The following is a 56,217-nucleotide window of genomic DNA, read 5'->3' as shown; positions in this document are numbered from 1 at the left end:
GCAGCGGCAGCGGCAGCGGCAGCGGCAGCGGCAGCGGCAGCGGCAGCGGCAGCGGCAGCGGCAGCGGCAGCGGCAGCGGCAGCGGCAGCGGCAGCCTGTGGCTCAGGATTTCCTGCGGAGATCAGTCCCAGCGCAGCAGGTGCGAGACCGGCCGCGCGGCGAGGACGCGGGCGGCGAGGCCGCCGGCCGCAGCGCAGGCCAGCGGGGTCACCGCGAGGCCCAGCAGCACGCCGAGGCCCGGTCCGTTCCCGTACCCCGGGCCCATCCCGATGCTGGCGGAGACGAGATCGCTCAGCACACGGAAGCAGACCAGGCCGAGCGGGATCCCCACCGCCAGACCGAGCACGCCGAGCGCGGCGCCGGCCACCGCTCCCTGCCCGACGAGCTGGCGCGGGGTGAGTCCGAGCGCCCCGAGAACACCCAGCGCCCGCCCGTTCTCCCGATTGCCGGCGAGCAGGGTGGCGAGCAGGTTCACCAGCGCGACCGCGGCGACCAGGCCGGCGATCGAGAGCATGGCCGTTCGGACCATGGCGAGACCCTCGGTCGAGCTGTCCTGCAGCTCGAGCGGGACGTCGTCACCCAGGGCCTCGCTGAGCTGGTCGGCGAGCGCCGCCGGGCTGACCGACGGCCCCGCCGTCAGCCGGAAGACCGTCGCCACGGCGCCTGGTTCGGTGCGGCGCAGCTCCGCCATCGGCAGCAGCAGGATGTCGCCGGTGTCCTCGGTGGTCCGGTACCAGCCGACCACCCGGGCGGTGTGGGTGGCTCCGGCGACCTCGAACGCCACGGTGCCGCCGACTTTCAGGCCGCGATCGGCGATCAGCCCGTAGCCGACGGCGACCTCGCCCGCGTCGAGCGGAAGCCGCCCGGCGCCGATCTGGTAGGCCGGCGGGCCACCGTCGAAGGCCCGGGCCAGCACGGTCTCACCGCCGAGGTTCGCCGGGCGGTTGGCCTCGGCGTACCAGCTCGCGACTCCCGGCGCGGTCCGCACGACCGAGCCGATCCGCGCGGCCTCGGCGCCCTGCGCCGCCGCGACGTCCGGTGCGGCTGCACCGCCCTGTGCGCCGGTGCCGTGCTGCGGGCCGCTGCCGTCCTGTGCGGGCGCGCTGTCCGAGGCCTGCGCGCTCACCGTGACGTCCCAGGGGCTGCCGGTCTGGAACGGGTCGGTCGCCGCGCTTTCGACGATGCGCAGGAATCCACCGGTCACGATGAGGCCGACGACGGCGACGACGACGGCCAGCGTGCTCAGCCCGGTGCGGGCCGGCCTGGTGGCCAGCGGACCGAGCCCGAGCAGGCTCAGCCGTGCCGGCACCCGGGTCGCCGGCCCCCGTGACCACAGCCTTCCGGCCGACGGGCTGTCGCGCAGTGCCTCGGTGACCGGTGCCCGCGCGGCCCGGACGGCAGGGCTGATCGTCGCGATGACCAGCACCAGGCTCAGCACGCCGGCGGTGAGGAGCAGGTCGGCCACCGACCACACCGGTGCGGGCCGGCCGGCGAGCGGCGCCGCGCCGAGATCGAGCAGCGGCGAGACGAGGGAGCCCAGCACCCACCCCCCCGCCGCCGCGGCGAGGCCGAGAACGAGGTGCTCGCCGACGAGGGCTGCGACGATCTCCCGGGGCCGGCAGCCGACCGCGCCCAGCATGGCGATCTCCCGCCGCTGCCGGATGACCCGGATCGTCATCGTCCCGGCGATCACGATCGCGCAGGCGACCAGCAGGAAGACACCGAAGGCGGAGACGAACCGGCCGAAGATCCGGGACGCCACGAGGATGTCCCCGCGGGTGTCCGGCCAGGTGTTGGTCCAGCCGGCCAGGTCGGGATGGTCACGCTGGAGGCGTCCGGCCAGCTCCTCGGGGTCGGTGCCGGGTGCGGCGTCGAGCAGATACCTGGTGGACGACGCCGTCCCCGTCGGGTCGAGCCGGCGCGCCCCGGACGAGCTGGCGAACATGCGGATCGGGTCGCAGTCCGGAAAGGCGCAGTCGGTCAGATCGGTCGCGGTGCCGACCACGGTGAACGGGACGTCCGCGCCACCGGAAGACCGCAGGGTGACCGCCGACCCCGGCACCAGCCCGAGATGGGTGGCGGCGCTGCGCTCGACGACCAGCTCGCCCGGGCCGTCGAGCCACCGGCCCGCGGTCACCTGGGAGGCGCCGACGACCTGGTCAGGATCATCGACCGCCGCCACCTCGGCGGACTCCAGGTCGGCCGGCCCCGATCCGGTGACCAGCTCGCCGTCGACGACCCGCTGCGGCCCGGCCACCGCCCGGACCCCGGGCACACCGGCCAGCGTCGCGGCACCGTCCCGCGCGGTGGCCGCGGTGGCCGCGGTGGCCGCGGTGGCCGCGGTGCTCGGGGTGGCTGCGGTGGCCGCAGTGGGCTCCGCGGGAAGGCCTCGGGCCTGGACGACGACGTCGGGCACGTTCGTCCGTTCGGCCAGGTCGTCGAGCCGGCCCTCGCCGCCGCGGGCCACGCTCACCCCCGCGGTCAGCCCTGTCGCGGCGATGACGAGAACCAGGAGGAGCACAGCCGTCCCGGCACGGCCTCGGCTGCGCAGCCCCGCCACGGTCAGGGCGATGATCGCACTCATCACCAGCTCCCAAGGCCCAGCAGGTCGACGTCGCCGGTGCCGGTCGCGGTGCCGGTGTCACTGTCAGCGCCGGCCCGTTCTGGGCCTTCGGCATCGTCGCCGGAGCTGGAGCCGGCCGCCGTCGCGGCGGTGGCGCCAGAGCCGGGCAGGGCCCCGACCACGCCCGGGCTGTCGGTCAGGCCTCGGGGGCGCCGTTCGTCGGTGACCTTCCCGTCGCGGAGGAAGACGATGCGGTCCGCGGTGGCCGCGACCGCGTAGTCGTGGGTCACCATCACGACCGTCCGCCCGCCCGCGTTCTCCGTGCGCAGCAGATCGACGACCGTGCCCGTGGCCTCGCTGTCGAGCGCGCCGGTCGGCTCGTCGGCGAGCAGCACGTCGGGGCGGGTCGCCGCGGCCCGGGCGATCGCCACCCGCTGCTGCTGGCCACCCGAGAGCGTGGCCGGCAGCGCCCGGGCGACGTCCGACAGGCCGAGCAGGTCGAGCAGCTCCTGGGCCCGGGCCCGGGTCGCCCGCCGCCCGGTGCCGGCCACCCGCATGCCCAGCTCCACGTTGGCCTGGACGGTCAGGTGGGGGACGAGGTTGTACGCCTGGAAGACCAGCCCGACCCGCTGCCGGCGGGCAAGGGCGCGCCGGCCCGCCGAGAGCGTGCTGATCTCCTCCCCGGCGAGGCGGACCGACCCGGAGTCGGCCGTGTCCAGCCCGGCGAGCAGGTGCAGCAGGGTCGACTTGCCGCAGCCGCTCGGCCCGACGATCGCCACCCACTCCCCGGGCGCGACGCTCAGGTCCACCCCGCGCAGGGCGACCCGCTTCGCCGGCGCCCGCCCGAACGCCTTCGTCAGCCCGGTCACCTCGATGATCGGCGTTCCCGCCGAGCTGGACGGCTTCGGCTCCATGATCACAATCTCCCCGAAAGTCGTTCCTCGACCAGGTCGAGCCAGCGCAGCTCGGCCTGCAGGTGCAGGACGGAGGCCTCGCGCAGCAGATCGCCGAGGCCGACAGGCAGGTCTGTCCGACCGCCGGTGCCGTTGGCGCCCGTGCTGGTGTCGTTGGTGTTGGCGGCCTCGTTCAGGCCGCCGGGGCCGCGGGGCTTGCCCGCGGGGTGCTTCGCCGCCCGCAGATCGGCCAGCGTGCGCAGGGCCTGGATGCAGCGCATCCGGTGCTCGGCGACGGCCGGGGCGATCGTCCCGTCGGTGATCAGGCCCGCGACCAGCTTCAGCACGATGTCGCTCTTGCCCACGGGCAGCTCGGACGGATCAGCCAGCCAGCCGCGCAGCGCCTTGCGGCCGACCTCGGTGAGCTCGTAGATCTTGCGATCGGGCCCGTCCGCGTTGGCCTCGACGTGATGGACGACCGAGCCGTCACGTTCGAGCCGGGTCAGGGTCACGTAGATCTGGCCGACGTTGACCGGTGGCGCCACGTCACCGAACAGCTCGTCGTGGGCTCGTTTGAGCTCGTAGCCGTGGGCGGGCCCGCGGTCGAGCAGGGCAAGCATCAGGAACCTCACGAGGCGCCGTGGGACGTCCAGCCGATCTGCATAACGGTTATGTATAACGGCTAGGTAGCGACTGTCAACGATCGGCTCGCCTGGGTGACCGTCGGCCCGCGTCGGCCCGCGTCGGCCCGCGTCGGCCCGCGGCCGGGCCACTCGAAGGTGATCGAAAGCTGGCCGGGTGGCGCTAGGGCGGCGCCTCGGCGGTTCCTTGCCGCCGGCCACCGCCACACGGCACCAGCAATTCGCCCGGCCACCGCCACACAGCACCAGCAATTCGCCATAAGAGAGGCAAAACGGGCGTAGCTTCGCCTGACGACCCGCAAGAAGGAAGGATTTTGGTTGTCGGGACGACCAAAATCGTTCACCCTTGCGACTCGTCAAACCGGGCTGCCGGGCTGCCGGGCGCTCGGAGGTCCGGCCGCGTTCGAGGGGCTGCGAGCCTCCCCCGCCCGCCAACTAGCGATCTTGGCCGGCGTCGGTCTGTGACAGCCGGAACGTGGCGACCCATCTGCGCTGCCAGGGGGTCTCGACCGCCCGGGGGTGGAGGTGTTCCCGGGTCCAGGCGATGGCGGTGGCGGGGTCCAGGCCGGTCAGCACGGCGAGGCAGGCGATGACCGTGCCGGTGCGCCCGACACCGCCGCCGCACGCGACCTCGACCGCCGAGCCGGCGGGCTGCGCACGTTCGTGCAGCGCGCGGATGTGCCGGATGGCCTCGTCGCGATCACGGGGCAGCCCGAAGTCGGGCCAGTCGATCCACTGTCGCGCCCAGGTCAGCGCGTCGTCGTGCCGACGGCGCAGCCGCGGTGAGCCCAGGTAGAGACCGAAGTCGGGTGATCGTCCGTCCGGGCGGGGGTGGCGCAGGCCGCGCCCGCGGACCCAGGTGCCGTCGGGCAGTTCGATGGCTCCGGTGAGGGTGGGAAGGCTCGGCATGTCAGGCCTGCGACCCGCCGTCGGCCCCCCTGCCGGCCCCACTGCCGGGCCCGCCATCGGGGCCGCCGTCGGGCCCGGTGAGCCAGGCGGGATGTTCGCGCAGTGCCCAGGGGAGCGGGACCATCCCGGTGCGCATGCCGACCAGGGCGACCGGGTCGCGCGAGGCCATCCACAGATGGCCGCAGACCCCGACGAACAGGCCGAGCGCGAGTGAGTCGTGAACGAAGGTGGCGCCGGTGCGGTAGGAGACGGGGATGGCGCCCGGGCCGCCGTACTCCATGATCAGACCGGTGCCCAGCATGACGAGCACGGCACCCGCGACGAACGCCGCGTACAGCTTCTGGCCGGCGTTGAACTTGCCGACCGTCGAGCGGTCCCGGCGGCGTGGGCGGGTCCGCAGCCAGGCCCAGTCGCCGGCGGTGAACCGGTCGAGCGCGGCGACGTCCCGGCGGTACGCGGCGGAGACGGCGGCGGCGAGGATCGGCAGCGGCAACGCGAGACCGGCGTACAGGTGGACGGCCGACACGATCTGCCGGCGGCCCACCAGCGTCGCCAGCGGGCCGAGGTACAGCACCGCCGCCGTCGCCAGGCAGATTCCGGTCAGTACCGCGGTGGACCAGTGCGCGGCCCGGCTCGCCCGGCCGAACCGCCGCACCAGCCGCGGCACCTCGCCGTGCCCCGCCGCTTCGCTGTAGTCGGCGGCTTCGCTGTAGTCGGCGGCGTCGCCGTACTCCGTCGATTCGTCGGACGGGCTGCCCGACGGGCCGTCCCATGCGCTGTCAGACGGGCTCATCGTCGCGCCCGTTCGACTGGCCGATCCAGGCGTCGACGTCGTAGCCGCGCTGCTCCCAGTAGCCCGGGGCGACCGCGTCGACCAGCTCGATCTCGCCCAGCCACTTGATCGACTTGTAGCCGTACATCGGTGCCACGTAGAGGCGCACCGGCCCGCCGTGGTCGTGGGTGACCGGGCCGCCCAGCATCGTGAGGGCCACCAGGACCTCGGGATGGCGGGCCTGCTCCAGGGTGAGGCTCTCGTCGTAGGCGCCGTCGAACGAGCGGAAGGTCAGCGCGGTGGCCGCCGGCCTGGGCCCGGCGGCGTCGAGCAGCGCCGCGAGGCGCACACCCGTCCAGCGGACGTCGGGGACGCGCCAGCCCGTCACACACTGGAAGTCGCGTACGAGCTCGGTCTGCGGCAGCCGGGAGAGATCGTCCAGGGTGAGCCGCAGCGGGCGGTCGACCAGCCCGTGCACGGTCAGCACATAGTCCGCGGCCGTCCGGGCCGGAACATGGCTGACCACCGAGTAGTAACGGAAGCCGCTGGACGGGAGCAGGCCGGTCAGCCCGGTCGGGTCGTTCTCGCGTAGCGGGGCGACGAAGCGGTCGGTTCCGCGCTGCACGTCGGCGCCCACGAAGACGCCGAGCGCGCCGAGACCGAGCATGGCGAAGACCACCCGCCGCCCCACCGGAGTTCCCTCGGTCATGAATTCAGTGAACCTTCTCCGTCTGACGGGCGACGCTCCGGGTCCCGTGAGTCCGAGCTGACGACGACCGCCGATCTTCGTGCCGCGGGCCCGGTGCCCCGAGACGAATCTCGGGGCACCGGGCCCGCGGTGTGCCTGCCGGGCTCGTCCGGCTCAGGCCGTGACGTCGCGGCGTTGCAGGCTGACCGACGCGAACACCAGGGCGGCCACCGCGTAGCCGAGCCCGGCGAGCAGCGCCGGGGTGTAGGACGCGTCCGGCACACCGCCGCGCCCCACCGCGTCGAAGACGAGACCGGGCAGGACGGACGTCGCGGTGCCCCACGAGTCCTGCACGATGTGCTCGAGCGGGAACATCCAGGCGATGCCGACGACCAGGGCCGCGGTCGTCGAGCGCAGCGCGATGCCCAGCGCCGTCCCCGCGATCGCGAAGAAGGCCGCGGCGAGCAGCGCGTTCAGGTAGGCGGTGGCAACCTCGCCGAGCGCGGTGGCCGTCCACCACTCGCCGGTGTCGATATCGCGGGTGCCGGCCAGCAGCGCCGCGGTGACCAGGCTCAGCGCGAGCGCGAAGAACAGCGTGATCGCCACCGTCCAGAGCATGATGCCGAGGCGCCCGACCAGCCAGCTCAGGCGCCGGGGCTCCTTCAGGAACAGGCTCCGCAGCGTGCCCTGGCCGAACTCGGCGGTCATGCTGACGGTGAAGAGCACGAAGACGAGCAGCCCGATGAACGTCGTGCCGCCCCGGAAGCCCAGGACCAGGCCCTGCGCCGTCTCGAGCTGCGGAACAGAGATCGAAAGGCCCGGCGCGCCCGGGCTCGGCGGGGTGAACGTGTCGTCGGCCAGCACGATCGCCAGCACTGTGGACAGCACGGTGAGCAACGTGACGGCGGCCATCGCCAGGGCCACGCCAGGACGCTGCAGCTTGACGAGCTCGGCGCGGTAGGCGCGGATGGTGGCCTGCAGTGCCGCGCTCACTGGGCACCCCCGGCGGCGACCTCGACCAGATCCCGGTAGCGATCCTCCAGGCTGGCCTGCCGCCAGGTCATCTCCACCAGAGTGATCCCGTTCGCGTGCGCGGCCCGGTTGACCGCGGCGAGGGCCGGCTCGGGCGCCGGCCGCGTGTCGCCCGCCGGGTCTGCTGCCGCGGCCGGCCTGATCTCGACGAGGACCCGGTCACCGGCCCGTTCGCAGGGCAGGCCCAGGCCTGCGACCAGGTCCGCCAGCATGCCCAGTGCGTCGGGGCTCTCGGGCCGCAGCTCGACCCGGCTTCCGGTGGAGGCCATGAAGCTGGCGGTCGGGCCCTGGTAGGCGAGCCGGCCCTTCTCCAGCACGATGAGCCAGTCACAGATCTGCTCGATCTCGGCGAGCAGGTGGGACGAGACCAGTACCGTGCGCGCCCGCTGCCGTTCGCCGGGCGGTGCCTCGGCCAGCGATCGCACGAGGTCGCGCATCTGCCGGATGCCGGCGGGGTCCAGGCCGTTCGTCGGCTCGTCGAGCACCAGCAGGTCGGGGTCGGACAGCAGGGCGGCTCCGATGCCGAGCCGCTGCTTCATCCCGAGCGAGTAGGTGCGGTAGGCGTCGTCGGCCCGCCCCGCCAGCCCCACCTGGTCGAGGACGTCGTCGGCGATGGCCGGGTCCTGCCCGGCGAGGACGGCCAGCGAGTGCAGGTTGCGCCGTCCGGACAGCCCCGGGTACAGCGCGGGGCCCTCGATCAGCGCCCCGCACCGCGGGAGGAAGTCCTCGSGCGCCCGCAGCGGCTCGCCCAGCACGGTGCCGCCACCCGCGGTCGGCCGGACGAGGCCGAGCAGCATGCGCAGCGTGGTTGTCTTGCCCGCCCCGTTGGGGCCGACGAACCCGGCGACGACCCCGGCCGGAACGGTGATGTCGAGATTCTGGACGACGGTGCGGCGGCCGTACCGTTTCGTCAGTCCGCGGACGTCGATCGCCGGTGGGCCGGTCACCGGCCCGGTCCGGATGGTGGTGGCTGCTGTCATGCCGCTCAGCCTGATCGTCACCGGCTGTCACGTCGTCCGTCGACGATCGTCATCGATCTGCGCAAAGTGGCGGGCCGGTACCTACGCCTGCGGGAGTAGTCGCCGGGGCGCCTGCGCTCGGCGACCCTGGGCGGCCTCAGCTGGGCGGCCTCAGCTGGGCGGCCTCAGCTGGGCTGTCTCAGCCCGCGAGCCCGGCCTGGTTGGCGAGGACGGCGAGCTGGGCGCGGTCACGGGCGGCGAGCTTGATCATCACCCGGCTGACGTGGGTTCGCGCGGTCGCCGGGCTGATGACGAGGTGGGCCGCGATCTCGTCGTTGGACAGGCCCAACCCCACCAGGCCCATGACCTCGCGTTCCCGGCTGGTGAGGCCGCTGAGATCCACCGCCGCCGGGGCACTGGGCCGCCGGGCGAACGTCTCGATCACCCGGCGGGTGACGGTGGGGGACAGCAGCGACTCGCCGGCGGCCACCACCCGGATGGCCCGCAGCAGGTCCGCGGGCTCGGCGTCCTTCAGGACGAAGCCGGAGGCCCCGTTGCGCAGCGCCTCGAAGACGTACTCGTCCAGCTCGAAGGTGGTGACCATGACGACCCGGGTGGCCGCCAGGGCCGGGTCGGCGGTGATCTCCCGCAGTGCCGCCAGCCCGTCCAGGCCCGGCATCCGGATGTCGAGCAGGGCGACATCCGGGCTGACCCGGCGCACGAGGTCGAGCGCGGCCAGGCCGTTCTCCGCCTCGCCGACGAGCTCGAGGTCCGCCTCCGTCTCGATCAGGACCTTCAGCCCGAGGCGGATGAGCGGCTGGTCGTCGGCGATCACCACCCGGATCATCCGGCGGTCCCGGCTCGGTCGGCCTGTGCCTGTGCCTGTGGCGGTGGCGGTGGCTGTGGTTGCGGCCGTGCCTGCGATTGCGGTGGTGGTTGCGCGGCTCCCGGCGCGGTCCGTGCGGCGATCGGCAGCTCGGTGCGTACGCACCAGCCTCCCGCCGGGCGCGGCCCGGCGGTGAAGGCTCCGCCCAGTTCCGCGACGCGCTCGCGCAACCCCCGAAGGCCGTGTCCGTCTGTGACCGGAGTCCTCGCCGGGTCCGGCGCATCCGCGGCCCGCGTGGGCGTGTCGACGACCTCGATGCACAGCCGGATGTCGGTCGCGTGCAGGGCGACCCTGACCTCGGCGGCACCGGCATGGCGCAGCACGTTGGTCAGCGACTCCTGCACGATCCGATAGGCGGCGAGATCGACCTCGGCGGGCAGGCCGTCGAGGTCCCCCGCGGTGATCAGGTCGACGGCGGTTCCGCAGAGCCGGACCTCGGAGATCAGGCCCGGCAGCCGGCTCAGGCCGGTCTGGGGTGTCCGGGGCGCGCCGCGACAGCCGTCCGCCGCGCGGTCGTCTGCCGCCCAGTCGTCCGCCGCCGGGCCGCCTGTCGCCGGGCCGTCCGCCGCCTGGCTGCCCGTCGGGCAGTCCGCCTGGCTGCCCGTCGGGCAGTCCGCCTGGCCGTGTGCCGCGCAGCCGTTCGGCGCCGGGCCGCCGGCCGCCGGGTAGCTGCTCGGACCCGCATGCCCATCCGGCTCGGCGGAGGTGGGCGCGGTGCCGGGGTTCGCCTCGCGGTGAGCGGCGGGTGTTCCGTCGGGCGGGTCGAGGCGCAGGTCGGGGGCGCGGCCGTCGCCCGCTCGGGTGATCGCGAGCGTGGCGCGCAGCTCGTTCAGCGCGTCGACGCTGGTGCGGCGGATGGCTTCCAGGGCCACCTGGGCCTGTTCCGGCCGCCGGTCGAGCACGTGCAGCGCGACCGCCGCGTGCAGCGAGATGATCGACAGGCCGTGGCCGACGACGTCATGGACCTCGCGGGCCATCCGCAGGCGCTCCTGTTCGACCCGCCGGCGGGTCTGTTCCTCCTTGGCCCGCGCCGACGCGATCCTGCTCAACCGGAGCAGGGCGCCCAGCATCGCCGGGATGACAGCGACCGCGAGCACCCCGGCACATGCGAAGGCGAGCTCCCATCCACCGCCGACGTAGCCGCGGAGGTGGGCCACCACGGTGGCCGTGAGCAGAACGGCCCCGGCCGACTTCGCCGCCCGGCCGGCGGTACGGGTCGGTGCCTGCACGCTGAGCGTGAACGCCGCGATGATGACCACGATGACCGCGGGCCCGTGTGGATAGCCGATCGCGATGTAGACGCCGATGACGAGAAGCTCGGCGACGAACAGTGCCAGGGGCTTGTACCTGCGCAGGGGGAACAGGCAGGTCGCCAGGATGATCAGGGCGTAGGCGGTGCTGTCCAGCTCGCGGCCGGGCGGGATCTCATCCTGGGCCGCGTTGCGTGACCCGGCCAGCAGTACCACGCCGAGGATCACCGTGGGCAGGACGTCGGCCATCACCACCGTCGCGACGCGGCGGACGGCCGCAGAGGGGATGCGCGCGAGCAGGCCGGCAGGCGGACAGCTGCGAACGTCGCAGACGCCCGTGCCCTCCTCGATCCCGGCCCACTTCCCGAGGCTCGCGACGAGCTGGCTGACCCTCGGCTGGACCCGACGACTGGTCCGCTGCATCGTTCCGACGGTAACCGGCGGCGGTCCGGGAGGTCATCCGTCCCGAGGCGTAGACCGGGATACCGCAGCGGACGTACCGCGTCCGGCGCAGGGCGGGAGCGCGAACGGCCAGCGGTGGTCAGGGGCGGTCAGCGGTGGTCTGGGGCGGTCAGCGGCGGTCAGCGGCGGTCAGGGGCGGTCAGTGGCGGGCGGGCTCGCGCTGCTCGAAGCGCAGGCGCAGGCCTTCGGGGGTTGCGACAGCATCGGCGAGGCGGGTCCCGCGGGGAAAGGACGGCAGGATCACCACCGGCTCGGCGAAGACCGCCGTGTTCGCGGAGGTCATCAGCTCACCCGGCAGCCGCTGGTTCCCCAGCACGATCTCGTCCGGCAGCAGGGCGAGGCGGCCGTCCCGGACCAGGGGAATGCCGATGATCCGGATGGCCAGCGTGCGGTTGCCCAGGTCGATCTCGGTGCCGATGGACAGCCGCTCGTCGCCGCCGTAGGTGATGTCCGTCCACCGCGCCTCGGGTGGGGACATCCTGGCCGGGTCGCCGTCGAAGACGGGCCCGCAGGAGTCGCCGAAGACCCCCAGATAGCCGCCGAACAGGGACATCAGCGCGTAGGCCGGGTCGTCCCAGGTGTTGCCGGCGGCATCGCAACCGCGTCGCAACCGTCGCAGCTCGCCGTAGGACGCCGTCGCGCTGACCTCGAGGACGGCGTGGCGCCCGGTGGCCGCGTGCAGCAGATAGGGGAACCGCGGCGGCCGGACCCGCACCGTCGCGTCCAGCGCGCCGAGACGTCCGCTCAGCCGGCGGTTGGCACGGCGGACCGCGAGCCGCGCGGCCAGCCGGTCGACCGCCGCACCGGCGAGCGTGCCACCGATCACGGCGAGGGAGATGGACGGGGCGGCTGGACGCGGCCTGGCGGCGGACGGCGGCATGGCGGCTCCTCGGGGATCCGTACTGGAGGCCCAGGTGCTCGTGTTCGTCTTGATCAGGTTCACAGCGGGCGCTGTCGACGTCCCTCCAACGAGACAGCACCCAGCTGTGAACCGGATACGAGATGAAACTGAATTACCTGTGCACTCACTGGTACGTCGCGGTGCCGTGTGAAACCTCACGCGAAAGCTTCGGCCCGTCCTGCCTCCACCCGGCCAACCCGGGTGGACACACCGGACCGAGGGGCCGGCGCCGTTCGGAAGCCGCTCGGATCAGCCGCAGCCGATGAGGCAGCTTGGGAGCGTCACGGGCGGCAGCCGCAGGTCGAGGCCCGGTGTCTGGGTGTTCCCGGCACGTGGCCGGGCCGTCGTGGCCCTTGGCCGCGTACTGCTCGGTCGGGTGGTCGTCGCGGACTGTGAGCGCACCGTGGTGGTGTCGGCGCCGTCGGCCGCATCGCTGTCGCCGCCCTCGGACGATGTCTGCCCGGCGGTGCCCTTTCCCGCCGGCCGGGTGCTGGAACTGGGCGTTGTCGTCGGGGTGGCCGGGGTGCGGCTGTCGCCGGCCCCGGTGGGAGCGGCCGGTGCGGCCGAGCGGCAGGCCGTCTCGGAGCTGGCCGCCTGAGAGCTGGCCGCGCCGCTGGCCGCGCCGCTGGCCGCGCCGGATCGGCATTCCTCGGCCACGGCCGAGGAGCCGCCGCCGCCCGAGCCCTTCTGCCCGACCATGAAGGCGGCCACGAGCGCGATCACCGCCAGCGCCCCGGTAATCAGCTGGGACCTGGGGATCGGTCGCGCGGACCCGCGATGTGTGCTCACTTCGGTCCGTCCGTTTCGTGCGTGGTGGCGATGAGCACCGGGTGGTCCCGCCACTCACGCCACGGACACTACGGACATCGGGGAGCAGTTACGACAGGGGGCCGGAGTTTCCCTCGTTCCGCCCTCCGACCGGTGGGCGTGTGCCGGCTCAGCCGGCGGCGACCGGCGTGGGCTGCCGTGCCTCACGGGCGGCCCGGCGGGCCGCTGCGGCGGCCTTCTTCTCCGCCTGACGGGTGGCGAGCGCGTCGAGGCCGTTCATGAAGACGCCGATGTCCGCCTGTGCCTTCGCGGCCTCGCCCGAAAGACCCTCGAGGCTGAACAGCTTCCAGTGCCGCAGGATGGGCGCGACCACGTCGTCGTGGTGGATCCGCAGGTCGTAGATGCCGGACTGGGCGATGTAGCGGGCCTTGCGGCCGAAGTCCCGGATGCCGGTGCCGGGCATCTCGAACTTCATCAGCTCGTCCCGGATGATCGGCAGCAGGCGCTCCGGGGCCAGTTCCAGCGCCGCGGCGACCAGGTTCCGGTAGAAGATCATGTGCAGGTTCTCGTCCGCGGCGACGCGGCTGAGCAGCTTCTCGGCGAAGGGCTCGCCGGTCACCCGCCCGGTGTTGCGGTGGCTGACCCGGGTCGCCAGCTCCTGGAACGACACGTAGGTCATCGCCTCCAGCGCGGTCTTCGCCCCGGAGTCGTAGCCGCGCTGCATCTGCAGCATCCGGTCGCGCTCCAGCGTCACCGGGTCGACCGCGCGGGTCACCAGCAGATAGTCCCGCATGGCCATCGCGTGACGGCCCTCTTCGGCGGTCCAGCGGCCGACCCACGTCCCCCACGCGCCGTCCCGCCCGAACGCGACCGCGATCTCGCGGTGGTAGCTGGGCAGGTTGTCCTCGGTGAGGAGGTTGACCTCGAAGGCCATCTGGGCCGCCTCGGAGAGCACGGACTGCTCCGGGGCCCACGGCGTCGTGTCGAAGTCACGGCCCTGGCTCCACGGGACGTACTCGTGTGGCATCCACTCCGCCGCGATGCTCAGGTGCCGGTTGACGTTCGCCTCCGCGACCGGCTCAAGTTCGCGCAACAGGTCGATGTCCGTAGGGGATCCCATAGATGAACTCTGACATCGCTCCATGATTCGTGGCCATGGCCGCGCGGAGTGGAATCCGGTCCTAAAACTGTCTCCGGGGAACAGTTTTCGTCGGCAACCTTCCGATCGGTCAGGGGACTTCTGCCTGCACGGGACAACCCGCGGCCCGCGTCAGGGCAACCCGGGCCGGGCCGCGGTGCCCGGGATGCCTTCGCGGTGCCCCGGGACGGCTTCGCGGTGCGCGGGATGCCTTCGCGGTGCCCGGGGTGCCTTCGCGGTGCCCGGGGACGGCTTCGCGGTGCGCGGGACGGCTAGAACGACTGCGACGACTGGAGCGCCCGGGCCGACCCGGCCAGCAGCGCGTCCAGGACGGCCTCGGCCCCGGTCGCCCGGTCCGCGACAAGCCAGGGGGCGACCCAGCCGCCGGCCGCCAGGCTGCGGTAGATGGCGGCGCAGCGCTCCTGGAGACCCTCGTCGCGCTCGAACGTGTCCAGCGCGCGGGTGGCGTCGCCGGCGGCGCGCTGGCGGGCCGACGCGCGGGCCGTCTCCACCGGGACGTCCAGCAGCACCTGGAGATCCGGCCGCGGCAGGCGCAGGGCGGTCAGCTCCAGCTCGGCGATCCACGCCAGGAAGTCGGGCCGCTCGTCGGCCGGCAGACGGGCGGCGCCGTACGCGGCGTTGGAAGCCAGGTAGCGGTCGACCAGGAGGACGTCGTGCCCGGCCGCGCGGGCGGCGAGCTCGGGCAGCGCGTTCGCCCGGTCGAGGGCGAACAGGACGGCGGTGGCCCGGGCCGATCCCGCAACCCCGGCGAGGCGCTCGTCGCCGTCGAGCATCGCCCGGACGGCGGTGCCGAGCGGCCCGGCCGTGTAGCGGGGGAAGGAGAAGGTCGCGGCGGTGCGCCCGGCCGCGGTCAGGGCCTCGACGAGACGGGAGGTGAGGGTGTGCTTTCCCGCGCCGTCGACGCCCTCGATCGCGACGATCATCATGCTGCCGCCCCCGTGCCGGCGAAGGCCCGCCGCTGCTCGATCCTGCTCATAGGGCCGCCAGCCTAGCCCCAGTGGTGTCATCTGGACGCCCGCCTGGTGCGGCACCTCGGGAACGTCCGGGCGGGCCAGACCGGGTGCTTCCGGTTCGCGCCCCTCAGCGCCCGCCGATCTCGGCCGCCGCGCCGATCTCGGCCGCCGCGCCGGGCTGCCACTGGCTCCAGGTTTGCGGGCGGAGTTCCCCTCAAGAGGAACAAAAGGGGCGCAGATTCGCCTGGCAACCCGCAAGAAAGAAGGATTCCGGTCGTCGGCACGACCAAAATCGTTCACTCTTGCGACCCGCCAAACCGGCCGGCCCACTCGGTCACCGGGCCGCTGGGCGGAGGTCCGGCCGCGTCCGTGGAGCGCGAACGTCCCCGCTCACTGACCAGATCATCTCTTCGAAGACCGGCTTCGGGCTGCCGCCGGGGCGAGCTGTGCCGGGGCCGGCTGCGTTTCCTCAGGCTGTGCTTCATCCGGCTGCGTCGCCGTCGGCTGTGCTCTCTCCGGCCGCGTCGCCGCCGGCTGTGTCGTGTTCGCGGCCGCGCCCGCGGTCGCGGTCGCGGTCGGGAGGCGTGAGGCGGTGACCGCCGCGGTCTCCCGGCCCGGCTCGTCCAGCCGGTAGACGCGGCGGGCGTTGCCGACGCCGATCATCTCCGCCAGCCGGGTGGCGTCCGGCTCGGTCCAGTCGCCGTCGGCGATCCCGTCCGCCAGCACGGTCGACAGCGCTCGGCGGAACAGCAGCGAGCCGAGCAGGTAGAGCTCGCCGAGCCCGAACGCGTCGGTGGAGAAGAGGAACCTGCTGAACGGGACCAGCTCGAGCGCCTCGCCGAGCAGCACCGGCGCCCGGCGCCCGAGGTTCTGGAGCGCGAGCCCGACATCCATGTGCACGGTGGGCAGGATCTGGGCCAGGTAGCCGGCCTCGCGGTGGTAGGGGTAGCAGTGCAGGAGCATCACCGGCACCCCGGTCGGTGCGAGCGCCCGCAGCAGGCCGGTGAGCAGCAGCGGGTTGCAGCGGTCGAGGTCGAGATCGGCGTCGCCGTAGCCGACGTGGATCTGGATGGGCAGGCCGGCGTCCACCCCGGTCCAGATCAGGAAGGCGTGCAGCAGCGGGTTCGCCAGCCGGATGGGTACTCCCCGCCGGATCAGCGCCATCCAGTCCCGGACCGCGGCGGTGACCTCGCGGTCGGTCGGCCGGGCCGCCGGCAGCGCGAGGCCCACCCGGTAGGCGGCGACGGACTTCAGCCCCACCGTCGTCGGGCTCGCCCCGGCGATCCGCTCTCGGATGGTGTCGGCGAAGTGGTTGACGCCGAGCTGGCCGGTGACGATGTCGACCGCCAGGGTCTCGGCGAGCCGTTCGAGCCGCAGGATGTCGTGGCCGGTCGCGTCGCAGGCGACGGCGAGCTCACCCGCTGACATCAGCGGCTCCGGCAGGTAGCCGGCGTCGACGCAGAAGGCGCCGATCCCGGCCGCGCGCAGGAACCGCCGGTTGACCTCCTCCACACCGAGCTCCCCGCGGCGCGCCAGATAGTCGTCGGGGCTGCTGTGCGGGGCGAGGTCGAGGACGGGTGCGCACCAGCGCCGCACGGCGAAGCCGACATGACTGTCGAAGAGCGTGGTGCCGGCCGGGGCGGGCTCGTCGGACTCGGTGAGCATGCGCTCGAAGTCCGGACGGCTGAGGTCGCGGGTGAGCAGCCCGTGACAGTGATGGTCCACCAGGGAGAGGTTCTCCACGAAGGGCAGCACCTCATGATCGTGCCCGGGTTCTGGGGAGGACACACTCCCAGGCTGTGGATAACTTGTGGATGACTGCGGTCTGCCTGGGGATATCCACGCCCGGAGGAGTGGTCTGTCCCTGCTGGCCGGGGGTTTCCGACATCGGCACCTGTGGACGGCTGCCCGCCGGGGCGACCGCGCGGCGGCTGCGCGGCGGCTGCGGGGCGGGTGCGGGGCGGGTGCGGGGCGGGAGTAGCGCGGCTGCGGGGGTGGGTACGGGGCGGCTGCGGCGCCGGTACCGGGGCGGGAACGGTGTGGCTGCGGGGCGGGCGTCGGTGAGCGTGGGGCGCGCCGAGCCGGAGCGTCACCGATGTTTGACATGTTTCCTGTCGCCTTGTCGGCGGACGCATGCTCGTCGAGCCTGGGGTGACGGGGCCGGTCGGCGGGCCCGGGCGGTCGGCGGGCCGTTTCGGGGTCGGCCGGTGGGCGGCGCGGGAACCCCTGTTGTTCCGTAGTTGTGGCATCTTCGCGGGTGAGGGGGTATCCATACCGGGCCGGCGGGGTGGTGCCTCGTTCCAGGCGACGAAATGTATGTCACTAATCTTGGCGCTCGCCGGCCAAACAGTCGAAAATCGACGGACTCCCTCGGTCCGTGCGGGACGTTCCGGGGCACATTCCATGAGGAGCCGCGCGTGCGCAAGGTGCTTGTGGCAAACCGCAGTGAGATCGCGGTCCGGGTGTTCCGAGCCGCGTATGAGCTGGGGCTGCGCACCGTCGCGGTCTACACCCCGGAGGATGTGGCGGCGCTGCACCGGACGAAGGCGTCCGAGGCGTACGAGCTGTGCGAGCCGGGTCATCCCGTGCGGGGATATCTGGACATCGACGCGCTGCTGCGGGTCGCGAAGATCGCCGATGCGGACACGCTGCATCCGGGCTATGGGTTCCTGTCGGAGTCGGCGGTGCTCGCGGAGGCCTGCGCGGCGGCCGGTGTCACGTTCGTAGGCCCGCCGCCGGCGGTCCTGCGGTTGACCGGTGACAAGGTGGCGGCACGCAACGCGGCGATCGCGGCGGGGCTGCCGGTGCTGCGGGCCTCGGAGCCGCTGCCGGACGGCACCGGCTTCGCGGCGGCGGCCGAGGCGGTCGGCTTCCCGCTGTTCGTGAAGGCGTCCGGTGGTGGCGGTGGGCGTGGTCTGCGCCGGGTCGAGCGGCCCGAGGACCTGGCCGACGCGGTGACCAGCGCGTCGCGCGAGGCGGCGGCGGCCTTCGGTGACGGGACGGTGTTCCTGGAGCAGGCCGTGGACCGGCCCCGCCACGTCGAGGTGCAGATCCTCGCCGATGCCTACGGGAATGTGATCCACCTGTTCGAGCGGGACTGCTCGGTGCAGCGCCGGCACCAGAAGGTCGTGGAGATCGCACCCGCGCCCGCTCTGGACGCCGCCGTGCGCGACGCGCTGTGCGACGCGGCGGTGCGGTTCGCCCGGCACGTGGGCTACGTGAACGCCGGCACCGTGGAGTTCCTGGTCGGCGCGGACGGCACGTTCACGTTCATGGAGATGAACCCGCGCATCCAGGTGGAGCACACGGTGACCGAGGAGGTCACCGGGGTCGACATCGTCGGCGCGCAGCTGCGGATCGCGGCCGGGGAGAGCCTGGCCGATCTGAACCTCTCCCAGGATGCGGTCAGCCTGCGGGGGACGGCGATCCAGTGCCGGGTCACCACGGAGGACCCCTCCGACGGCTTCCGGCCCGACACCGGGACGATCACCTTCTACCAGTCGCCGGGCGGGCCCGGAGTACGCCTGGACGGTGCCACCTATCCGGGTGCGGAGGTCAGCCCGTACTTCGATTCGCTGCTGGTCAAGCTGACCGCGCGTGGCGCGACGCTGGAGAAGGCGTCGCGGCGGGCGCGCCGTGCCCTGAAGGAGTTCAGGGTGCGCGGAGTACGGACCAACATCGAGTTCCTCACCAGCCTGCTGGCCGATCCCGACTTCCTGGCCGGCGGGGTGACGACGTCCTTCATCGACGAGCGGCCGGGGCTGCTGAGCGCCGCCGATGACAGCGACCCGACCAGCCGCATGCTGGCCCGGCTCGCCGAGAGCACGGTGAACGGCCACGCCCGGCCCGCGGGCGGAGCGCTGACGGACCCGCGCACCATGCTGCCGCCGCTGTCCGCCGACACCCCGGCCTCGGGGTCGCGGCAGCGCCTCGTCGCCCTCGGCCCGGCCGGCTGGGCCGCCGACCTGCGGGCCCGCACCGAGCTCGCGGTCACCGACACCACGCTGCGCGACGCGCACCAGTCGCTGCTGGCGACCCGGCTGCGCAGCTTCGACATCCTGGCCGCCGCCCCGGTGTTCGCCGAGGCGACACCGGGCCTGCTGAGCCTGGAGTGCTGGGGCGGGGCCACCTACGACGTGGCGCTGCGCTTCCTGTCCGAGGACCCGTGGGAGCGGCTCGCCGCCCTGCGCGCGGCGGTGCCGAACATCTGCCTGCAGATGCTGCTGCGTGGCCGCAACGCCGTCGGCTACACCCCGTACCCCGACGACGTCGTCCGCGCGTTCGTCGCCGAGGCCGCCGCGACCGGCCTCGACATCTTCCGGATCTTCGACGCGCTCAACGACATCGAGCAGATGCGCCCCGCGATCGAGGCCGTCCTGGAGACCGGCACGGCCCTCGCCGAAGGCACCCTGTGCTACACCGGTGACCTCACCAACCCCGGCGAGAAGATCTACACCCTCGACTACTACCTGCGCCTCGCCGAGCAGCTCGTCGAGGCCGGCGTGCACCTGCTCGCCATCAAGGACATGGCCGGGCTGCTGCGCCCCGCCGCCGCGAGTCGGCTCGTCACCGCGCTGCGGGAACGGTTCGACCTGCCCGTCCACCTGCACACCCACGACACCGCCGGTGGGCAGCTCGCGACCCTGCTGGCCGCGTCCGCGGCCGGAGTCGACGCGGTCGACGCCGCCGCCGCGCCGATGTCCGGCGGTACCAGCCAGCCGAACCTGTCCGCGCTCGTCGCCGCCACCGACCACACCGACCGGGCCACCGGCATCCCCCTGCCCGCCCTGTCCGCGATGGAGGCGTACTGGGAGGCGGTCCGTGACCTGTATGTGCCGTTCGAGGCCGGGCTGCGTGCCCCGACCGGTGCGGTCTACCGGCACGAGATCCCCGGCGGGCAGCTGACGAACCTGCGCCAGCAGGCCATCTCGCTGGGCCTCGGCGACCGCTGGACCGAGGTCACCGAGTGCTACGCCGTCGCCAACGAGCTGCTCGGCAAGCCCATCAAGGTCACCCCCACCTCCAAGGTCGTCGGCGACCTCGCCCTTTACATCGCCGGCGGCTCCGTCGACGTCGACCGGCTGCGTGACCACCCGGAGGAGTACGACCTGCCCGCGAGCGTCCTGGGCTACCTCGCCGGGGAGCTGGGCACCCCGCCCGCCGGGTTCGCCGAGCCGTTCCGCGAGCGGGCACTGGCCGGGCGCCACCCCGAACCACCGGCCGCCACCCTCGCCCCCGACGACGCCGCCGCCATCGCCGACCCCGGCGCTACCCGGCGCGCGGCTCTGTCCCGGCTGCTGTTCCCCGGCCCGTGGAAGGACTACACCCAGGCCGTCGCCGCCTACGGTGACTCCTCMGTCATCCCCACCGAGGCGTTCCTGTTCGGCCTGCAGCCCGGCCGCCCCGCCCACGTCTTCCTCGAACCCGGCGTCGAGATCATCGTCGAGCTCGAGACCATCGGGGAGCCCGACGACGCCGGCATGCGCACCCTCTACCTGCGCGTCAACGGTCAGCCTCGGCCCGTCCGGGTCCGGGACAAGTCCATCACCACCACCGCCGCGGCCGCCCGGCGCACCGACCCAGGCAACCCCGGCCACGTCGGCGCCGGCCTGCCCGGCATCGTCACCTTCGCCGTCTCCGTCGGCGACACCGTCGAGAAGGGCCAGAAGCTCGCCGTCATCGAGGCCATGAAGATGGAGGCCGCCGTGACCAGCCCCGCCGCCGGCACCGTCACCGAGCTTGTCCGCACCAGCGGCGAGTCCGTCGAGGTCGGTGACCTGCTGCTGGTACTCGGCTCCTGAGCTCCTGAGCTCCTGAGCTCCTGACACACGCGGACGCCTGCTCGCGCGGACGCCCGCTCGCGTGGCCGTATCGACAATTCACCTCAAGAGCGGCAAAAAGGGCCTGGCGAGCCGCAAGAAGTGGGGATTTCGGTCGTTGAAGCGACCGAAATCCTTCACTCTTGCGACTCGCCAAGCCGGGCTGCCGGGCTGCCGGGCGCTCGGAGGTCCAGTCCCGGTCGCGTTCGTGGAGCGGTCAGGCGGTGCCGCCGTGGCGGGCGCGGCGGCGCAGCCGGGACGGATGGAACACCCAGGCGCGCAGGAGCAGGAACCGGATCACGGTCGACGCCAGGTTCGCGAGCACCAGCACGCTCAGCTCGGGGAGCCGGCCGGGGTCGTCGCTGACGGCGTGCAGGGCGGCCAGCGAGCCACTGGTCAGCGCGAGGCCGATCGCGAAGACGAACAGGCCCTGCAGATGGTGGCGGCCCGCGTCGTCACGGCCGCTGACGCCGAAGGTGAGCCGGCGGTTCGCCGCCGTGTTCGCGATCGCCGTCACCAGCAGCGCGATGAGGTTCGCCGCCTGGGCGCCGGTGGCGCCGTGCAGCAGCAGGAACAGCAGCAGGTAGGCCAGCGTGCTGGCGACCCCGACGCCGGTGAAGCGCACCAGCTGCCGGGTCAACCCCGCCGGGACCCCGGGCACCGGCCCGCCCGCGCCGCGTGTTCCGGCGCCGCGCGTTCCCACGGCGCCGGCCGCGGCCGTGGCCGCCCCCGCCCCGGCGCCCGCTCCCGGGCCCAGGCTGGCCCCGTTTCCTGCAACCATCGAGGCTCCGTTCAGTGGTGCTCGCCCGAACTCGCGGCGCAGTTCGGCGATCGGCAGCGCCCCGGTGCCAAGCGCACGGCCGAGCCGGGCGACGCCCTTCAGGTCGGCTATCGCGGTCGCGACGACGTCCACCCGGCTGTCCGGGTCGTCGACCCAGTCGACCGGAACCTCGTGGATGCGCAGCCCGCTGCGCTGCGCGATGACCAGCATCTCGGTGTCGAAGAACCATCCGCTGTCCTCGACGAGCGGCAGCAGGCTCCCGGCGACATCCGCGCGGATGGCCTTGAAACCGCACTGGGCGTCGGTGAACCGGACGGCGAGCATGCCGCGCAGCAGCAGGTTGTAGCAGCGGGAGATCACCTCGCGCTTCGGCCCGCGCACCACCCGGGAGGAGCGGGCGAGCCGGGTCCCGATCGCGAGATCCGAATGCCCGGAGATCAGCGGGGCGACCAGGGGGAGCAGTGCGGCCAGGTCGGTCGAGAGATCGACGTCCATGTAGGCCAGGACGGGTGCGGTCGAGACACCCCAGGCCGCGCGCAGGGCCCGGCCGCGCCCTTTGACGTCGAGGTGGATCACCGAGACCTCGGGGAGCTCGGCCTCCATCGCATACGCGATCGCCAGCGTCCGGTCCGTGCTGGCGTTGTCGGCGACCGTGATCTGGAAAGGGTACGGAAATGTCGTCCGCAGATGTGTGTGCAGCCGGGCTATGCAGGGCGCCAGGTCGTTTTCTTCGTTGTAGACGGGAATGACTACGTCCAGAACCGGGCGATCCGTGAAAAGTCGTTCGCTGCGGGGCCTGGGTACCAGGTCGGTGCCGCCCGCCGGCGCGGTGCGCCGTGCCGGTTCGGTGAAGAAGCCTCGCTGTGTGCCGACCGGGTGGTCGGCGCGGTGGGCTGTTTCCGATCGGCTCCCCGGTTCCCCGTGTCGCGCCGGCATTGCGGCGTCCGTCCTGGTCGCTGTCGTGCCGCCGGTCCAGGCATCCGTGGTCATGGCCTCACTGTCGACGGGTGGGCTGTGCCGGCCGTGTGGCAGTGCTGTGCGCTCGCTGTGAGCCCGCTCCGCAACCTTTCGAAAAGGGGGAACGAAAAGGAAACATGGCGATCCTGCTGAAGATTCCGAATACGAGAAGGCTGGGACGCGTGGTGGCCGGATGGTCCGCAGAGGAACCATCCGGCCACCACTTTCGTGCCCTGCTGGTTAGTGCTGGATTAGTCCGGATCAGGTGTTTGAGCTGCCCGAGGAACTCCCCGACGCGGAGGACGTCGCCGAGGTCGAGGCCGAGGCGGTCAGGTCGTAGAGCGTGACATTGTCGACGGTGGTGGCGGTGAAGTTCTCCTGCACCCAGGCGGCGATCTCGCTGGATGCCTGGCTGCCACCGCTCTGCCCGCCGAACCCGCCGCCACCGATGAAGTAGTGGATGCGGCCGTCCGCGACGTACTGCTTGAACTGCTCAAGCGTCGGGGACGGGTCGCTGCCGTTGAAGCCGCCGATCGCCATCACCGGGTCGCCGGTGGCGAGCTGGTAGCCGGCCGCGTTGTTCGACCCGACGGACGCGGCCACCCAGGTGTACGACGATGCGTCCTGCTCCAGCAGCGCGAGGATCTCGTCGCTGGGATCGGTGGCTCCCAACAGGCCGCCCATACCGCCGCCGCCACCCATGCCGCCGACACCGCCACCGAGGCCGCCCGTGGTGCCGCCGCCGGGGAAGGTGCCCTGGCCCTGGCCGGTGCCGTTCTGGCCACCGCCGTTCTGCCCGGTGCCGCCGGGGAACCCACCCGTGCCGCCGCCGGGGAGCGTGCCGGTGCCGCCACCTGGGAAGGTGCCCTGGCCGGTGCCGTTCTGGCCGCCACCGAAGGCGGCGCCGCGGCCGCCGCCGCCCATGCCACCGAATCCGCCGCTCCCGCTCGGCCCGGCCGACGGGATCGAACCTGTGTGCGGCACCGCCGCGGTCGCCATCGAATACCCCAGCGGGCCGAGCAGCGCGGCGACCAGGGCCGCGGTCACGACCGCCAGCCGGGCGGCTCGGGGCAGCCAGCGGAAGACCACGAAGAGCAGCGCCGCGGCGAAGCCGATGATCAGCACCGCCCAGCGGATCCACGGATGCCAGTCGGGAGTGCGGTTCAGCAGGACGTAGGACCAGATCGCCGTCAGCGTCAGCGTGCCGGCGAGGGTGGCCGTGGCGAGCGGGTGCTCCCGCCGGCGCCACAGAACCGCCGCACCCATACCGACGAGCGCGCCGACGGCCGGCGCGAGCGCCACCGTGTAGTAGGCGTGGAAGATGCCCTTCATCTGGCTGAACACGATCATGGTGATCAGCAGCCAGCCGCCCCAGACCACGAACGCCGCGCGGGCCGGATCCGTCCGGGCGGCCCGCCTGGTCACCCACAGGCCCGCGACCAGCAGGACGAGCGCGGTCGGGATCAGCCAGGAGACCTGGGTGCCGATCTCCGAACCGAACATCCGGCCCCAACCGGTGGAGCCCCACATGCCGCCACCGCCACCGCCACCGCCGCCGACGCTTCCGGTCTCGTCCCCGGTGAGCCGGCCGAGGCCGTTGTAGCCGAGGGTGAGCTCAAGAATGCTGTTGTGCTGCGATCCGCCGATGTACGGGCGCGACGACTCCGGGACGAGCTCGACGATCGCGATGAACAGGCCGGCGGGGACGAGGAGGCCCAGGGTCCCGGCACCGACCTGCCAGAGCCGCCGGGTGAAGTGGGTCGGTGCGAGGGCGAGGTAGGCGATCGCCAGCACCGGGACGATCAGCAGTGCCTGCAGCATCTTCGTCAGGAAGCCGAAGCTGATGAACACCCCGGCCCACACCAGCCACCGGGTGCTGGCGGTCTCGATGGCGCGCAGAGTCGCGTACACCGAGGCGATCAGCAGGAGCACCAGCAGTGCGTCCGGGTTGTTGAAGCGGAACATCAGCGTCGCGACCGGGGTGAGCGCGAGGACCGCCCCGGCGAGCAGCGCGGCGCCCGCGGGGAACGCCCGGCGCACGGTGAGGTAGAGCAGCCCGACCGAGCCGACGCCCATCAGCGCCTCGGGGACGAGGATGCTCCAGGAGTTCACCCCGAAGATGCGGGCCGACAGCGCCATCACCCACATCGCGGCCGGCGGCTTGTCGACGGTGATGGCGTTCCCCGCGTCGGACGACGCGTAGAACATCGCCTTCCAGCTGACCGAGCCGGCCTGGGCCGAAGCCGAGTAGAAGGCGTTCGCCCAGCCCGAGGCGCCCAGATCCCACAGGTAGAGCACGGCCGTCGCCACCAGCAGCCCGAACAGCGCGGGACGCACCCAGCGCGGATCATCCGGACGCCCCCGCACCAGCCGGGCGAGCCGTCCGCCGTCCGCCGCGTCCTTACCGGAAGCCGGGCCGGGACCTGAAGCCGGGCCGGGCTGGTCGCCGGGCGTTCCGCCGCCGGCTCCGGTACTGCCCCAGCCCCAGTCCGTGTCCGGCGGCGGGGCCTGCCGCACCGGCCGGTGCAGGTCCGGCAGGGTCGCCTCGCTGGACCAGAGGAAGGTGGGCTGCTCCGGCTCCGGGCCCGGGTACAGGCCGTCGCGTCGGGCGGGCGAGGGGCTGGCACCACCCGGGGTGGAGCTGGCGGCGGGCCATGGCCCGGCCCCCACTCCCCCCGGAGGACCGGCCTGGTCGGTCGGTAGTGGCGACGTCGGTGAGCTCGGCATACGTATCAGGCTCGGCCGGGGACCTTTCCGGTCCTTGTGATCGGCCTGTGCGTCACCTGTGAGGGTGGGCGTCCCGGTGGGGAGCGTGGACGATCTCCTTCGCCCGGGCTCGGCGGCCACGCCCCGGCCCGCCGCCCGGATGGGCCGCGCTCGGACGGCCCGGCGCCGCAGTCTCCGTCCCGGCCGACATATGCCCGCCAACGGGCTCGGCAACGGGCATGGCAACTGGCCCGGCGACAGGCGCGGCAACGGGCCAGCTCGTGCGGGCGGGTTGCGGTGGGGCAGCCGGCTCGGCCGCAGGGTGGGACTCCGGTCCGGCCCCTCCGGCCCCTCCGGCCCCTCCGGCCCCTCCGGCACCGGGCTCCGCGAGGTCGGGCGTCCAGTCGGCCGCGTCTGCTTCCTGCCCGGTGGTGAGCATGAGGTCGGGCCTCGGCCGGTAGCGGGGGCCGGTGGCCGTGCCCACCGGCAGGAGAACCGTGAACACGGTCTGGCCGGGCCGGCTGGCCACCTCGACCCGGCCGTGGTGGGCCTCGACCACGGCGGACACGATCGACAGCCCGAGACCGGTGCTGCCGGCGGCGCGCGAGCGCGAACTGTCACCCCGGGCGAACCGTTCGAAGACCTTGGGAAGCAGCTCGGGCGGAATCCCCGGCCCGTCGTCGATCACCTGCAGCACGGCACACCAGACGAGCGGCCCGGGCACACCCGGGGGTGTGAGGCTCCCGGGCGGCGCCGGTCGGGCCTGGGTGGTCAGCCGGGCAGTCACCCGGGTTCCCGGCGGGGTGTGGGTGCGGGCGTTCGCGAGCAGGTTGGTCAGCACCTGGTGCAGACGTGCGGGGTCACCGGTCGTCGTGACCGGCTCGCTGGGCAGGTCGAGCTCGAAGCGGTGCGTGGGCGCGGCGACATGGGCGTCGCTGACGGCGTCCACCACCAGCCTGGACAGGTCCACGGTCTCCCGGACCAGCGGCCGGCCGGAGTCGAGGCGGGCCAGCAGCAGCAGATCGGAGACGAGCGCGGTCATCCGCGCGCTCTCCGACTCGACCCGGCCCATGGCGTAGATGACGTCCGGCGGAACCGTGTCCCTGGTGCGCCGGGTCAGCTCGGCGTACCCGCTGATCGCGGCGAGCGGTGTGCGCAGCTCGTGGCTGGCGTCGGCGAGGAACTGGCGCATCCGCGTCTCGCTGGCGTGCCGGGCGTCGAACGCGTCCCCGATGTGGCCCAGCATCCGGCCGAGCGCGGCGCCGACCTGCCCGACCTCGGTACGCGGGTCGGTGTCGACGTCCGGCCCGAGCGTCGGAAGGTCGACGGCGCCGCGGTGCAGCGGCAGCTCGGCGACCCGCGCCGCCGTCGCCGCCACCCGGCTCAGCGGGCGCAGCGTCCTGCGGACGATCGCCCCACCCGCGATCGCGGCGGCGAGCACACCGAGCGCCGCGACGGCCGCTCCGATCGCTGCGGTCCTGGTCAGGATCGCGCTGACCTCGTGCATCGGCAGGCCCGTCACCAGGATGGAGCTTCCGTCCATGGAGATGCGAGCGCTCAGCCGGTACTGGCCGTGGTCGCCGATCGTCCGGGTGTGTGCGACGCCGTCCAGCGGGATCTGGGCCACCTTCATCGCGTCGGCACCCGTCAGCGCGACGGGATCGCCGGCGTCGTTGACCGCAGCCGTGACCTGTGCAACGAGGCCGTCCACGTTCGGGAGCTGTGCCGTGGGCGGGTCCTCGGGGCCGGTGCCGGGTGTGACGGGAACCTGGCTGCGGAGCTCGACGAGTGCGCCGAGGGTGCCTTGTGCCTGACGGGTCAGGAACCCCTCCAGCCGTGCCGCCGTCGACGACGAGGTGTCGGTGCCGTTCTCAGCACCGACACCAGCACCGACACCGGCACCCGGGCGGAGAGGGTCGTTGGCGCTGCCCGGCAGGAAGCCCTGCTGCCTGGTGACCTCCACGAAGTTCCAGCGCTCACTCGCGTTCCTCAGCCGCTCGTCGAGCTGGTCCACGAGGACCCCGCGCAGCGCGACCAGCGTCACGAAGACGATCACCGCTGACACGGCTGCGAGGAGCGCGAGCAGGAGCGCGAGCAGCCTGATTCGCAGCGACCAGCCGGCGGGTCCACGCCGCCGCCGCACGCCGACGGGACTGACGGTGTGGTGGCCGGTGCCGTGGCTGTGGTGGCTCGCGGTGTGGTGGCTGAAGGTTGGCGCGCCGGGGATACCGGCGGGGGCTTCCGTCATTGCGGCGGCCGGCTCAGGTCGCCGGGCGGAGCACGTAGCCGGCGCCACGCATGGTGTGGATCATCGGCTGCCGGCCGGCGTCGATCTTCCGGCGCAGGTACGAGACGTACAGCTCGACGACGTTCGCCTGCCCGCCGAAGTCGTAGTTCCACACCCGGTCGAGGATCTGCGCCTTGCTCAGCACCCGGCGGGGGTTACGCATGAAGAACCGCAGCAGCTCGAACTCGGTCGCCGTCAGCCGGACCTCCTGGCCCGCGCGGCTGACCTCCCGGCTCTCCTCGTTCATGATGAGGTCGCCGACAACCAGCACCGCGCCGTCGCTGAGCGTGGAGCGGTGCAGCCGGCGCAGCAGGCCGCGCAGCCGGGCCACGAGCTCCTCCAGGCTGAACGGTTTCGTGACGTAGTCGTCGCCACCCGCGGTCAGGCCGGCCACCCTGTCCTCGACCGCGTCGCGCGCGGTGAGGAAGAGGACGGGCACGTCCGGACTCTCCGCGCGCAGTTTGCGGAGCACCTCGAGGCCGTCCATGTCCGGCAGCATGATGTCGAGGACCACCGCGTCGGGGCGGAAATCTCGGGCGACCTTCAGCGCGCCGCGCCCGTCGGGGGCGGTCTGTACTTCCCAGCCTTCGTACCGCAGGGCCATGGACAGCAGCTCCGAGAGGGTGCTCTCATCGTCAACGACAAGGATGCGGGGGCTCGACGGCTGCATGTCGCCAGAATGCGACCGCTTCCTGTGTGATTGCTGAAGATCATCTGTGTACTGGCTGTGTTCCTTCGCTCCTCTGTGGGACGCCGAGCGGCCGGTGCGATCACACATCCGGCACCCAGCATCGTCACAGGCCACTCACAGGTTCACGGCGAACTCTGCTTCCCGACGGCGCGGCACCTGACCCGCCGGGACGAGGAGCACGGACATGAGTCATGTCGGTCCGACCGACCCGCCCGCGTCCCCGCCAGCCGGTGGGCCGCCCTCGCCGTCAGTCGGGGGAGAGGCTCAGCTTCCGGCACTGTTCCAACCCGCACAGCTGCCGTTGCCCGTGACGCCACCGTTGCCCGTGACGCCACCAGGGGCAGTGACGCCACCCGCGCCCGCAGCGCCTCCGATGATCGCGGCGCCGCTGCCGGAACCGTGGCATACCTCGGGCCAGTGGGCCTGGCCGGCCCCGAACCCGGGTTCTGCGAGCGCGGGTGGTTCGAGTCTGGACGGCCCGCCGCCGGTGGTGGGGGCCGCGGCCGGTCCGGTGCCGCCCGCGTCGGCGAAATCCGCGGGGCCACACATCTGGGGCCTGGGCCGCACGCTCGTGGCCGGGGCCATCGCGATCGCTCTCGGTGTCGGCGGGGCGGCCGCCGTGAACGCCAGCAGCCTCGGGGACAGCCAGGGCGGCGGTGGCTTCGGCGGCTTCGGCGGTGGCAGGCAGTTCACCAACCAGCTCGGCAACCAGTTCGGCGGCACCGGCAGTCAGGGCGGCCAGGGCTCGACCGGGCAGGGCTCGACCGGCCAGGGTGGTCTGTCCCAGGGCCAGGGCGGCCAGTTCCAGGGCCAGCTCCCCAGCCAGGGCCTGGGGCAAGGCCTGGGACAGGGCCAGCAGCAGGGCGGGACGACCGGTCAGGGCTCGGTTCCCGGCGGCGGTTCGAGCGATTCAAGTGGTTCGAGTCAGGCGGATTCCACCGCTGACCGTGGCGGCGGCCCCGTCCCACCTGGTCTGGCCGGTCCGCTCGCGCAGCAGGTCACGGTGGTCCCGACAGCCGAGCTGATCGAGCGGGGACGCGGTGGCACCGAGACGGGAACGGCGGTCGCGGCGGCGTGAACGGCACCGCCCGCTGTCGCAAGACGGTCACGTTCTCGGACGCCAGTCGTGTTCGCGTGGCTGTTTGTGCGCACCTGGGCGGGCCTAAAGTGGTCCAATGGCCGTTCGTGTGATTCTCGCTGAGGACAATGCCCTGCTCCGGCATGGTCTTGCGACCCTTATCGAGCGGGCGGACGGCCTGGAGCTGGTCGGCACGGCGACCGATCGCCCGTCGCTGGAGCAGGCCGTCCTCGACCATGATCCGGATGTGGTGGTCACCGACATCCGGATGCCGCCGTCCCGGTCGGACGAGGGCATCAAGGTCGCGGGGTGGCTGCGCCGCGAGCGGCCGCAGGTCGGCGTGGTCGTGCTCAGCCAGCACGCCGAGGCCACCTATGCCCTGGCGTTGCTGGAAGGCGGATCGGCTGGTCGCGCCTACCTGCTCAAGGAGCGGGTGGCCGGGGTGGACGACCTGCTGCGGGCCATCCGCGCCGTCGCGGCCGGCGAGTCGGTGATCGACCCGGCCGTGGTCGAGGGGCTCGTCGCCGCGAGCGCGCGCAGGCAGCCCAGCGAGCTGGAAAGGCTGACGCCCCGGGAGCTGGAAGTGCTCAGCCACATGGCGCAGGGCTGGAGCAACGCGGCGATCGCGGCTGCGCTCGTGCTGTCCGAGCGCGCGGTGGAGAAGCACAGCAACTCGATTTTCGCGAAGCTCGGCCTGACCGATGAGCCGGATCTGAACCGGCGGGTCAAGGCGGTTCTGCTCTTTCTGCATTCGGGGAACCACCCGGCCGGCGGGCCGACGGGGAAGGTAGCCACACCGACGTCATGACATGGCTGCACCCTTGGGCGCCGGTGCCGGCTGCGGCGAGACTACGGACATGAGCTCCTCCCCGGCGGTCTCCGTGCTGGTCGTCGACGACCAGCGCCCCTTCAGGCTGGCCGTGCGGGCGGTGCTCCGCCGCGCGGCGGGCTTCGTACTGGCCGGTGAGGCGGAGACGGGCGAGGACGCCCTGACCGCCGCCGCGCGGCTGCGCCCCGACCTGGTGCTGATGGATGTGAACCTGCCGGGCATCAACGGAGTGGTCGCCGGTTCGCGGATCCAGCAGGACGCGCCGGGCACGGTGGTCGTCCTGTGCTCGACCTACGTCCGGACGGATCTGCCGGCCGCCGTCGCGGACAGCGGGCTGGACTACCTGTGCAAGGAGGACCTGGCGCCGAGCGTGCTGCGCGACATCTGGCGCCGCCACGGTCCGGACGGCCCGCCGGACGCACCCGCCCCCGCTCCCGCTCCCGCCTAGAACGGCGCCGCGCTCGGCGGCGGCTCGTAGCCCAGCGCGCATGGACTTGGCGCAGCCGTGCTGACGGAGGGCGAACCCCGCCCGCACGGCCACCCGTCGAGGATCCCGCACCGCCGCGCAGCACCGGCGAATTCGACCTTAAGCGGGCAAAAAGGGCACGCGGTCGCCTGGCGACCCGCAAGAAAGAAGGATTTCGGTCGTTGGAACGACCAGAATCGTTCACTCTTGCGACTTGTCAAACCGGGCCACCGGGGCTACCCGGCTCTCGGGCTCCTGGAGGTCCGGCCGCGTTCGTGAAATGCGAATCTGCAGCCGTCCGAAGCTGGGGATCCAGGTCTGGCCGTGCCCGGATCACTCGCGGCGCAGCAGGGCGCCGGGGAGCAACCGCCCGGCCCGTGACGCCGGTGGCGCGGCGAGGACCAGGCCGATCAGGATCACCGCCGGCGGCAGTGCGGCGAGCAGGCTGACGGGAATCGCCGGGCTGGTCGCGACGCCGGTGGCGGTGGCGATCTCCCACCAGGCCAGACGTCCGAGCAACAGGCCGAGGGGAACACCGACGGCGACCGCCAGCGCGGTTGTCACGCAGGACGTGACCAGCGGAATCCGGGYGGTCTGGGTCGGTGTGAAACCGAGCGTGCGCAGGATCGCGAGCTCGCGCTGCGCGTGGCGGCAGGTGGTCCCGACCGCGTGGCCGGCCGCGGCGACGGCGAGCGCGGCGAGCACGGTCTGCAGCATCGCGGGCAGCCGGCCCATACCGCCGAGGTTCGCCACCTCGCCGGGGACCCGCCCGGTGTCGATCTCGTATTCGGTTCCCAGCGCCGCGGCGAAGGTCGCGGGGTCCGTCTCCGGGATGGCCCGGACCAGCGCGCTGCGCATCGGCTGGGTCCGCTGGATGCGGGTCAGCATGTCCGGTGCCACCAGCATGCTCTCGCCGAGGCGTTCGCCGCCCAGGACCGGGCCGACCCCGATGCCGACGACCTGGAGCTGGGCATGTCCACCGGTGTTCGTGGCCACGCTGAGATGGTCCCCGATTCCGAGGCCGAAGCGGCTTGCGGTGCGTGGGCCGAGGGCGACCTGGTTCGTCCGGGTCGGCCGGGCACCTTCGAAGATCGTCCAGCCGACATCCGGGCCGACATCCGGGCCGACATCCTGGTCGGCGGCCGTGCGGGAATCCGTGCGGGCAACCGTGCCGGCGGCGGGGCGCGGTTTGGCGGGGAGTGGCTTGGGGGAGAGCGCGTAGACGGTGACGTCCTCGCCGGGGGCGACGTCCCCGCGGCCGATCGCACCCGGACCGGCGTCGCCGGGGCCGCTGGCCACCTCCGGTTCCGGTGACGGCAGCGCGTGCCCCTGGTCGTCGATCTCGATCGTCGCCGTCGAGACGTCGAGCATGCTGACCGCGGCGACCCGGGGGTCTTCGGCGAGCTGGGCGATGATCTTCGGTCGGGCGTCGGTGACCTCCAGGTCCGCGTTCCGGCCGTAGCGGTGCGGATCGTCGACCAGGCGGTTCATGCTGGTGGCGATGGTGGCGGCGGCGATCAGGGCGGTGATGCCGATCGCCGTGCCGGTGATCGGTGGGCGCCGGGCGGCGACCGGACGGTCCTGCCCCCGGGCGAGCGCGAACGAGGCACCGAGCCACAGCCAGAGCGGGCCACGCCGGCCCACCACGCCGCGGGTGGTGTGGGTCGCCGGCGAGATCGGTCGCCTGATCGACGACGAACGCCCGCCGAGCACGGCACCCACCGGCCGGCCCGAACCCGGACTCGCGCCGACGCCGACGCCGGGGCCGGGGCCGGTGCCGGCCGAGGACCGGCCCGGGAACGGCACGGACTGGCCTGGAAACAGCCCCGCTCGGCCCGGAAAGCGGGCGGCTCGGCCGGCCGGCCTCGCCCGGCTGAGCCGGGCGGGCCGGTGACCGGCCCGCACCGCGGTTGTGGCGGCGAGCAGCGCAGTCGCGATGATTCCCGCCGCGGCGGCGAGGCAGGTGAGCGCGGTGTGCCCGGCATAGCCCGGGTGCGGCTCCATACCGGCGAGTGGCCCCAGCGGTTCGAGCCGGCCTGCCAGCAGCGGCCCGGCCGTGGCGACCGTGCCGGCGACGACCGCGGCGGGCAGCGCCGCGATTGTCCGGGCACCGGCCCGCCCCAGCGTGGGCAGGCCGAGCATCGCCTCGATGTGCTGGGTCCCGGCACCGAGGGCGTGATGGCGGTAGAAGGCCTGGCCGCTGGCCGCGAGCCCGGCCACGCCGACGACGGCGGCGAAGACGATCAGCCCGGTGATGAGGACCCGCTGGGTCGCCGCGATTCGGGCGTCTCCGTCCGTCGCCGGCCGAGAGACCTGCAGGGTGGGGAACTCCCGGGCGAGCGGGTCGGTGCTCAGGCTCTGGCCGAGGCGCCGCAGCGCGGCGGTCGCGGCGCCCATGGCCTCGGGCCCGGGTTCCAGCCGCAGCATGACCACGGTCGTCACGGCGTCGAGCTTCTCGGCGAGCGCCGGCGTGACCATCACGGGCATCTGCTGCGCGTTCTCGCCGGCCGTGCGGGTCAGACCCGTGACGACCAGATTCAGGGTCGGCCCGCCCGGTGTCCCGAAGCCGGTGTCGAAACTGATGTAGTCGGACTGAGTGAGCAGGCGCAGTGTGATGGTGTCGCCGACACCGAATCCCCACCATGCGGCCGCACGTTCGTCGAGCAGCACCTCGTCGGGTGACCGTGGGTCGTAGGCGCGCCCCTCGACCACGACCGGCTTGTACAGCTCCCGCGGGCCGCCGGTGTCACCGATCAGGCCGAGATAGGAGACCGACGCCCGGTTCTCGATGCGCCCGACCGCGCCGACGGTCGTCCACGAGTCGGCGATGCCCGGGACGCCCGCCACCCGGTCCGCCAGGCCCGGATCGTGGCGGAGGTAGCTGGTGACCTGTAGATCGGGCACCGCGGAGGCGCGTTCGAGGCGATCATGGGCCGTGGCCGTGCGGCGGATCAGCGTGGCCGTGCCCGTGACCATCGCGACGACCAGGCCGAGGAGCACGCCAAGCGCCGTGAGCGCGAGCCAGCGCCGGCGCAGCTCGTCGCGCGCGATCATCCGGACGGCGCCCAGAACGCCTCTCACCTCGGCACCGCGGTGCGTTCCGGTACCAGGGATCACCTCGGAACCGCTGATTCGGGGTGCCCGGCGGCATCCCCGGGTCGCACGGCATCTCCGGGTCGCACGGAACCCCCGGGTCGCACGGAACCCACGGCTCGCGCGGGGTCCGTGGGCTGGCCGGGTGCCATGGACCCGCGGAGATCCGCCGGCTGCCATGATCCGTCGCCGGGGTCGCCCCGGAAGATCGAGATCGGAACCACGCCGTGCACCTGGGTGCCCGCACCGAGCGCGGATTCCCAGCGCAGGGTCCCGCCGATGGCGCCGATCCGGTCCGCCATGTTGGTCATGCCGTGGCCGCGTTCCAGCCGTCGCGGGTCGAACCCGGCGCCGTTGTCCTGCACGGTGAAGGTCAGCGCGCCCTCCCGCTCGGCCAGGACCAGCTCCACCGAGCACTCCGCGGCGTGCTTCGCGGCGTTCTGCAGCGCCTCCAGACAACAGAAGTAGACGGCGGCCTCGATGTCGGCCGGGTACCGGCCGATCTCGTCGGCCCGCACCGTGACCCCGACCGTCGAGCGCTGGCCGGCGGCGCGGAGGGCTTCGGTCAGCCCGGAGGAACGCAGCAGCGGCGGGTAGATGCCGTGGGCGAGGTTGCGGACCTCGGCGATGGTCTCCGCCACCTGCTCGGCCATGGCCGCGAGCAGCTCGTCGGCCGCGGCGACGTCCTCGTTCCGGCGGGCGGCGTTCTCGGCGCTGTCGGCGTCGGTGCCGGTACCGGTGGCGCCGTCGGCCCCGTCCGCGCCGTCGGCGCTGTCGGCCACCAGGTCACGGACCAGCCGGAGCCCGACGGCGAGCGAGACGAGCTGCTGCTGGGCCCCGTCGTGGAGGTCCCGCTCGATCCGCCGGCGTTCGGCGTCCGCGGTCGCCACCAGGCGCGCCCGTGAGACTCGCAGCTCGTCGTTGGCATGGCGCAGGTCCGCGAGCGCGTCCCGCAGGTTCGCGTCCAGCTGCCGGTTGTGCAGGACGGTGCCGAGCCGGGTGCCGAGCTCGGCGAGCATGCGGTCCTCGGGCTCGGAGAAACGGGGCGCCTCCAGCGGCCTGCGCACCACGATCATGCCGAGCAGCGCTCCGCCGGCCCGTGCCGGGATCACCCGGAGCTGGGCGTGCTCGTGCATCCGGGCGAGCACCGGCACCCACAGGGACAACCAGCCCGGGCCGGCCACCCGGGTACGGGAGAGCGCGACGCGGTCGCTCACCGTGAGTGTGATCGTCGAGCCCACCTCGACGAGGCGGATGTCGTCGCCGAGGCCACCACCCGGACCCGATCGCGCCGCATCCGTGCCCGAAGCGCGCGGAACGCCGGGAACGCCGGGAACGACTGAGGTACCGGGAGCGACTGAAGCACCGGGCGTGCCCGGATCCGTGGCCGGATCGTTGCCTGGCAGGCCGCCGGAGCCCTCGGGAAGCACGACCGCCGCGGTGAGCCGCCCGGCGGCACCGGTCCAGATCTCGACCCGCTGCAGCGAGAGGCTGCGCCGGAGCGCCTCGCCGAGCCCGCTGAGCGTCTCGTCGAGGTCGGCTCCCCGGCTGGCGTCCTCGCCGAACCTGCGCAGGACGTCCTCCGGCTCGTACCGGGCTCCTCGGACCACGTCGAGGACCACATTCGTGGCGCGGGTCCGTGCGCGCGTGGCGGTGATCGCGGCGAGGGCGGTGGCGATCAGCACCGGCCCGGTGAAGTCGTCCCCGCCGTCGAGCGGGCGATGCCCGAGCACGGCGATCGCGGCGACCAGGCCCAGCGCCGCGATCCCGGCGAGGCAGGCGAGATCCGCGGCGATCATCAACAGCCGCTCCGACCGCCGCCGCGCCCACGGCAGGGCGCCGGCACCCACCCCCGCGACGAGCAGGACCGCGTCGACCGAGACCGGTACCGACCAGGCGGGGTCCGCGCCACCGAGCAGCCGCGGCACGGCGCACGTCGCGGTCACCGCCGCGGCGGTCAGTACCGCGGCCGCCAGCAGCTGCCGATGCGGACCCGTCATGCGCCGGCCCCGGGCCGTTCGGACACCCGGCCGTCGCGCATGGTCACGATCCGCTCGGCGCCGGCGGCGACCTGATGATCATGGGTGACCATCAGGATGGTCTGGCCGCGCCGGTGCAGGCGGGTGAACAGGTCCAGCACCTCGGCGGCGCCGGCCGAGTCCAGCGCGCCGGTCGGTTCGTCCGCAAGCAGGACGGTCGGCTCGTTGGCCAGCGCCCGAGCGATCGCCAGGCGCTGGCGCTGGCCACCGGACAGCGTGCCGGGCAGCGAGTCGGCGCGTTCGAGCAGCCCGAGCAGATCCAGCAGGTCGTGCCCGCGGCGCACCGCCGCCCGCCGGCCGACGCCGGACAGCCGGGCCGCCAGGACCACGTTGTCCGCGACCGTCATGGTCTCCAGCAGGTGGAAGAACTGGAAGACCATGCCGATGTGGCGCCGGCGTAACCGCGCCAGATCGGCCTCGGACCGCGATGCCAGCGACATCCCGGCGACGGTCACCGAGCCGTCGTCGACATGCTCGAGGCCGGCGACGACGTTCAGCAGGGTCGACTTGCCGCTCCCGGACGGACCCATCACGGCGACGAACTCGCCGTGCGCGACGGTCAGCCCCGCGCCGCGCAGCGCGTGCACCGGTGCCGTGTCGGCGGCGAAGGTCTTGTAGACGGAACGTAACAGGACGGCGGCGTCGCCGGTTCGGGCATCGCCGCTGGTTCGGGCGTCGCCGCCGGTTCGGGCGTCGCCGGTTCGAGCATCGGCCGGGCCGGGCCGCAGCGGTGCCTGCGAGATCGGCGAGCTCTGTGGCGCCTGCGGTGTGGCAGGTGCGTCTGACACCGGTCCGCCCCCCTCACCCTCGCAGCGGTGCTCGGGCCTCCTGTCCTCGGACGCCCGTCAGATTGCTCATTTCACCCGATGCCGGCCCGCGGGGGAACACCCATCCTGGGTTCCGGCTCGCCGGGCGTTCCGGCTGCCGCCGGAGTACAGGCGTCACCCCGCATCATCGACGTGGCTGTGGATCAGGCCGCCCCCATGCTGCTCCCTGCCGCCTGCGGCCTGCCTTTCCTTGCCGCCTGCCTTCGGTGAGGTCCGGGTCCGGGGTCCGGGGGTGCCGTCAAGGGCCGGACTGCTCGTCCGGCGGCGGTCCGAGTGCCGTCGCCGCCGGTGCGAATTCAGCTGGTCGGTGTCCCCTCATGCCGAGAAAGCCCTTGCGTCGCAAGGGGAATGGTTCGTGTGCTGTGGGTCGGATGTGGTCTGTCGTCAGCCTGACCGGAAACTCGCTCGATTTGGYGGCTTTACCTGCGCAGACTGGGTACGTGCAGTCAATGGCTCGCCACCGCCGCCCCGCCTCGCCCCGCCGGTCCGTGCGTCCCGAGGGATCTGTCCGCGCGCGTGCCGCGCGTCCCGCCGTCGCCGCCGCCACTGTGGTGGCGGCGGGCGCCGTGACGGTTGGCACAGCGTTCGCCGTTTCGTCAGGCTCCGCCCCGGCCGTTCGGGTGTCCGCCCCGCGGGCCGAGGTCCAGACCGCGGCGGCCGCCGGGCCGGGAACCGTGACCCCGTCGTCGAACGAGTCCACGGTGATCGCCGAGGCGGTCCGCGGCAGCTCGCTCACGGCAGCCGTCGCGCCCGGGAGCTATCAGGTGGTGGGCACCGTCCTGGCCCGGTCCGACCAGTCCTGGGCCTGGGTCGAGCTTGTTCCCGTGGTGGCGGATGTCGACCGTGCCGAGGGTGTGCTGCACCGCGGCGCCACGGGGTGGGAGCTGGTCCAGCTGGGGAGCTACGAGGTCGGCTGCGGCCTGGTGCCCGCCGGTGTCGCCGCGGATCTCGAGCTGGAGTGCCCCGGCGACGAGCCGGGCTACGACGCCTGACCCGCCGCTCTGACCCGCTGCCCTTTCCCGCTGTCGTGCCCTGCGGTTCCGCGTGCCCGGACGTCTGAGCGCCCGGTAGCCCGCTTTGGCGAGTCGCAAGGGTGAACGATTTTGGTTGTTCCGGTGACCGAAATCCTTCTTTCTTGCGACTCGCCAGACGATCTGGCGCCCCTTTTGGTCACGCTTGACGCGAATTGCCGGTACTGTGCGTGGCTCTGTTCTGTGCGTGGCTCTGTTCTGTGTGACTGGTACGGGCGGCGCGGCCCGCTGCCCGCGCGGCCCGTCCCAGGCCGGGCTCCGGGTCAGGCCCGCGGTGCCGGCGGAGTGTAGGTGGGGCCACCCGCCGGGCCGATACCGCCACCCGCCGGGCCGTTGCCCGCGGCGAGCAGGTCACGGATCTCGGTGAGCAGCCGCGTCTCGTCGCTGACCGCCGGCTCGTCCGCCTTCGCCTGCGGCTCACCGCGGCGCCGCATCTCGTTCGCCTTCGCGATGGGCAGCACGATCACAAAGTAGATCACCGCGGCCACGACGAGAAACGAGATCACATCGTTGAGGAACTGCCCGTAGTTGAAGACACTTCCGTTGATCTTGAAGTGCAGCTTGGAGAAGTCCGGTTCACCGCCGATCGCGGCGATCAGCGGTGTGAACATGTTGTCCACCAGCGATTTGACGACGGCGGTGAACGCCGTGYCGATGACGACCGCGACGGCCAGGTCGACGATGTTGCCGCGCATCAGGAACTGCTTGAAGCCCCGCAGCCCCGGGCCGATCAGCCGGGTGGGGGTCTCGACCACACCGCGTCCCCTGCTCGCCGCACTCTGCCATCCGGACATGCCCGCTCCTCCGCACCACTCGCTGCTGGGCCCGATCGCAGGCTGACCTGCCCGGTTCCCCGTATGTCTGCCGTCGGCAGGTTATAGGGCCCTGATTGAGACCAAAACGCCAGCTCTCCACCCGAATCGCTGAATCAGCGGGTTGTGGTGTCCGGTGTGTATGAGATGTCCCAGAGGCGGGCGGTCTTGTCGGTGCTCGTGGTGGCCAGCACCAGGCCGAACGGGGCGAACGTGCAGGCCATGACCGTGCTGGTGTGCCCGGTCAGGGTGGCCACCGCGGTGCCGGTGGCGACGTCCCACAGCTTGGCGGTGTCGTCGGTGCTCGCCGTCGCGAGCAGCAGGCCGTCGGGGGAGAAGGCGCAGCTCTGCGCCGAACCGGGCAGCGTGAGCGTGGTCGAGCCGGTCGGGGTGTCCGTCAGGCGGGTGCCGTCGTTGCTGGTCGCGGCGAGCAGCAGGCCGTCGGGGGAGAACGAGCAGCCGTTGGCGTAGTTGGTGTGCCCGTCGAGGTGGTGCACCGTCTCGCCGTTGGTGACGTCCCACAGCAGGGTCTGGTCGGCGCCGGCCGAGACGAGCAGGCGGCCGTCGGGGGAGAACGCGCAGCTGTAGACGGAGCCGCGGTGCCCGGCGAGGGTGGCGATGCAGGTGCCGGTCGAGACGCCCCAGAGCCGGACGGTGCGGTCCGTGCTGACCGTGGCCAGCAGGCGCCCGTCGGGGGAGAACGCGCAGCCGTAGACGGGTCCCTTGTGGCCGTTGAGGGTCAGGGTCTGCTTCTCGGTCGCGAGCTCCCAGATCCGCGCGGTCTTGTCGTAGCTGGTGGTGGCGAGCAGGCGCCCGTCGGGGGAGAACGCGCAGCCGTGCAGGCCGGAGATGCGCCGGCCGTTGAGCTGGCCGGCGGCGCGGCCGGTGCCGGCGTCCCACAGCCGGGCGCCGTCCTTGCTGGTGGTGGCCAGCAGTTGGCCGTCGGGGGAGAAGGCGGCGCAGGTGACGTCGCGTTCGTGGCCGCTCAGGGTCAGTCGGGACGTGACCTCTACGTGTCTCGACGGGCGGCTGGTGCGTTCGAAGCCGCGCAGGTCGGCGGGCAGCGCGGTGCCGACGGGCGTCGGAGCCGACGGCAGCGTGGTCGCGAGCCAGTCGACGTCCCGGACGGAGGCACCGGGCTCGGCGTGGGTCTCGACGAGACTGCCGGGGGATTCCGAGGCCAGGTCGAACAGGGCGCCGTCGCTGAGCCGCACCCGGGCGAGCACCGCGCCGGCGTCGAACCGCGCACCGGGCTCGACCAGCCAGCGCACCATCGTGGCCCGCCCACCTGGAATGTCCCAGCGGGCCGGCTGCACCACCGGATCGGGCCGGGCCGCGACCATCCGGCGGGTCGACACCGTGGCCGCCCAGGACGCGGCACCGAGGACGACGGCCTGGTCCGGGTCGGGCGCGGCGAAGACATGCTGCGCCGGCCAGTCGGTGCCGACGCCGAGCCGCCCGGCGAGGATCTCGGTGACCACCGGCATCCGGGACGCGCCGCCGACGGGCAGCACCCCGTCGAGCTTCTCCGGCGAGACTCCGCTGGACTCCAGCAGATGCTGGCAGCAGGCCATCGTCCGGGCCAGGGTGGGGGAGGCCAGCTTGGTGAAGCGGTCCCGGTCCAGGCTGACGAGCAGGCCGGCGGGGCTGAAGACGTCCTCGACGAACGCGACGTCGGTGAGCTGGTGCTTGACCGCGCGAGCGAAGTCGAGCAGCTCGTGGCGGGTGCGGCTGGCGGCGGTCTGGAACACCTCGCCGACACCGCTCGGGTTGAGCAGCGGCTCCAGGCCGGGCCCGTAGTGGCCGAGGATCTCGTCGAACAGCAGCTGGTCGAAGTCCCGGCCGCCGCAGTCGTGCAGTGCGCTGTGCCCGAGCAGCTCGTGCCGGCCGGCCTCGCCGATCAGCAGCAGCGCGGCCTCGAACGTGCCGCCGCCGAGGTCGTACACCAGCACCAGGTCGCCGGGCCGCGGGCCGCCGGCGCCCAGCGGTGCCCAGGCGACCGCCACCGGCTCGGCGAGCAGGTCGACGTCGACGAAACCGGCTTCCTCGGCCGCGGCGATCATCGCCCGGCGCAGCGGGCCGGCCGGGTCGTAGCTGGCGGGCACGGTGATGACCGCCCGGTGCAGCGCGGTGCCGTCGAGCTGGGCCTCGGCCTCCGCGCGCAGTGCCGCCAGCACCGCGGTGACCAGCGCGGCCGGTGCGTGGCTGCGGCCGTCGAGCACGATGGCGGCGTTGCGGGTCAGCCCGCGTTTGATGCCGCCGTGGTAGGCGCCGGGCCAGATCCGCTTGCGGCGTTCCGCGAGCGTGCCGACGACGACGGAGTCACCGTCGGCGAGAACGGACGAAGGCCAGGCGACGGCACCGCTCGCCGGCTCCCGGATCGCGGTGACCTGGCCGTCGACCACCAGGGCCGCCGACGCGCTGGAGGTGCCGAAGTCGATCGCGAGGATCGGCTCTCCCACCGGCACCCTCCCGTTGACGGTCGCGGCCCGAGCCGCCCGGAGCGCCGGGCGAATGATTCACCGTTGGTCGGAGGCCCGACCGTTCGCGTGCGGCGTGATGTCCGGAGATGACCCAGGTCTTCCGGGAATCGTAGCGACGCACTTGCGCGAGTGGTTCGGCGGGCCGGGTGTGCGACCTGTTCGACTGGGTACGCGACCAAGGGAGATCACCTCGTCGCGGGACGTCGTCGCGCAGCGTCGGCGATCCTAGGGAGGTTTCAGCCATGCACATCGCGATCTCGGCGGAAACGGAACCCCGGCGCGCGGTCAGGCCGCCCGGCCCGGGGCCCGATCCCATTCCACCCGGGCCACTGCCCGACCCGGTGCCGCCGGGCCCGGGGCCTGATCCGGCACCTCCCGGGCCGGGTCCGGATCCGGTGCTGCCCGGGCCCGACCCCGATCCGGTGCCGCCCGGTCCGCTGCCGGATCCGGTGCCACCGCCGCCCGGCCCGGATCTCATTCCCGGGCTGGTGTCCGGCTGGCTTTCCCGCCTGGGCTTTCCCGCGACCGACGCGGGTACTGGTGCTTCATGAGCCATCGCCCCGAGGGAATCCCCGCGCCCGAACTGACCGACGCCGATCTCGTCCGCGAAGTGCGCCATCTGCACCTGACCAGGCATGACACGTTTCTGACCGGCAGCGAGGACGCGTTCGAAACGCACACGCAGCGCATGCTGGAACTGGAGCGCGAGTACCTGCGCCGCTTCCCGGACGCGGCGAGCCCGGATCCACGCAGGACCAGGGCTGGCCGCCGCCGGGCGGCCGGAGTTCCGGCCTAGGGCGTTTCCTCGGCGGGCTGCCGCCGGTGGATGCGCACCCGCACCCGCGACCGGCGGCGGCTCACCGAAGGAGCCCGCTCAGCGAAGCGCCGGGTCGGAGGCCGGGCCAGAAAAGGACCGGCTCCCGACGGGGTCGGCTCAGGAGGAGGTCGACGAGGCCGGCTTGCCGGGCCGCCAGCAGGTCGCCAGCAGTCCGGCCGAGCCGAGGACACCCAGCAGGACGGCGATGAGCCCACCCGCCCAGCCGTTGAGGTCCTCGATCCCGATGACGTTGTCGAGTGAGGCCTTGCCCGGCCCGAGGATGGCGATGCCGGCGCACACCACCGCGATCATCAGGACGTACTCGTAGCCCTGCCCCGGCTTGAAGATGAAGAAGCCGTTCGTGCGGTGCGCGGTGATGCCGRCCACCACCATGGTTCCGATGATCGCGCCCGCGGAGAACGGGGTCAGGAACCCGAAGGCGAGGCCGAACCCGGCGGCGAGCTCCAGCAGGCCGGACGTCCAGGCATGCACGATGCCCGGCTGCAGGCCCATGCTGGAGAACCACCCCGCGGTGCCCTGCACGCCGCCCGGCCCGAAGAGGTGGTTGTAGCCGTGCGCGACGATCGTGAGGCCGACGACGACTCTGAGAACGAGCGCCGCGGTGTCGGGCGAGGTCACGGGACCTTCCTCTCCTGGGCGTAAGGACCAGCTGACGATTGTCAGCACTGGTCTGGTCGGATGACTGCAGACGCTAGCGTTACTTCGCCGCAGATTCGACAGCTTGCGCGCAGGAGGCCCCATCGGCCCGGTGCGAGGCGGTGCGGGTGTGGCTGGTCGGGGTTTGCCGCGTGGGCGCGGGCGCGGGTGCCAGAACGATCCTGGGGGCAGGGCGCCCGGTGGTGGGGCGCCCGGCGGCGGGTGTCGGCCTCACTACTTCGAGTGGTTGCTCTTCTGGCGGTGAGGCCGACCCGGCTCAGACCGCGGCGGTGCCCTCTGCCGCCGAGATCGCGGGGACGGATTCGATGATCCGCGTCAGCATGGAACGCAGCGCGGTGCGCTCGTCCGTGTTCAGGGGGGAGAGCAGGAGGTCGTTCATCCGCTCCACCCGGCTCGCGACCTGGCTGTGCGTGGCCTCGCCGCGCTGCGTCAGGCGCAGGACGTTGCGACGGCCGTCGCGCGGGTCGCGAACGCGGCGGATCAGCCCTCGCTGCACCAGGCGGGCGACGACGTCGGCGACGGTGGAACGATCGAGTGACGCCCGTTCGCCCAGCGTGCGCTGGTCGATGTCGGGGTCGGCGAGCAGGCTGTTGAGAACGACGAACTGCGGTGGGGTCGTCTCGGTGGACACGACAGCTGTCCAGAGTTGATATGTGACCTGCTGCAGACGGCGGGCGAGCTGTCCGGGGTGTGTCGACAGGTCAGCTACGGGCCGTGCGCGGCCGGGGTCGGTCTCCTCGGCCGGCCGTCTCGGTCCCGGGTATCGCTGGTTCACGGCGTCCTCACGGGTCTCAATGGTCACATAGGCGGATGACGCGGGCGGGGTCAGGGCTTCGTTCCATTCAGGGATGTCGGGCTGGGATGGGCTGGGACGTTCGCGCGCCCGACGGCATGGGGCTTCGCGTTGGTCATCATCTCGCATCTCTACGCCCGTTGCCGGCAAGCCGGAGGAATCGCACGGGGATGACCCCACGGAACGGGTAACTCATCCGGCATGTTCCAAACCGCGCTGTTCGTTCCAAAGATATCCGGTGGATGGTCACCGGTCGGCGTGCCGCGGATCTGCACGGGCATCCAGCGCCGGCCGGTGGGGCGTGCCCGACATGTCATCACGGCCGGCTTGAGGTGTGTCCGGCCGTTCCATTTTGCCGGCTCGAGGGTGGGAGCGTGACGTGTTCGGCGTAGCCCGTGCGGGCCGTTGACGTGCGGCAGGGCCCGCGCGGCGGGCCGTCCGGAAGGTGATCCACTGCCTGGGCCACAAGGCTCCCACCAGATATGTCAGCCAGACCTATGTCATGAAATTTCGTCCAGCGACTCCGGCGTGGTGCATAGAGTCCCCGAAGGGCGGGATGCGTGCGTCACGGTGGTCCCACGGGGGAACAACACGTAGGACTTCTTCGTCTCCGCTCCGGGTGACGTACTTGGCGCGCAGGGCGGCGATGGCTTACCGGTGGTACTCGTGGAACCACCTGCCGGCTGGAATCAGTGCCATGCTCGTGCGGATGCGCCCGGCAGAAGACCGTGTGCTTACGTGTCGTGAACACGACCATAGGGCTGCGTGTGTCACTGAGGTGCAGTCGGCACCTTGTGTCCGAATTAGCGGTGATGTGTCCCGCCGGGGCATGATGCGGGGCGCCCGACACGGATGCGGCGTTCGGGGAGTCACCGACATCGGCGCGGGTACCCCGATGGTCATGGATGATGCACCACGAGGGCTACGGGAAAGCCTCAAACGGGTCGCCGTGACGCTGAAGGAGGCCGAGATCCCCTTCGCGCTCGGCGGCAGCTATGCCTGCTGGGCCCGTGGTGGTCCGGAGCCGGTCCACGACGTCGACTTCATGCTCCGTGAGTCCGACGTCCCCGCAGCTGTGGACGTCCTGCGCTCGGCGGGGCTGCGTCCGGTGGACCCACCTGAGGACTGGTTGACAAAGGTCTACGACGGTGACGTCCTGGTCGATCTCATTCATCACCCGGTCGGCCGGGCGGTGACCGACGAGATGCTCGCGCGCTCGCGTGACCTGTCCGTCGATTCGGTCCGGATGCCCGTCCTCGATGCGACCGACTGGTTCGAGATGACCCTGCTCGCGTTGGACGAGCGTTACTGCGACCTCGGCCGGGTACTTCCGATGATTCGCGCGATGCGGGAACAGGTCGACTGGGCCCAGGTTCGGCGGGCCACCGCCGACTCCCCGTTCGCCGAGGCCGCGTTGCTCATCGCGACCCGCCTGCAGCTGATTCCGCCACCCGTCGGAGTGCCCGCGCCTCCGGCGGGGCTGGACGTCACCGAGCCCGCGGAGTACCTCGCCGGTGATCTGCATGAGCGCCTCGCCGAGGACCCGCGGGTGGCCGAGCTCGGGCTGGCGGTGGCCGTGGGCCCGGAGGGGGTGACCGTGCGGGGCGAGGTCGCGACGGAGGCCCGCCGGCACATGCTGGACGCGGTGCTGGCGGAGCTGGTCCCCGACCGGCCGATCCGCAACGAGGTCACCGTCTCGCACCGGGAGCTGCCGCCGACAGCGGAGATCGTGGAGACCGTGCCATGATCAGAATTGCCGCTGTCGGTGACATCCACCTGGGCACGGACTCCCCGGGCACCTTCGCGCCCTGCATGGCCGGGGTCGGCGACCTCGCGGACGTGCTGCTCGTCGCGGGTGATCTCACCCAGCACGGGTCGGTGGCGGAGGCGGAGGTGGTGGCGGGGGAGCTCGTCGACGCCGAGGTGCCGGTGATCGCGGTGCTCGGCAACCACGACTACCACGGTGATCAGCCGGACCAGATCGTCTCGGTGCTGGCCGATGCCGGGGTGCGGACGCTGGAGGGCACCGGGACGGTGCTGCCGGTCGGTGCCGTGCGCCTGGGGGTGGCCGGAACCAAGGGTTTCGGCGGTGGTTTCGCCGGGGCCAGCGGAAGTGACTTCGGCGAGCCGCTGATGAAGACGTTCATCCGCCACTCCAAGGAGGTCAGCGCCGGCCTGCGCACCGCCCTCGACGACCTCGACTGCGACGTGCGCATCGCGCTGACGCACTACTCGCCGGTGCCCGACACCCTCGCCGGGGAGCGTCCGGAGATCTTCCCGTTCCTCGGCAGCTACCACCTGGCGGAGGCGGTCGACGCCGGCCGAGCCCATCTCGCGCTGCACGGGCACGCCCATGCGGGCACCGAGAAGGGGCGCACGGCCGGGGGAGTCCCCGTCCGCAACGTCGCCAGACCGGTGATCGGCCGGGCCTTCGCGCTGTACGAGGTCGACGAGGCCGCCTGCGCTCCGCGGGGGACCGCCGCCGCGACGGACCACGCAACGGACCACGCAACGGACCACGCCACGGAGCGGCCCACGGCCGGCCGGCGGCCCGCGTCGTCACCCGAACGGGCCAGTTCGACTACGAATCTGTGGCGTTCGAGGTGAGCATGACCGGCTGGTGCGGGTACGCCCAGAACACCAGACGAGAAGGGGCGTGCTCATGTCGATGGATCGGGGCAGTGCCAAGCACGGAGCCGTGCGCGACGAGGTGCTGGCGCACGAGGTCGCAGGCTTCGTCCGCGCGCGTCGGGACACCCGCGTCGGCGAGTGGAGGTCGCCGGAGCCGCCGGCGGAGGACACCTCGGCGCTGGCCGCCCGTCCGGACGGCGCGGGCGTCCTCGGCAGTGCCCCGCCCGGGATGACCTCGGCGGACGTGGAGGAACGTTCCGAGCTGGCCCGGTGGCTGGGCCGCGCCGTCTTCCCCGCCGAACGCAACGAGGTGATGGACCACCTGCGCCACYAGCACGCGCCCGACCGGGTGATCGACGAGGTCGGTGGCGCGCCCGAAGGGGTCCAGTTCACGTCGCTCGGGCAGCTCTGGCGTGCGCTGCGGGCTGACGCGCACGTCGAGTCCCGGCGCTACTGAGGCCCGGGACCTCCCGCCGCTGATCCAAACCTGCGACCTGGGTGAGAGACGACGTGGGTGAAAGACAGCCGAGGTTGCCGGCAAGGCTGGTACACGGCCCTCACGCTGGGCACAGGCCTGGCATGGATGGTCCTGTCCTGGAACGACAGCCGAGCCCCCGCCGACGCCCCGCGAAGGCCGGGGCATCCGCGAGCTCCAGGGCTTCGGCGGGCTCCGCGACATCCGCGGGCTCTACGGCGTCCGCGGGCTCCGCGGCATCGGGATCCGGGAGGCTCGCGAAGTCGGGGCGTACCGCGACCGGTCCCCGCACCGGTCCGCAGCCGCCGAGCCCGATCGCGGTACATCCCGGTCGGGAGCGTGCCGGTCGGGAGCGTGCCGGTCGGGGGCGCGGCGCGGGGACGGCACGCCGTCGCCCCGTCGGGCGCGCCGGCTCCCGCTCCCGTTCGTGCTCCAGGTGGGTGGCCCGGCATCCGGTGGTGTTCGCGCTGGTCGGAGCGGCTGTGCTGCTCGGCTGTTCGGCCCTGCTGGGAGCACTGGACCTGTTCGCCGCGGGCGCCGTCCTCGGCTTCTGGGTCCTGATCGCCGCGACCGGTCTTGTGCTCGGCCGGCCGGGCATCGACTGGCAGATACCGACCGAGCAGCTGCGTCGCGGCGCCAGGGCCGCCGTCGCCGAGACGAGGCATGAGGCCCGGACGCTCACCCGGCGTCTGGCTGCCGGCCGGACCGCTCGCCGGAGCGGGCGAGGAAGCGGAACACGCCCGCGGCCGGCCCAGCCAGGCGTGCCCGACCCAGAAGATGGGTAGGGAACCGGCATGGCTGGGACCTTGGACGGTGCGTGTGGACCGGGATCCTCGGACCTGCTGGTGACGCTGGCTGGCGGTCTCGACGAGGCCGAGCGGGTGGAGACCATGCAGATCATCACCCGGCGGCTCATCGCCGAGCGTGCGGCCGCGGCCGGCGGCCAGCGTGAGCGGCAGGTCGACGTGGGGACCCGTAACCGGGCCTCACGGCGGCGTGCCCCGGGTCAGGCTCCGACGTCCACCCATGACACCAAGCCAGCCGCCACCAAGCCGTCAGGCGCCGCGAAGTCGTCGGCCACCACGAAATCGGCCACGGGGCCAGCCGGGCACCAGGAGCCCACGGGGCGAGGCGAAGGACGCGCGCACGGGTCTCGGCAGGGCCGATAGCTCGTCCGGTCCGGGTCAGCCCCGGCTCAGGTCACAGCCGCAGCAGCCTCCGGTCAGCCGCAGCAGCCTCCGCCGCAGCAGGCGCCACCGGACGCGGGCGCGGGCGCGCTCGCCATCGCGGGCGCCGACGCGCCGCGGCTCACCGCGACCGCGGAGAAAACCCGAGAGGTCTCCTGGTGGCCCGCGGGGCACGGCGCCGGGGCGGTGGTGTCAGCGTGGATACCGCGACGCACCTCGAAGGAGGCGTCACAGACACGGCATCGGTACTCGTAGGCGGGCACAGGGCAAGGATAGGCCGGTGCCGGGTGCCGCGGGGGCGGAGTCACCCAGCCCGGCCAGTCCAGAATCCTCACAGCCGCCTGAGAGCCACAGACGCTTGGAGACCCTTATGCGCCTGGAGAGTCACTGGCTCCTGCCTGGAGAGTCACCGGCGCCTGAGAGCCCACCTGCTGAGAGAGCACCTGCTGAGAGCCCACCTGAGGGTCACAGGCGTTCGAGAATCGTCGCGTTCGCGAGTCCGCCCGCCTCGCACATGGTCTGCAGCCCGTAGCGCCCACCGGTCTGCTCCAGGGCGTGCACCAGGGTCGTCATGATCCGGGCGCCGCTGGCGCCGAGCGGGTGGCCGAGTGCGATCGCACCTCCCCGTGCGTTGACCCGCTCGGCCGCGGCGCCGATCTCGGCCTCCCAGTCGAGGACGACGGCGGCGAACGCCTCGTTCACCTCGAACAGGTCGATGTCGTCGAGCCGCAGCCCGGAGCGCTCCAGCACCCGGCGGGTCGCCGGGATGACCCCGCGCAGCATCAGGAACGGGTCGTCGCCGACGACGGCGAAGCTGTGCAGCCGGGCTCGCGGGCGCAGCCCCAGCTCACGGGCCCGTTCCGAGGTGGTGATCAGCAGCGCTGCGGAGCCGTCGCTGATCTGTGAGGCGTTGCCCGCCGTCACGTTCCAGCCGATCTCCGGGAAACGCGCCGCGGCCGCCTCGTCGTAGTAGGCGGGACGAAGCCCGGCGAGCGCCTCCAGGCTCGTCGACGGACGGATCCCCTCGTCGGCGGAGACCTCGACGACCGATCCGTCCGCCTGGGTGACCTTCACCGGCGCGATCTCGGGGGTGAACAGCCCTTCCCGGGTGGCGGCGAAGGCCCGCTGGTGGCTGGCGAGCGCGAACTCGTCCAGCTGCGCGCGAGGAGTGCCGCGGCGTGCGCCGATGAGCTCCGCGCTGATGCCCTGCGGCACCAGCCCGGCGGGGTAGCGCTCGTTGATGCGGACGCCGCGGCTGTCGCCGGGCTGGGTCGCCGAGCCCATCGGGACTCGGCCCATCGACTCCACCCCGCACGCCACCACCATGTCGTACGCACCGGCGATCACGCCCTGCGCGGCGAAGTGCACGGCCTGCTGGGACGAGCCGCACTGCCGGTCGACGGTGGTGGCGGGCACGGATTCGGGCAGGCCGGCCGCGAGCCCGGCCCAGCGCGCGATGTTCGCGGACTGCTCGCCGGTCTGGGTGACACAGCCGGCGATCACGTCGTCGATGTGGGCGGGATCGATGCCGGCCCGCTCGACCACCGCGGAGATGCTGTGGGCCAGCAGGTCGATGGGGTGGACCGGGGCAAGGCTGCCGGTGGCCCGCCCGCGCCCGATCGGGGTCCGTACCGCTTCGACGATGACGGCGTCACGCATGGAGGACTCCTTCTCCCGAGTGAGTCCGAATACCAGACTCACTATGTAGGTCAGTCTGGACCTATGGGTTGGAAAAGGCAACTCACTGGTGGCGCAGGCCCCGAGCCCGCGTAGCCTGAGCCCATGACGGCTCCGCGATCATGAGGATGTCCGAGGCGAGCGTGTCGAAGTCGGAGCAGCGCGAGCCGGAGCGGGGTGGGGCCGGGCAGCCMGCGCCGGAGCAGGGCCGGCCGCAGCGGTACGTGGCTGGCGGGTCCGACGGCGCGGCGCCACCTGTCGTCGCCGAGATCCTGCGGGGCCGCGCGCCCGGCGTCGACGTACTGGTCGAGAGCCGGATCAGGGGAACCGTCGTGGGGCTCGACCCCACTGGCGCCGTGCTGCTGGCCGCCGGTGACCCGAGCACGGTGATCTCGCCGCGTTCCACGGTCAAGCCGATGCAGGCCGTGGGCATGCTGACGGCCGGGCTCGACGTGGTCTTCGGGGCGACGCCGGTCGGGCCGGCTGTGTCGGGCGTGTCCGGGGGTGGGAGCGGTGCCGCGGGCGGTGCCGCGGGCGGCATCCCGCCGGAGCTGCTCGCGATCGTGGCCTCGTCGCACAGCGGTGAGCCCGAGCAGGTGGCGGCCGTGCGTGCCGTGCTGGCGGCGGCCGGCCGGGGGCCGAGCGACCTGGCCTGCCCGCCGGATCTTCCGCTCGGGCGTCTTGCCCACGAGCGGCATCTCGCCGCCGGGGGAGGCCCCGAACGACTACTGATGAACTGCTCGGGCAAGCACGCAGGCATGATCGCCTGCTGTGTGGGGTCCGGTTGGCCGGTGAGCGGCTACCTTGAGCCGGACCACCCGCTGCAGCAGTGGATCCGGGCCGCGATCGAGGAGCTTGTCGGCGGCCCGGTGACGGCCCCCGCCGTCGACGGCTGTGGCGCACCGCTGTTCGGCGTTCCGTTGCTCGGCCTCGTACGCGGGATGCGTGAGCTCGCGCTCGCGGCGGCCGGGCCTGCGGGGCCTGCGGGGGCCGGGCCGGTGGGGCCGGGGCCGGCGGGAACGGCGTCGCCGAGGCAGCGGGTCGCGGCGGCGATGCGCGCCTTCCCCGCCCGCGTCGGCGGGCCCGGGCGCCCGGACACGGAGCTGATGCTCGCGGTGCCGTCACTGATCGCGAAGGACGGCGCGGAAGGCGTGTCCGTCGCCGCGACGTCGGCCGGGTTCGCGGCCGCCGTCAAGATCGAGGATGGTTCTCAGCGTGCCGCGATGCCGGTGCTGATCGCCGCGTTGCGGTATCTCGGTGCGTTCGGCGCCGACCCTGCCGCCGATCTGGCCCGTGTCGAGGAGCTCGGCACGCCGAAGATGTTCGGCGGGGGCGCGGAGGTGGGTGTGCTGCGCGTGGTCCTCTCGCCGGGTGCGTGATCACAGTGCGTGACATCGGCGTGTGATTCCGGGTGCCGGGTCGGGTGTCTGCTCCCGGCCATGTGTCGGTGTCCAGGCCTGCGACGTGCCCGAAAGCGGCGTTGCGTGCGTGTGGTGGCACAGCTGTGTAATGCTGTCCGTCACATAAGCCTCACTCTGGGACATGACCAGGGGGTGGTGGTAACTCGGGCGGTCCGGCCGGTTACGCGTCAGGCAGCATTGTTGATCCGCTGCACAGGATGGGGAGATGGCCGACAACGCGATGATTGCTGCCCAGGTCGCGACGCTCGTCCGCGATCAGGGAGTCGTGGACCGGCTGACCATCACCGGTCCGGTGGATGTCCTGCCGAGTCTGCACCGGGTGACGGAGCTGGCCACGGCGAGCGTCGCCGCCGCGGCCGTGGGCGCCGGCCGGTTACTCGTCGCGCGGAACTCCGGCGCCGGTGGCCTCTGTGGTTCCGATGGTGCCGATAGTTCCATTGGTTTCGGCGATTCCGCTGGTTCCGCTGCCTGCTGGCCGGGTGCGGATCTGGATGCGACGAGCCAACCGGAGATCGAGATCGATACCCGGCACGCCTGCGCGGCGTTCCGCAGCGAACGGTATCTGCGGGTCGATGGCCGGCCCATGCCGACGCCCTGGGACCCGATCTCCGGCTACTACCGCACCGCCGACGACCGGTGGATCGAGCTGCACTGCAACTTCCCGCATCATCGGGCCGGGATCCTGGAGCTGCTCGACGTGTCGAACGACCGGGCCGAGGTCGAACGAGCGGTCGCGCGCTTCGAGGCGGAGTCGCTCGAGCTGGAGCTGCAGGCGATGGGCATGTGCGCCACGATGGCGCGTGACGAGGACGAGTGGTCGTCCCACCGGCAGGCGAAGGCGCTGGCCGAGCTGCCCGTCCTGGAGATCGAGCCGCTCGGGGAGGCCGCGCCGACCCGGCTTCGACCGGCCGACCTGCCGGCCGAGGGCATCCGGGTGCTGGACCTGAGCCGGGTCGTCGCCGGGCCGGTCTGCGGCCGGACCCTCGCCGGCTACGGCGCGGAGGTGCTGCGGGTCGGCGCCGCGCATCTGCCCGAGGAGCGGTCACTGCTCATCGACACCGGCTTCGGGAAGCGGAACGCGTTCCTCAACCTGCGGGTCGCCGCGGACGCACGCCGGCTGCGGGAGCTGATCTCGACCGTCGACGTCGTCATCCAGGCCTACCGCCCGCGTGCGCTGGACCGCCTGGGTTTCGGCCCGGACGCGTTGGCCCGCCTGCGGCCCGGCGTCGTGGTCGCGACGATCAGCGCCTACGGCCGTACCGGCCCGTGGAGCGGCCTGCGTGGCTTCGACAGCCTCGTCCAGACCGCTTCGGGCATCGCGATGGCGGAGGGGCGGGCTGGTGGTGACGACGGCCCGCGGCTCCTGCCCGCCCAGGTGCTCGACCACGCGGCCGGCTATCTCGCCGCCTACGGCGTCCTGGCAGCCCTGGCCCGGCGGGGCGAGGAGGGCGGGAGCTGGCACGTCCGGACGTCGCTGGCCCAGGCGGGGCGGTGGCTGCAGGAGCTGGGCCACCGCGACACGCTCGCGGTGCCTGACCAGACCAGAGCCGACGCGGAGGGCTTCTGCCGGCGGCTGCGCAGCGAGTTCGGTGAGGTCTCCTACATCGCACCCCCGGGAACGGTCGGCGGCCGGGCGCCGGGCTGGACGATGGCGCCAGCCTCACTGGGCACCAGCCCGCCAGGCTGGGAGCCCCGGGACGAGGCCTAGCTGCCCGCTGCCCGACGCCTCTGCTGCGGCCCTGCCCCTGCCTGCGGGGCCCGGCCTCGGTGTTGCTCGGGAGCAGCGGCAGCTCGTAGCCACAGTGCGAAGATCTGAGGATTCTGGTCGTTCCAGCAACCACGATCCTCAGGTCCTGCTCGCCGATGACCGCCTGAACGGGCCGGGTTGTCTCGTCCACAGGCCTGTCGTCGCGTAGGACTGGGTTTTGCGACTTCGTGGTGGCGCGAACCGGAGGCGACGCAGGACATGATCAGGCGACCGGCCATGGGCGCGATCGCCCTCGCCGTCGTGACGGCGGTGACCGTGACGGCATGTGGGCTCGGTCGGGAGGACTCGCCCGGCGACGGCAGGAAGACCATCACCATCGGCTTTCAGGGCATGCTGTCCGGCGACGACCGCAAGCTCGGCGTCAACGCCCTCTACGGGGTGCGGACGGCGGTCGCGGAGGTGAACGCCGACGCCAGCGTCCCGTTCCGGCTGAAGCTCGTCGAGGTCGATGACGGCGGCTCGCCCGACCGGGCGCCGGGTGCGGCGCGCGGCCTCGTCCGGGATTCCGACGTGGTGGCGGTGATCGGGCCGCTGCTGACGGACACCGCCGAGGTCAGCGAGCCGCTCTACAGCGAGGCCGGCCTGCTCTCGGTGAGCCCGTCCGCGACCGGTCCGGCCCTGACCGATCTTGGCTTCACCACCTTCTACCGGGCGATCGCCCCGGACACCGTGCAGGGGCGGGCGGTCGCGGACTACATCTCCACCGTCCTCGAGGCGAAGAAGGTGTACTCGATCGACGACCGCGGTGACTACGGCATCGGGCTGTCCACCGCGCTGGAGGCCGAGCTGACCTCCGACGGGGTCGATGTCACGCACGACGGGATCGATCCGGCCAGGGACTACACCACCCAGGCCGAGCGGATCATCGCCGAGGCACCGGACGTGGTCTACTACGCCGGCTACTACACCGACCTCGCCCGGCTCGCCGAGGCGTTGCGGGACAAGGGCTTCGCCGGCACCGTGATGTCGGGTGACGGTTCGCGGGACCAGCGGTACGTCACCCGGGCCGGCGCCGACGTCGCCGAGGGAACGTTCTTCTCGTGCGCCTGTGCGGACGTCCACGAGGACGCGAACGCGGCGGACTTCGTCGCCTCCTTCGAGACGGCCAACGGCGGGGCGCAGCCCGGGGTCTACTCGGGCGAGGCGTACGACGCCACCAGGGCCCTGGTGCGCGCGCTGCGGGTCGTCGGCCCCGACGGGGACCGCCGGGCGGTCGCCCGTGCCTTCGCGGACGTCAGCTGGAAGGGCGTCACCCGGGACATCTCGTTCGAGGAGACCGGCGAGCTCAAGGTGCCCACCGTCTACCTGTACAAGGTCGAGGAGGGCGAGATCGTGAGCCTCGTGAAGATCACGGACCTGCTCCGATCCTGAAGCCCCAGCGGGGATGTCGGGACGTTTCCGGCACCGATGGGGTGTCGTCCCTGCGTGGCGTGGGCGGTCGATCGGCCGGACTGTGCTGGATTCGGCGTAAGGTTGAGCCCGCTGAACCTTCCACTAACGTAAGGGTTGTTTGCCTGTCATGGTGCGGTCGCCGATCAGCGGTGACACGCCGTCCCCGCGCCGTCTGGCGGACCGGGCGGCGGTGGTGACCGGTGCTTCCAGCGGAATCGGCTATGCGGTGGCGCTCGATCTCGCGGCCGCCGGGGCGGCTGTCCTGGCGACCGGGCGGGACGCCGCCGCGTTGTCCCGCCTCGCCGCCGAGGCCGCTCGTCACGAGCTCGACGTGCGCGTCTTCGCCACCGAGATCACCGATCCCGCCGGTCGGGAGCGACTGGTCGAAACCGCGCGGGAAATGCTGGGCGACGTCTCCGTGCTCGTTCATTCAGCCGGCGTTTACCACAGCGACCCGATGAGCATCGCGAGCCTCGCCGATCTCGACGATCAGTACGCCGTCAACCTGCGGGCGCCGTACGCGCTGACGCAGCTGCTCCTGCCCGATCTCACCCGGACGCTGGGCGACATCATCTTCGTGAACTCCACCCAGGGGCTGGCGGCGGGGCCGGCGGTCGGTCAGTACGCGGCGACGAAGCACGCGCTGCGCGCGATCGCGGACAGCCTGCGCGCCGAGCTCGGGCCGAAGGGGCCACGGGTGTGCACGATCCTGCCAGGGCGGACGGCCACCGCGATGCAGCGGAGGATCTTCGAGACGGAGGGCCGGGACTGGGATCCCGATGCCCTCATGCAGCCCGAGGACGTGGCGGCGATGGTGCATTCCGTGGTCGAGCTGCCGCGCCGGGTCGAGGTGACCGACATCGTGATGCGGCCGACGCAGAAGGTCGCGGCGATGTAACGAAACGACACCCGGATTTCCGGGCGTGCAATTGATGGTGAACATGAAATGGTCCGGCGGCGATGCCCCGGGCCGGCAGTGAGAATCGAGCTCTGATCCGACCTCCAACAGGAGCCCCGGCGAGACCTTTCCATCTCACGGTGAATGGTCCGGACGCCGGGGGTCCGAGCCGACGATGGAAAGGGCTCAGTGTTCAGAGCAGCCAGAATTCTTGGTGCCCTCGCCGTCGCGTTCACCGCATTGCTGGGAACCAGCACCTCGGCGTCCGCGGCGACCCACGACCCGGTAATTTTCGTCTACGGTTTCAACGGCTCGACGTCCACCTGGACCGACATGGTCGCGGACTTCCAGGCCCACGGCTACTCCGCGTCCGAACTGGCCATCTTCACCTACACTTCGACCCAGTCGAACGTGACCACGGCGAACCAGCTGGCCAGTAAGGTCGCCGCGGTGCGGTCCGCCACCGGCGCGGCCAAGGTCGACCTGGTCACCCACTCGATGGGCGCGCTGTCCTCCCGCTACTTCCTGAAGAACCTGGGCGGGACGTCCGTCGTCGACGACTGGGTTTCGCTCGGCGGCCCGAATCACGGCACCACCACCGCCTCCCTGTGCAGCTGGCTGTTCACGGCCTGCTCGGACATGGTCCCCGGATCCTCTTTCCTGAACGCGCTCAACGCCACCGACGAGACGCCGGGCTCGGTCAACTACGGCACCTGGTGGTCGTCGTGTGACGACACCATCAATCCCGATTCGAGTGTTGCGCTGACCGGTGCGACAAATACCGCCGCCGGCTGCCTGGGCCATTCCGAGCTGCATGACGACGACACTGTGGCCGCCGGAGTGCGCGCGTTCATCGCCTGAGCCGAGGGCCCAGTGAGGCGGCGAATGCGGTACCGGCCGAAGTCGCGACGAGGCGATATCGGTGACGGAACGTGACCGTGGCCCGTGCTGGTGCCCGTTCCCGGTGCCGTGACCGGCAGGTGTAACCCCGATCTGGGATTCTGCCGGTCACGGCACTGATTTCCCGGCCCACGGCGGCGGCATCGCCCCCCTGCTCCGGTACCTTGGCTTCCGTCGGAAGCGCCCCAGTCCGTCCTATCCCTCCCGTTTCGTCACTGTTCGTCGCTGTTTGGCGGTCGAGACCGGCTCGGCCGCCGGCGGGCTGTCCGGCGCTCCGTCACCGACCTGAGGAGCTTGGCGACGTGACCGATTTCCGCGGCCGAACCGCGCTGGTGACGGGTGCTTCTTCGGGGATCGGCGCCGCCCTGGCCGAAGCGTTGGCCGGGCGCGGGGCCGATCTCGTCCTCACCGCGCCGGACCAGACGCGCCTGCGGGCCGTCGCGGACAGAATTCGACTCCTGCACGGCGTGGACGTCGCCGTTGTCCCGGCGGATCTCTCCGAGGAGAGCGGCCCGGACGACCTGATCGAACGGGTGCTGGCCGACGGCCACCAGATCGACGTGCTCATCAACAACGCCGGCTTCGGAACACGCGGCCGGTATGACGAGCTGGCCGCCGAACGAGACCACCGCGAGGTCATGCTCAACGCCGTCGCGGTCGAGCGGCTGACCCACCTGCTGTTGCCCGCCATGGTCGAACGCGGACGCGGGACACTGATCAACGTCTCGTCGACGTCGGGTTTCCAGGCGGTCCCCTACATGGCTGTCTACGGCGCGTCGAAGGCCTTCGTGTTGTCCTTCTCGATCGCGCTGTGGGCCGAGTACCGGTCCCGTGGTATCCAGGTG

General features: G+C 72.6%; 45 protein-coding genes (1 of these 45 running past the window's edge). 18 read left to right on the top strand and 27 right to left on the bottom strand.

The genetic code is table 11. The features are described from left to right. Positions 1-121: 121 nt before the first annotated feature. The 11 genes from CcI49_RS30195 to CcI49_RS30145 form a co-directional block, all read right to left on the bottom strand. Positions 122-2,584, bottom strand: coding sequence for an FtsX-like permease family protein (locus CcI49_RS30195; RefSeq protein WP_076832079.1), 2,463 nt, complete (start codon positions 2,582-2,584; stop codon positions 122-124). Next, positions 2,584-3,477 carry an ABC transporter ATP-binding protein gene (locus CcI49_RS30190; protein ID WP_076832141.1) on the bottom strand — a complete coding sequence of 298 codons (894 nt, stop codon included), beginning with the start codon at positions 3,475-3,477 and terminating at the stop codon, positions 2,584-2,586. The genes CcI49_RS30195 and CcI49_RS30190 overlap by 1 nt, the downstream gene beginning before the upstream one ends. Positions 3,478-3,479: 2 nt before the next feature. Continuing rightward, the gene (locus CcI49_RS30185; protein WP_054568261.1) at positions 3,480-4,076 is read right to left on the bottom strand and encodes a PadR family transcriptional regulator; all 597 of its coding nucleotides are present in this window, start codon (positions 4,074-4,076) and stop codon (positions 3,480-3,482) included. 456 nt (positions 4,077-4,532) lie between these two features. Continuing rightward, the gene (locus tag CcI49_RS30180; RefSeq protein ID WP_054568260.1) at positions 4,533-5,006 is read right to left on the bottom strand and encodes a protein-tyrosine phosphatase family protein; all 474 of its coding nucleotides are present in this window, start codon (positions 5,004-5,006) and stop codon (positions 4,533-4,535) included. A gap of 1 nt (position 5,007) precedes the next feature. Continuing rightward, positions 5,008-5,799, bottom strand: a complete 792-nt coding sequence (locus CcI49_RS30175) for a cytochrome b/b6 domain-containing protein (RefSeq protein ID WP_241840321.1) — start codon at positions 5,797-5,799, stop codon at positions 5,008-5,010. Further along, positions 5,786-6,487, bottom strand: coding sequence for a molybdopterin-dependent oxidoreductase (locus tag CcI49_RS30170; RefSeq protein ID WP_235498109.1), 702 nt, complete (start codon positions 6,485-6,487; stop codon positions 5,786-5,788). The genes CcI49_RS30175 and CcI49_RS30170 overlap by 14 nt, the downstream gene beginning before the upstream one ends. Positions 6,488-6,640: 153 nt before the next feature. Continuing rightward, positions 6,641-7,459: an ABC transporter gene (locus tag CcI49_RS30165; protein ID WP_083473466.1), complete on the bottom strand. Its 819-nt coding sequence runs from the start codon at positions 7,457-7,459 to the stop codon at positions 6,641-6,643. Beyond that, a complete protein-coding gene (locus tag CcI49_RS30160) occupies positions 7,456-8,478 on the bottom strand; it encodes an ATP-binding cassette domain-containing protein (RefSeq protein ID WP_076832134.1) in 1,023 nt (340 codons plus the stop codon). Before CcI49_RS30160 ends, CcI49_RS30165 begins: the two co-directional genes overlap by 4 nt. Before the next feature lie 178 nt (positions 8,479-8,656). Beyond that, entirely contained in the window at positions 8,657-9,304 is a 648-nt protein-coding gene (locus CcI49_RS30155; RefSeq protein WP_054568259.1) for a response regulator transcription factor, read from the bottom strand. Beyond that, on the bottom strand, positions 9,301-11,016 hold the full coding sequence (locus tag CcI49_RS30150) for a histidine kinase (protein ID WP_076832076.1): 1,716 nt from the start codon (positions 11,014-11,016) through the stop codon (positions 9,301-9,303). The genes CcI49_RS30155 and CcI49_RS30150 overlap by 4 nt, the downstream gene beginning before the upstream one ends. 178 nt (positions 11,017-11,194) lie before the next feature. After that, a complete protein-coding gene (locus tag CcI49_RS30145) occupies positions 11,195-11,935 on the bottom strand; it encodes a hypothetical protein (RefSeq protein WP_054568258.1) in 741 nt (246 codons plus the stop codon). Positions 11,936-12,218: 283 nt separating this feature from the next. On the opposite strand from CcI49_RS30145, the gene CcI49_RS41740 reads away from it, so the two are divergent. Then, on the top strand, positions 12,219-12,554 hold the full coding sequence (locus CcI49_RS41740; protein WP_152991494.1) for a hypothetical protein: 336 nt from the start codon (positions 12,219-12,221) through the stop codon (positions 12,552-12,554). A gap of 339 nt (positions 12,555-12,893) precedes the next feature. On the opposite strand, the gene CcI49_RS30135 is transcribed toward CcI49_RS41740, so the two are convergent. The 3 genes from CcI49_RS30135 to CcI49_RS30125 all read right to left on the bottom strand — a co-directional run bounded on the left by CcI49_RS30135 (position 12,894) and on the right by CcI49_RS30125 (position 16,591). After that, positions 12,894-13,844: an acyl-ACP desaturase gene (locus CcI49_RS30135; RefSeq protein ID WP_054568256.1), complete on the bottom strand. Its 951-nt coding sequence runs from the start codon at positions 13,842-13,844 to the stop codon at positions 12,894-12,896. 290 nt (positions 13,845-14,134) lie between these two features. Further along, positions 14,135-14,806 (bottom strand): dTMP kinase, encoded by a 672-nt coding sequence (locus CcI49_RS30130; RefSeq protein ID WP_054568583.1) that lies wholly within the window; start codon positions 14,804-14,806, stop codon positions 14,135-14,137. Positions 14,807-15,238: 432 nt separating this feature from the next. Then, positions 15,239-16,591, bottom strand: coding sequence for an amidohydrolase family protein (locus CcI49_RS30125; protein WP_083749810.1), 1,353 nt, complete (start codon positions 16,589-16,591; stop codon positions 15,239-15,241). Between the two features lie 662 nt (positions 16,592-17,253). Between CcI49_RS30125 and CcI49_RS30120 the strand changes: the two genes are divergently transcribed. After that, entirely contained in the window at positions 17,254-20,637 is a 3,384-nt protein-coding gene (locus CcI49_RS30120; RefSeq protein WP_076832069.1) for a pyruvate carboxylase, read from the top strand. 235 nt (positions 20,638-20,872) lie between these two features. Here the strand turns inward: CcI49_RS30120 and CcI49_RS30115 are convergent, their stop codons facing one another. The 4 genes from CcI49_RS30115 to CcI49_RS30100 form a co-directional block, all read right to left on the bottom strand. Continuing rightward, a complete protein-coding gene (locus tag CcI49_RS30115) occupies positions 20,873-22,426 on the bottom strand; it encodes a bifunctional glycosyltransferase family 2/GtrA family protein (protein ID WP_241840319.1) in 1,554 nt (517 codons plus the stop codon). A gap of 228 nt (positions 22,427-22,654) precedes the next feature. Beyond that, positions 22,655-25,120: a glycosyltransferase family 39 protein gene (locus tag CcI49_RS30110; RefSeq protein WP_076832066.1), complete on the bottom strand. Its 2,466-nt coding sequence runs from the start codon at positions 25,118-25,120 to the stop codon at positions 22,655-22,657. Between the two features lie 52 nt (positions 25,121-25,172). Then, positions 25,173-27,347: a HAMP domain-containing sensor histidine kinase gene (locus CcI49_RS30105; RefSeq protein ID WP_076832062.1), complete on the bottom strand. Its 2,175-nt coding sequence runs from the start codon at positions 27,345-27,347 to the stop codon at positions 25,173-25,175. A gap of 13 nt (positions 27,348-27,360) precedes the next feature. Beyond that, the gene (locus tag CcI49_RS30100; RefSeq protein WP_054568252.1) at positions 27,361-28,056 is read right to left on the bottom strand and encodes a response regulator transcription factor; all 696 of its coding nucleotides are present in this window, start codon (positions 28,054-28,056) and stop codon (positions 27,361-27,363) included. Positions 28,057-28,450: 394 nt separating this feature from the next. Between CcI49_RS30100 and CcI49_RS30090 the strand changes: the two genes are divergently transcribed. The 3 genes from CcI49_RS30090 (at position 28,451) to CcI49_RS30080 (ending at position 30,432) form a co-directional block, all read left to right on the top strand. Beyond that, on the top strand, positions 28,451-29,155 hold the full coding sequence (locus tag CcI49_RS30090) for a hypothetical protein (protein ID WP_131831243.1): 705 nt from the start codon (positions 28,451-28,453) through the stop codon (positions 29,153-29,155). A 97-nt stretch (positions 29,156-29,252) separates the two neighbouring features. Further along, a complete protein-coding gene (locus tag CcI49_RS30085) occupies positions 29,253-29,963 on the top strand; it encodes a response regulator transcription factor (RefSeq protein WP_054568250.1) in 711 nt (236 codons plus the stop codon). 49 nt (positions 29,964-30,012) lie between these two features. Then, a complete protein-coding gene (locus tag CcI49_RS30080) occupies positions 30,013-30,432 on the top strand; it encodes a response regulator transcription factor (protein WP_054568249.1) in 420 nt (139 codons plus the stop codon). A 351-nt stretch (positions 30,433-30,783) separates the two neighbouring features. On the opposite strand, the gene CcI49_RS30075 is transcribed toward CcI49_RS30080, so the two are convergent. Genes CcI49_RS30075 through CcI49_RS30065 form a run of 3 tightly spaced genes read right to left on the bottom strand, consistent with a single transcriptional unit; the run spans position 30,784 to position 36,214 of the window. Next, on the bottom strand, positions 30,784-33,531 hold the full coding sequence (locus CcI49_RS30075) for an ABC transporter permease (RefSeq protein WP_241840318.1): 2,748 nt from the start codon (positions 33,529-33,531) through the stop codon (positions 30,784-30,786). Between the two features lie 32 nt (positions 33,532-33,563). Next, positions 33,564-35,543, bottom strand: a complete 1,980-nt coding sequence (locus CcI49_RS30070) for a histidine kinase (protein ID WP_076832053.1) — start codon at positions 35,541-35,543, stop codon at positions 33,564-33,566. Beyond that, positions 35,540-36,214, bottom strand: a complete 675-nt coding sequence (locus CcI49_RS30065) for an ABC transporter ATP-binding protein (protein WP_054568580.1) — start codon at positions 36,212-36,214, stop codon at positions 35,540-35,542. Before CcI49_RS30065 ends, CcI49_RS30070 begins: the two co-directional genes overlap by 4 nt. A 761-nt stretch (positions 36,215-36,975) precedes the next feature. Here CcI49_RS30065 and CcI49_RS30060 point away from each other — a divergent pair. Continuing rightward, entirely contained in the window at positions 36,976-37,401 is a 426-nt protein-coding gene (locus CcI49_RS30060; RefSeq protein WP_241840317.1) for a hypothetical protein, read from the top strand. Between the two features lie 302 nt (positions 37,402-37,703). Here CcI49_RS30060 and mscL read toward each other — a convergent pair whose 3' ends face one another. Both mscL and CcI49_RS30050 read right to left on the bottom strand, forming a co-directional pair. After that, positions 37,704-38,234, bottom strand: coding sequence for a large conductance mechanosensitive channel protein MscL (mscL, locus tag CcI49_RS30055; protein WP_076832050.1), 531 nt, complete (start codon positions 38,232-38,234; stop codon positions 37,704-37,706). 134 nt (positions 38,235-38,368) lie between these two features. After that, complete coding sequence (locus CcI49_RS30050) at positions 38,369-40,714, bottom strand: Hsp70 family protein (RefSeq protein WP_054568247.1); 2,346 nt, start codon at positions 40,712-40,714, stop codon at positions 38,369-38,371. Positions 40,715-41,282: 568 nt separating this feature from the next. Between CcI49_RS30050 and CcI49_RS30040 the strand changes: the two genes are divergently transcribed. Beyond that, a complete protein-coding gene (locus CcI49_RS30040) occupies positions 41,283-41,531 on the top strand; it encodes a DUF6158 family protein (protein ID WP_006539984.1) in 249 nt (82 codons plus the stop codon). Positions 41,532-41,669: 138 nt separating this feature from the next. On the opposite strand, the gene CcI49_RS30035 is transcribed toward CcI49_RS30040, so the two are convergent. Together CcI49_RS30035 and CcI49_RS30030 are read right to left on the bottom strand one after the other, a co-directional pair. After that, a complete protein-coding gene (locus tag CcI49_RS30035) occupies positions 41,670-42,191 on the bottom strand; it encodes a DoxX family protein (protein WP_076832047.1) in 522 nt (173 codons plus the stop codon). A 295-nt stretch (positions 42,192-42,486) separates the two neighbouring features. After that, complete coding sequence (locus CcI49_RS30030) at positions 42,487-43,032, bottom strand: MarR family transcriptional regulator (protein ID WP_193209761.1); 546 nt, start codon at positions 43,030-43,032, stop codon at positions 42,487-42,489. Between the two features lie 940 nt (positions 43,033-43,972). Between CcI49_RS30030 and CcI49_RS30025 the strand changes: the two genes are divergently transcribed. The 5 genes from CcI49_RS30025 (at position 43,973) to CcI49_RS42760 (ending at position 47,298) form a co-directional block, all read left to right on the top strand. After that, positions 43,973-44,770 carry a phospholipid-binding protein gene (locus tag CcI49_RS30025; RefSeq protein ID WP_347280149.1) on the top strand — a complete coding sequence of 266 codons (798 nt, stop codon included), beginning with the start codon at positions 43,973-43,975 and terminating at the stop codon, positions 44,768-44,770. Further along, complete coding sequence (locus CcI49_RS30020; RefSeq protein ID WP_076832043.1) at positions 44,767-45,630, top strand: metallophosphoesterase; 864 nt, start codon at positions 44,767-44,769, stop codon at positions 45,628-45,630. Before CcI49_RS30025 ends, CcI49_RS30020 begins: the two co-directional genes overlap by 4 nt. 55 nt (positions 45,631-45,685) lie before the next feature. Then, positions 45,686-46,111 carry a DUF2795 domain-containing protein gene (locus CcI49_RS30015; protein ID WP_076832121.1) on the top strand — a complete coding sequence of 142 codons (426 nt, stop codon included), beginning with the start codon at positions 45,686-45,688 and terminating at the stop codon, positions 46,109-46,111. Between the two features lie 458 nt (positions 46,112-46,569). Further along, positions 46,570-46,914, top strand: coding sequence for a hypothetical protein (locus CcI49_RS30010; protein ID WP_054568243.1), 345 nt, complete (start codon positions 46,570-46,572; stop codon positions 46,912-46,914). A 9-nt stretch (positions 46,915-46,923) separates the two neighbouring features. Further along, positions 46,924-47,298, top strand: a complete 375-nt coding sequence (locus CcI49_RS42760) for a hypothetical protein (RefSeq protein ID WP_063793172.1) — start codon at positions 46,924-46,926, stop codon at positions 47,296-47,298. A 53-nt stretch (positions 47,299-47,351) separates the two neighbouring features. Here the strand turns inward: CcI49_RS42760 and CcI49_RS30000 are convergent, their stop codons facing one another. Together CcI49_RS30000 and CcI49_RS29995 are read right to left on the bottom strand one after the other, a co-directional pair. Continuing rightward, positions 47,352-47,579 carry a zinc ribbon domain-containing protein gene (locus tag CcI49_RS30000; RefSeq protein ID WP_076832037.1) on the bottom strand — a complete coding sequence of 76 codons (228 nt, stop codon included), beginning with the start codon at positions 47,577-47,579 and terminating at the stop codon, positions 47,352-47,354. Between the two features lie 202 nt (positions 47,580-47,781). Then, positions 47,782-48,975 carry a thiolase family protein gene (locus tag CcI49_RS29995; RefSeq protein WP_076832033.1) on the bottom strand — a complete coding sequence of 398 codons (1,194 nt, stop codon included), beginning with the start codon at positions 48,973-48,975 and terminating at the stop codon, positions 47,782-47,784. A gap of 242 nt (positions 48,976-49,217) precedes the next feature. On the opposite strand from CcI49_RS29995, the gene CcI49_RS29990 reads away from it, so the two are divergent. The 6 genes from CcI49_RS29990 to CcI49_RS29965 form a co-directional block, all read left to right on the top strand. Further along, positions 49,218-50,372 (top strand): asparaginase, encoded by a 1,155-nt coding sequence (locus CcI49_RS29990; RefSeq protein ID WP_076832117.1) that lies wholly within the window; start codon positions 49,218-49,220, stop codon positions 50,370-50,372. 247 nt (positions 50,373-50,619) lie between these two features. Then, the gene (locus CcI49_RS29985) at positions 50,620-52,122 is read left to right on the top strand and encodes a CoA transferase (RefSeq protein ID WP_054568241.1); all 1,503 of its coding nucleotides are present in this window, start codon (positions 50,620-50,622) and stop codon (positions 52,120-52,122) included. A 258-nt stretch (positions 52,123-52,380) separates the two neighbouring features. After that, a complete protein-coding gene (locus CcI49_RS29980) occupies positions 52,381-53,553 on the top strand; it encodes a branched-chain amino acid ABC transporter substrate-binding protein (RefSeq protein WP_076832029.1) in 1,173 nt (390 codons plus the stop codon). 148 nt (positions 53,554-53,701) lie between these two features. After that, a complete protein-coding gene (locus CcI49_RS29975) occupies positions 53,702-54,472 on the top strand; it encodes an SDR family NAD(P)-dependent oxidoreductase (protein WP_054568239.1) in 771 nt (256 codons plus the stop codon). A 189-nt stretch (positions 54,473-54,661) separates the two neighbouring features. Continuing rightward, positions 54,662-55,333 (top strand): triacylglycerol lipase, encoded by a 672-nt coding sequence (locus CcI49_RS29970; protein WP_076832025.1) that lies wholly within the window; start codon positions 54,662-54,664, stop codon positions 55,331-55,333. A 341-nt stretch (positions 55,334-55,674) separates the two neighbouring features. Continuing rightward, positions 55,675-56,217: the 5' portion of an SDR family oxidoreductase gene (locus CcI49_RS29965; RefSeq protein ID WP_076832022.1), read on the top strand. 252 nt of this gene lie beyond the right edge of the window; only the first 543 of its 795 coding nucleotides appear in the window; the start codon lies at positions 55,675-55,677; its stop codon lies beyond the right edge, outside the window.

Origin of the sequence: Frankia sp. CcI49, from assembly GCF_001983215.1 — a bacterium.
GTDB lineage: Bacteria > Actinomycetota > Actinomycetes > Frankiales > Frankiaceae > Parafrankia > Parafrankia irregularis.
The sequence above is the reverse complement of the archived record's forward strand: the minus strand, read 5'-3'. Positions and strand labels throughout refer to the sequence as shown.

Excerpts from the sequence above, each read along its gene's own strand:
- CcI49_RS30195 (WP_076832079.1), bottom strand. The coding sequence starts at position 2,584 with ATGAGTGCGATCATCGCCCTGACCGTGGCGGGGCTGCGCAGCCGAGGC.
- CcI49_RS30190 (WP_076832141.1), bottom strand. The coding sequence starts at position 3,477 with ATGGAGCCGAAGCCGTCCAGCTCGGCGGGAACGCCGATCATCGAGGTG.
- CcI49_RS30185 (WP_054568261.1), bottom strand. The coding sequence starts at position 4,076 with ATGCTTGCCCTGCTCGACCGCGGGCCCGCCCACGGCTACGAGCTCAAA.
- CcI49_RS30180 (WP_054568260.1), bottom strand. The coding sequence starts at position 5,006 with ATGCCGAGCCTTCCCACCCTCACCGGAGCCATCGAACTGCCCGACGGC.
- CcI49_RS30175 (WP_241840321.1), bottom strand. The coding sequence starts at position 5,799 with ATGAGCCCGTCTGACAGCGCATGGGACGGCCCGTCGGGCAGCCCGTCC.
- CcI49_RS30170 (WP_235498109.1), bottom strand. The coding sequence starts at position 6,487 with ATGACCGAGGGAACTCCGGTGGGGCGGCGGGTGGTCTTCGCCATGCTC.
- CcI49_RS30155 (WP_054568259.1), bottom strand. The coding sequence starts at position 9,304 with ATGATCCGGGTGGTGATCGCCGACGACCAGCCGCTCATCCGCCTCGGG.
- CcI49_RS30150 (WP_076832076.1), bottom strand. The coding sequence starts at position 11,016 with ATGCAGCGGACCAGTCGTCGGGTCCAGCCGAGGGTCAGCCAGCTCGTC.
- CcI49_RS30145 (WP_054568258.1), bottom strand. The coding sequence starts at position 11,935 with ATGCCGCCGTCCGCCGCCAGGCCGCGTCCAGCCGCCCCGTCCATCTCC.
- CcI49_RS41740 (WP_152991494.1), top strand. The coding sequence starts at position 12,219 with ATGAGGCAGCTTGGGAGCGTCACGGGCGGCAGCCGCAGGTCGAGGCCC.
- CcI49_RS30135 (WP_054568256.1), bottom strand. The coding sequence starts at position 13,844 with ATGGGATCCCCTACGGACATCGACCTGTTGCGCGAACTTGAGCCGGTC.
- CcI49_RS30130 (WP_054568583.1), bottom strand. The coding sequence starts at position 14,806 with ATGATCGTCGCGATCGAGGGCGTCGACGGCGCGGGAAAGCACACCCTC.
- CcI49_RS30115 (WP_241840319.1), bottom strand. The coding sequence starts at position 22,426 with ATGACCACGGATGCCTGGACCGGCGGCACGACAGCGACCAGGACGGAC.
- CcI49_RS30110 (WP_076832066.1), bottom strand. The coding sequence starts at position 25,120 with ATGCCGAGCTCACCGACGTCGCCACTACCGACCGACCAGGCCGGTCCT.
- CcI49_RS30105 (WP_076832062.1), bottom strand. The coding sequence starts at position 27,347 with ATGACGGAAGCCCCCGCCGGTATCCCCGGCGCGCCAACCTTCAGCCAC.
- CcI49_RS30100 (WP_054568252.1), bottom strand. The coding sequence starts at position 28,056 with ATGCAGCCGTCGAGCCCCCGCATCCTTGTCGTTGACGATGAGAGCACC.
- CcI49_RS30090 (WP_131831243.1), top strand. The coding sequence starts at position 28,451 with ATGATCGCGGCGCCGCTGCCGGAACCGTGGCATACCTCGGGCCAGTGG.
- CcI49_RS30085 (WP_054568250.1), top strand. The coding sequence starts at position 29,253 with ATGGCCGTTCGTGTGATTCTCGCTGAGGACAATGCCCTGCTCCGGCAT.
- CcI49_RS30080 (WP_054568249.1), top strand. The coding sequence starts at position 30,013 with ATGAGCTCCTCCCCGGCGGTCTCCGTGCTGGTCGTCGACGACCAGCGC.
- CcI49_RS30070 (WP_076832053.1), bottom strand. The coding sequence starts at position 35,543 with ATGACGGGTCCGCATCGGCAGCTGCTGGCGGCCGCGGTACTGACCGCC.
- CcI49_RS30040 (WP_006539984.1), top strand. The coding sequence starts at position 41,283 with ATGAGCCATCGCCCCGAGGGAATCCCCGCGCCCGAACTGACCGACGCC.
- CcI49_RS30020 (WP_076832043.1), top strand. The coding sequence starts at position 44,767 with ATGATCAGAATTGCCGCTGTCGGTGACATCCACCTGGGCACGGACTCC.
- CcI49_RS42760 (WP_063793172.1), top strand. The coding sequence starts at position 46,924 with ATGGCTGGGACCTTGGACGGTGCGTGTGGACCGGGATCCTCGGACCTG.
- CcI49_RS29995 (WP_076832033.1), bottom strand. The coding sequence starts at position 48,975 with ATGCGTGACGCCGTCATCGTCGAAGCGGTACGGACCCCGATCGGGCGC.
- CcI49_RS29985 (WP_054568241.1), top strand. The coding sequence starts at position 50,620 with ATGGCCGACAACGCGATGATTGCTGCCCAGGTCGCGACGCTCGTCCGC.
- CcI49_RS29980 (WP_076832029.1), top strand. The coding sequence starts at position 52,381 with ATGATCAGGCGACCGGCCATGGGCGCGATCGCCCTCGCCGTCGTGACG.
- CcI49_RS29975 (WP_054568239.1), top strand. The coding sequence starts at position 53,702 with ATGGTGCGGTCGCCGATCAGCGGTGACACGCCGTCCCCGCGCCGTCTG.